The following is a 53,966-nucleotide window of genomic DNA, read 5'->3' on the forward strand; positions in this document are numbered from 1 at the left end:
ACCCGCCTTTGTGGCGGGTCGACCCACCCCACCCCCCCGGCTCCCCCCCCCCGGGGGGGGGCGGCGTGCCGCCCCGCCCCCGGGGGCCCGGCCGAGGCGGCTTACAGGATCCGGCGCTGACGGTGGAACCCGTCAGGCGACGCCCCGAGCGTGGCGGAATCGCGCCAGGCCGTCGGGGAGTTCGACCAAGGGTTCCGGGTAGTCGAGGGATGCCCGGTCGAGTCCGGTGAGCCGCCAGGGCTCGTGGACGGCCGGACCATCGAGCCCGGCGAGCTCGGGGACCCAGCGCCGCACGTAGTTGCCGTCAGGGTCGTACCGCTTGGCCTGCAGCACCGGATTGAGGACGCGATTGGGCCTGGTGTCGGTACCGGGTGCCCGCCACCCATTGCCAGTTGAGCTGGTTGTTCGCCACATCGCCGTCCACCAGCAGATCGAGGAAGTGGCGTGCGCCCTCCCGCCAGTCGATGTACAGCGTCTTGGTCAGGAAGGAGGCGGCGATCAATCGGCCTCGGTTGTGCATCCAGCCCTCGTGGGCGAGCTGCCGCATGGCGGCATCGACCAGGGGGTAGCCGCTTCGCCCCTCGCGCCACGCCGCGAGATCCGCTTCGGCGTCCGTGCCGCGCCTCCAACGGTCGTGACGTGGACGGTAGTCCGCGCCCGCCGCCCTCGGCCGCGCCGCGAGCACCTGATGGTGGAAGTCACGCCAGCACAACTGCCGTACGAACGCCTCGGCCCCGGCACCGCCGCGCTTCCTCGCCCGATGCACGGCCTCGACGGCGGAGACGGCTCCGAAGTGGAGGTACGGCGAGAGACGGGAGGTGACATCCCCCGCGAGGTCGTCATGGCGATCCTCGTACGCGCCGACGTGATCCGACAACCAGGAGCCCAGCCGCTTGCGCCCTTCGCTCTCCCCTCCCGCGGCGAGTCCCGGTGACACGTCCGCGATCGCGGACCGCCGTGGCATCCGCTCCGACCGCACCGCCGAGGGCACGAGCAGGGCCTTGGGGGCGGCCAGCGGTGTCCGGAGGGGTTCGCCGGCCCAGCGCTTGTAGTAGGGCGTGAACACGGCGAAGTGGTCCGAGCCGTACGGGGTGACGTCACCGGGCGGCACGACGGTCACGACGCCGTCGTGCACGTAGAGCCGACAGCCGTCCTCCTCGAGCGCCTCGCGCAACCGTGCCTCCCTGGCCCTGGCGAAGCCCGTCACACCAGCAGCCATGTGCACCTCGTCGGCTTCGGTCTGCCGCACCAGGGACCGGACCTCGGTCACGGTGTCGCCTTCGCGCACCACGAGACGGCCGCCGCGGTCCTTCAGTCCCCGGTCGAGGTCCGAGAGGCAGTCCGCGAGGAAGGCGAGCCGATTGGGCGCTGCGAATCCGGCCCGGTCCACGGCGCGGTCCCGGACGAACACCGGTACCACTTCCTGCGCCCCTTCGTGCGCGGCCCTCAGCGGTGGGTGGTCATGGACCCGAAGGTCAGAGGTGTACAGAACGACGGAGACGGTCATCGCGCCCTCCCTGCTCGTCCGCCGGGCGCGCGAACGTCGCCGGCGTACTGGTTTCGCACTCCTACATCTGCGGTTCCCAGATGTGTCTCGTATCGGATGCGTGCGGCACGGGTGAAGACAGGCAAGCGCCTCGACCCGTGGCGCGGGCCTGGCTGCACCCGTTCTCCTTCGTGGACCTGAAGGTGCCCACCACTCCCACAGGTGAGCTGCCGGACGAGGAGGACTCCCTGGTCGTACGGGTGTCGTTCAAGCTGCCCGGGCGTACGGTGGTGCCAGTGACGGCGGCCTTCACCGCTCCGGAACCCATGACGGTCACCAGGCGAATCGTGGACCGGCTCCGTGGTGGAAACCCACGCCACCCTGCTTCGGGGCAGGGTCGGGCGCCTGAGGCGGGACGGTCTCGCGCACCCGGTAGGTCCCCGGCAGGCCCGGGCACGGGCCCCCAGCCTGGTCCGGGCGGGCGTGTGCTTCGAGTAATCCGAAAGGAGGCTCGTTCCTGTGCACCTGGTGCTGGTCGGCAAGCTGCGTGAGAAGGCCGGCGAGTCGCTGATGCGGCGCGTGGCGGGCCCCACTGCCCATCAGAAGCGTGCCCGGATCCACCAGACGCCGGGTCCTCGCTGGTTCAGCCCGGACAGGCCGGTGCGGACCGTGCACGCGGACGCTTCGATGTACATCGGGGGGTTGGCCGCTCTTCTGCTGCAGTCGCTGCATCCCGTCGCCATGGCGGCGGTATGGGCGCACTCGGGGTTCCGCGGTGATCCCTGGGGCCGCCTTCAGCGCACCAGTACGTTTCTGGCGGAGACGACGTTCGCAACGGCGCAGGACGCCGAGCGTGCGGTCGAACGGGTGCGTGGTGTGCATGCGCGGGTGACCGGGACCACGTCCGACGGAGTGGCCTACCGCGCTTCGGATCCGTCGTTGCTGGCCTGGGTGCACATCGCCGAGACGTACTGCTTTCTGGAGGCATATCAACGGTACGGCCGTGGTGTGCTGACCAGCTTGCAGCAGGACGGCTACGTCGAGGACATGGCGTCGGTGGCCCGGCGGCTGGGCATCGTCGACCCGCCCATGACCGTCGCTGCTCTGGTCGCTTCGCTCAGCAGTCGGCGCGGTGAGCTGGCACCGACGGAAGAGTCTTCGGCGACGGCGCAGTATCTGCTGGCCGCTCCGCCCCTGCCGCGGCCTGCCCGCCTTCCGTACGCCCTCCTGGCGGCCGCGGCCGTGGACCTGCTGCCGCCATGGGCGCGAGAGCACCTTGCCCTGCCGATGAGAACCCGGCTGCTCCTGCGTGTCGCACGGCCCGGTGGCCTGGCCGTCACCTCGGCGATCCGCTGGGTGATACCCCCGCTGCCCTCGCGCACCGGTCAGCGCCGGGCCCCAGGGGGAAGGTCCGGCATGTGAGGCTCAACGCGGCGGCGGCTCGTTCGGGCGCGGCCCCATGGTTCCGGGGCGAAGGGGGCGCATTTCGTGCAGTGGGTGGCGGTACGTGCGGCAGCGCCTCAGGAGGGTGCCTGGCCTTCGGGGCGCGGGCTTCGGTCGGCCTCCGGCTCCTGTCTTTCCGCTTGTCCGGCTTCGGAGCAGGAGGGGTTCGTGCAGCGTGTATCGGCGTACTGCGGGACGTAAATGCCCATCGTCTTGTGCCGATGGATGGTCGCCGGCAGCGGTTGCTTGCAAGACGGGCAGAGATGCCCAGGGCGGGTTGCCGCAGGGTGCTCTTCTTCGTACATGAATCGACTTTACGTCCATTTTGCCCTAATTTGAAGCAATCCTGGGAGATTGTCACTTGCCGTGTGCCGTGTCGTCGCCATCAGTCGGCAGTGGCCGCAGGAGGCTCAAGGCGACGGACACGGCGAGGACGACAATGATCACAGCGAGACTCACCGGCGAGGGGATCTCCGGGATCGCGGGGCTGATCAGCTTGTGAGAGGCCTGCAGGGCCAGTTTCACGCCGATGAACGCGAGGATCAGCGCCAGCCCCTTGCCGAGGTAGTGGAAGCGGTCCAACATGCCGGCCAGCATGAAGTACAGCGCCCGCAGTCCGAGGATGGCGAACGCGTTGCTGCTGTAGACGATGAAGGCGTCGCTGCTGACCGCGAGCACGGCGGGCACGCTGTCCACGGCGAAAACCAGGTCGGCCGCCTCGATGGCGGCCACCACGGCGAGCAGTGGTGTCGCGACCCGCTTCCCCGCCTCCTTGACGAAGAACTTGGTCCCGGCGTAGTCGTCCCGGACAGGCATGATCTTCCGGAGGAGCCGGACGGCGAGGCTCCGCCCCGGGTCGAAGCTGTTGTCCTCCTCATTGAGGATCTTGTACGTGCTGTAGAAGAGGATGGCGGCGAAGACGTACAGGACGGCCGTGAACCGGCTGACGACGGCGACGCCGGCGGCGAGGAACAGTCCGCGGAACACCAGGGCTCCGAGCACCCCGAGGAACAGCACGCGGTGCTGGTAGGCCCGCGGGACCTTGAAGTAGCCGAAGATCAATGCGAAGACGAAGAGGTTGTCGACCGACAGACTCTTCTCCAGCAACCACGCCGTGGTGTACTCGACCCCGGCCTGCGTGCCGACGACGACGAAGACGACACCACCGAAGACCAAGGCCAGACTGATCCACACTCCGCTCCACGCCGCAGCCTCGCGGAAGCCGATGACGTGAGCCTCTCGGTGGGCAAGAAGGTCGACCGCCAGTGACACCAGGACGGTGGCGGCGAAGGCGATCCACAGCCAGTAGGGCACATCGTGCACGGCGGGCCCCCGCAGGACGGCAGGAAGGGCGGCTCCCCTTAGATCCGAGTCTGCGGGACCCGGAACGAGTTGTCCTCCGGCGGGACAGCCTCGGATCCTGCCGTCGTGCAGGACCTCGGCAGCCACAGCCGACGGCGCCGCCTCGCCCAGGCGTGGCCCGTGAGGCTCAAGGGCGGGTGACGAGGGCCCGAGGACGACGACCTCCCGCGACACCGTCAGCGGTGTCATGGCCCACCACGCCATCGCACAGGAACTGCCGCCGACGCCGGCAGGCGATGTGACCCACCCTGGGATCACCGCGGATCGCCCTGCGCCGACGGACCGGGGCTCTGAACCCAAGATCGTGCGGTCGACCTCGGATCAGCCGCGCACGACGTTGACCAGCGAAGCGCCGATGGTGCCGGCTGCCATGATCAGCATCGTCAGCCGCGGCACAGCCGCGGCTTGCGATGGCTGCCGGGTGTCATTGCGCAGCAGGCGACTGCAGCTCGCGCATTCGGCGTCCCGATGGTCAGGCTGTTCGAGCCAGTAGGCTCCCGTCAGCCTGGCGAACGAGGCAACGGATTCGGTTTGCGGTGTGGTCATGCACGGACAACGACGATGGCTTGATTCCGGGTCTGGGGCTGGCACGAACGTCACCGATTCGTTAGCCCATGCCGCAGGCTGCAATCAAGCGGCCACGAACGTGACGGCCCCAGGGCCGGAGATGCCCGCTGCTCTCGCCGACCGGGAATCCAGTACGGATCGAGGCGCGGAAGGCGCCTTCGAGGGTCGGCCGAGCGGAGTGCCCCACTGCGACGTGCTGCGCACACCCCATGACCGTGGGTAACTCGATCTCGATGTCCCACAGAGCATGTGCGCCGCGCCCGGCCTGGTTGCTTCAAGGCCCCAGGTCAAGAGCCACGCCCAACCTGGCTCAGGGACCGCTGTGGATCAGGGAGGCCCACAGGTCGGGTCGGTCAGGGTACTGGCGGCGCAGCTCGAGCGTCGTCTCGTGCAGAGCTCTGGGCGCGTCGTCGGCAGCGCCGGACAGCTCGCCGTAGAACCTGCGGGACGCCACCGCACCGAAGCTGTCGTTCAACGGCCAAAGGCTTGCGATGACGTGACGGAACCCGGCCAGCTGGAAGGCGGATGCAAGGTTGAGCGATTCATCGACGTGTTCCAGGTTCCGGTACCCGGTGGAGCATGCCGACAGGTAGGCGAGCTGGGTGTCGGTGAGGGCCAGGCGGCTGATCTCAGGGATGGTCAGCATGCCATCGCTCAGGCACAGTCCGCCGTTTGAGGGGTTGCTGTAGTCGGCCAGCGCATGGCAGGCGAAGTGCGCCCAGGTGGCGGTGGACAATTCCGCGGCGACCTGTCCGGTGGTGGCGTCCTGGTTGAGCAGCGGCGGCTGGTCGGGATGGCGGCGGTGCAGGTCGAGGGCTTCGGCGAGAACGCCTGGCAATCCCGGCAGGCCCGGCGTGTTCGACAGCGCCACAGTCAACTGCCGCCGCGCTGCCGTCGAGGGGCGGTCGTGGGCATGCGCGAGGATCCGCAACGTCGGGGTGTAGGAGGAGACGAACGCATCCAGTGCGCCGGGGCGGCCCGGATGTCCGGCAGCGTGCAGCGGGAACAGGCCGAGCAGCCCGATCGGGAGCCACCAGACCCGATGCGGGGTTTCACCTGATGGGAACGCATCCCCTACCTGCCGTACGACCGTGTCCCACAGCCAGGCGAGCCGGCCCGCCATCGCAGGGTCCCCTCTCCCGGTGTGCGCGGAGTCGACCATCGCCTCGGCCTGGGCCTCGACGTCACTGGAAGACAGGTCGGGCAGTGGCACCTGCCGGGGGTCTCCTTCGGCTCTGATCAGGATGGCGTCGGCCCGATCCCGGCCGCAGTTGACCAGGACGACCGTCCCGCCGGCCGCCGCCCGCCGCAGCTCCTCCACCCGAGGTGTCATCAGGAACCGGGTGAATCCGGGATGCGTACGAATCTGGGTGACCAGGTCCCCGTACCGGTCCCAGAGGACGGACTGGGACGCCGACGATCCGGCCAGCTCCTTGCGGACCTGCCGGAACGCACGTGCCAGATGCGGGAGTTCACGGGCCAGGTCGGTGAGGTCGTCGTGCGCGTCGAGTACGGTCGCCAGCTGCATGCCGCGGCCCAGTTCGGCCTGCTGAACGGCTCGGAGCGGATCGAGGAGAGCGCAGTGTGCGGCGAATGCCTGGCTGACCAGACCGCGGTGCTCGCCGAACCATCGTTCCCGGTCGGTCCAGCTTGTTCCACGCAATGGCACGGCAGGCATCAGTTGGACGGCGGAATCCAGCACCCGCGCGGCCAGGTCGTACTGCCCGCAGGCGTGGGCGAGGGTGCCCAGGTTGCGTCCGGCCAGGGCCCGTTCGCTCGGCGAGGCACCTCGCGCCGACTCCAGCCGGGCCTCCCATGCCTCCAGCATCTGCCGGCCTGGTGCCAAGGGACGCGCGCCGGGGACGAGGTGCGCTCTGGCGAGCTGGGCGAGTACAGGGGCCACCTGCGGGTGACCGTCGGGCGTGGCGTCCAAGGCCTGCCGCAGATCCTTGATCGCGTGGTCGAGCTCGCCGCTCCCGCGATCGGTCAGGTAGAGGTGCAACCGGGCGCCGCCGCGAATGGACAGCCGGATGGGCAGTGCCGGGCTGTCACCGGGGGTCGCAGCGACGGCCCGGTCGGCCAACTCCAGGGCCCGGTCCAGGTCGGCCCGTCGGCCGTCCTTCTCATATCGTGCCGCACAGGCAACCGCGAGATTGGCCATACGACCGGCGTGGCGGGGATGCTCGGGAGGGGTGGCTTCGACGACGGGAATCTGCAGCTCGATCGAACGGTCGAGGTCGGCTGAATCGCCATCGGACTGGAAACGGCGCTGGTAGAACAACCCGGCGTTCGCCATGACGGCGAGGCCTTGATCCGGATCCTGGGTCGGGGTCTGCATCGCCTGGGTCGGGGTGTCCATCGCTCTCTCCAAGCACTCGATCGCCCGCTTCAGGTCGGTGGCGACCGAGCTGAGTTCGTTGCGGGCCCCGTAGGCCAGGCCGAGATTGGCGAGGATCATCATCCCCTCAGTGCCGTCGGCGCCAGCCTGGTCGAGCGCTTGCTCGTGACAATCGATTGCGTGATCGATATCCGCGGGTAAGCCGTGGCAAGCGGAGCGCTGGCGATAGGCGCTACCGAGTTCAGTGAGCCGAAGCGGCCGTTCGGCAAACGGAGCGGCGGCAGCGGCAAGCTCAAGGTAGGTGATGGCGTCGTCGACGTTGTGGGACCCACCGCGCTGGACATATCGGTCCAGGTGCCCCCGCGCGACCTGAGCCAACTCTTCGCAGGGCAGCGACATTCGCGAGCGGTAGTCGTCGGCCCGCAGATGGGTCCATGACCATGTGCGCGGACGGGGCGGGCTGATCGACCGGGGGATGCCGGCACAGATGTCGCAGCGTTCGGCCGCCGGCCCGACCGGGCCGCCGCAGTCCGGGCAGTGCGCCAGGCCGAGCTGGATCAGCATGGCCGGAGCCTGTGGGTTGCCCAGGTATGCCGCGTACGCAAAATGGACGGCCGCCTGCTCCGGCTGGCCGAGGTGGCGCAGGGCCGTACCGAGGGCGAACCGGCCGCTGCCGTGGTCAGGATCGAAGTACACGCACAGCGCCAGTGGATACAGCGCACCGGCAACGTCGTCGCTGTTCATCCTGCTGGCGCCGAGCATGAACTGGCAGCCGACCGAGGTCGGGGTCAACTCGGCCGCGGTGGCCAGCAGCTCTGCCGCGCGGGCGTACTGTCCGCGCAGGAACAGGCCCTTGCCCTGTTCGAACAGTTCCAAGGAACGGGCCGGATCGGAGCTCACCGACCACCCTCCGCGCGGCTCGCCCTGGCCACGACGCGGTTCATGCAGACCATGCACGAGAGCCAGCCGCCCTTGCCCGCGCGAGGCGGGCACAGTGGCGGGCTTTCCAGGACACCGGACGCCAGGTATCGCTCGGTCACCTCAACCCCGAGCTGACCGGCGAACTCCCCCTGATAGACCTTCTTCGCGCAGAAGTCGCAGGTGTCACCGACCGTCGGCTGCTGGACGTTGCTCGGCCAGCGCCCGAAGACGTGCTCCCACGCGGCCGCGGCGAACTGGGCGCAGCCTCCGGGGTCGACCGCGCCCGAACGCGCCGGCACGGTGCCATGCAAGGCGTGCTCACGTGCTGCGGCACGGTCGAAGGCGAAATGCTCGCTGCAGTCCTCACAGATCAGCCAGAGGGTGGTGCTGCCTGCGGCCTGGCGGATCAGCCCGTCGAAGACGGTCGACTGACTGCGTTCAGCCCCGCCGAACGCACGCACCACCTCGGTCGCCAGCCGGAACTGGCTGCGCCAGTATGCCTCCGACAACACCACTGTCGTGGTCGTCAGGCAGTAACAGTGGGCTCGTTCGATCCTTGCGTTGCAGGTGTCGCACACCGCTTGCTTATCCATTGGTACCCCTGCCTCCCTGACGTCCGATCACGTGTTCGCCGGAATCCATGTGCCGGTAGCGGTGTCCCAGTGCAGCTCTGCTCCCCGCACACCGTCCGCGCTGATATCCAGCTCGATGGCTCCCAACCGCGCGGCGTCGTCGAAGTCCTCGGGAAGAACCAACGTCGTTCGCTGCGAACCGGGCGTGAGCACATCCAGGTCCGTGCGGCCATCCCTGTCGTTCCGCAGCAGTCGTAGCCGTCCGGCGGCGGCCACTGCCGACTCACCCAACCGTTCGCCAAGCTTGGTGGCAAAGGCTTCCACAAACGGCCCGAGGAACTTCACAGCGACGAATCCGGAGGCGAGTACGACGACTGCGGACTCGCTGAGGCGAAAGGCGTCTTCGGGGTGTCGGCCCGTGCGGTAGGACTCGTCAGAACGTGCAGCGGCCAAGCTCGGGAAGTGCTCGGTCTCGTCACCGCCCTCCAACAAGGCGGCGCGCCACCGCTCCCCGAGTTCCTCGAACTGGGCGAGGGTGTAGCCCAGCGTGCTCAAGGCCGCCTCCTCGATGTCCCGTTCGCCGAGCTGTTCGGCAAGACTCACGGCTCGGCGGCACAGGTACCTGCCTTCGCTCGTCCGGCCGGCACCCATCAGCGCCGTACCCAGATCGCACAGAGCCTGTGCCTCTGCCCTGTGATCACCAGTCGCCCAAGCGCGGGCCAGGGTGTCGGTGGTCAGGTCTGCGGGTGGGAGATTCGCTGTCATGCTCTCTTCTCGCTGATCGGCCACGCCTGGCATGTCCCGGCGCGGACATGGATGCTGGATGACGGAGACACCGGATCCGACCAGAAGCAGCATCGGAAGAGTCCTGTGGGTGTGTCCGCCGTTCGGAGACCGGTCCACTACCGGTGGCGGGCGGCGCACACACGGCAGACAGCGCCGTGAAGCAGGTAGGCGGCCCAATGGCCGACGTGCTCGGTCGTCATTCGGGGCCGGCGGCCTTCGGAGTACCAGACCTGGGTGTGCCCGTAAGCGCCCCAAGGTCGGCAGCGCTTGAGCGCGTAGACCTCCAGGACGGTCAGAACTTTGAGTCCAATGGTCAGCGAGGATGGGAAGAGCCCGAATCCTGCTGGTGATCGATGTTGGCGGGGCGCTCATGGGCTCACCCGCTCCAGATCACACGAGACAGTCATACAACGTCCACCCCCCGAGGAACATCGCTGACTCGTCTATCGGATTGAAACAGAATTCGCCCCCCATGCGCAGGCGAACCGTGGAAGTCCACGCCTGCCATATGCGTCATCGCGAGAGACCGTCATGCGCCTTCCCGGCTGGGATGGCCACATCGGCACGACCTGGCCCGTATGCGGCCTGGAGATCCACCCCGGCGGCCCGGGCGATCCCGTTCCCATGCTCACGTAACGCGGCATGCGGCCCCTCAGACAGGGAGCCACGCGACGTGCGCGGGCGCTCGCGTGCCTACCCCGTCTGGAGGCGCTCGAGCGTCGCGTAGCCACTCTCTCCCGAAGCGGAGGGCGAGGGCCTGGCGCCGGATGCGGAGTGTCTCCTCCGCTGGGGTCTGTCACCCGGGTGCGGGCCACTCGCGTGATCTCCCCGATGGCGTGGTGGGCGGATTCGGGGATCGCGGCGAAGGGGCGAGTCGAGCATTCCCGCGCTCGCGGCGGTCAGGGATGACGAGTCCGGTGCCCGGGTCACCACCGTCGGCGCCAGTACGCCGCGACCAGCCGTGACCCGTCCAGCGGAAGGCTGCACGGGCGGCCCCTGCGGACCGCATACGCACCCGCACGCCACAGAAGCGTCCCGCCAGCCCGCTTCCATCTCCCGCTCATGGAGTGTGCGCTCAGGCTGCGGGGACAGCGCGCTGGAGGGCGGTGATGACGCGATCGAGAGCGTCCTTGCTGTACGGGTCTGCGAGGTTGACCCAGAGTTTGAACATGAAGCGGCGCAGGATGGGGCGGCGAAGGGCCTTGGTGGCGACGAGCTTCATGACAGCCGGGTGGCCGAGGGCATGGACGACGAGGCGTCCGACGGTGAAGTACCGGCCGTAAGCATCGCGGATGATCTCGGGGTATGCGAGCAGGGCTTCCTCGCGTGTATGCGCGGTGGGCTGCGCGAGCGCCCGGGTGGCTGTTTCGGCTGCCAGGCGTCCGGACTCCATCGCGTAGTCGATGCCTTCGCCGCTGAGGGGATTGATCATTCCGCCGGCGTCGCCGGTCAGAAGCAGACCGCGTGTGTAGAGCGGAGACCGGTTGAGGCCGGCGGGAAGCGGTGCTCCGCGCAGCGGGCTGAGAGCGTGGGCTTCGTCGAAGTGCCCGGCGGGGGCAAGGCGCGCGGTCCACTCTCTGAAAAGCTGTCGGTGGTCGACCTTGGGTTTGAGTCCGATGTGGAAGGTGCCCACGCCAACGTTGAAGGCACCGCCGCCCACAGGGAAGACCCATCCGTATCCGAACGGCATGTACGTTCGATTACGAGAGTCACGTGCTTCCAGGTCGAGCCAGGCCTCCAACAGGTCCTCGTCATGCTGTGGCGCCGTGTAGTAGCGGCGCACGGCCACGCCCATGGGTCGGTCCCTGCGTTGCTGGAGACCGAGTGCGACGGCCAGGCGGCTCGACGCACCGTCGGCAGCGACCACCAACGGCGCCCGGTAGGTGCGAGTGGCGCCCTCCTGCTGAGCGATCACGCCGCTGACGCGGCCGGTCGTCGGGTCGACGAGGGGCTCAGTGACTTTGGTCCCCTCGTGCAGGAGCGCGCCGCTCGCCACGGCCTTCGTTGCGAGAAGGTGGTCGAAATCCATGCGGCTGCGTACGAGCCCGAAGTCAGGGAAGGGCCCTTGGCCGGGCCAGGGCATCTCCACAGTCGTGCCGGAGCCGTGGAGCCGAAGACCCCGCGTCCTGATCCAGCCATCTCCACCGATATCGAGGCCCAGGTCGACGAGTTCCTTCACGGCGCGCGGGGTGAGGCCGTCTCCACAGATCTTGTCCCGCGGAAAGGCGGCTTTCTCCAGCAGCAGGACATGATGGCCTGCCAGCGCCAAATAGTGAGCGGCGGTGCAGCCGGCCGGTCCCGCGCCGACAACAATGACGTCCGCCGAATGGCACTGTGGGGACGAAGCCATGAAACCTTCCTCTGCTGCAATGGGTCACGAGGAGCAACGGCTTCCCATGTGTACCCACGGCTGACCGCCTCGATCACCCGTCTTACGGGCGAAGCCCTCGCCGTGCCTTCACGTCGCAGTAGTGCTACGGCGTGGGCCGCGCTGGAGATTCCGCCCCGTCGTCGCTGCGACCGCAACGAGGTCCTGGATGACGCGATGCGGGCCGTCCCCACCGGGGGCGGGAGGGTGCGGCTGCCATCGAGGGCACCTGTCGGCAGTCGCCCGGCGAGGCGCGATCACGGTCTCGGAAGCTCCCGGGACGGACAGACCACGAACGTCTCCTCATCGCCGACGAGCCATATCGGCATCTGGGCCAACGTCACTTCTCCCGATACTTCTCGTCGGCCACGAGCACCGAGGTGAAGTAGACCGGCAGGCCCTCCTCGTCCCGCGGTACCTCCTGGGAGGTGTCCCGGGTGAAGGCAAGGGTGACTCCGGGGATGCAGGGGGCTCGCGGGTCGTTGTCATTGACCTGCCGGCCCTTGCGAGCGGCGTTGGCGAGAATCTCGTCGGCGGGGGTGCGGAAGACGTCGAGCCCGTCCAGCATGATCTGAACGTCGGGATCCTCGCCCTCATCGGGTCCCCAGACGGTGACCGCGGTGACCCGGTGGTCGCGTTCGAGGGCCGCTTGGAAGCCGATCCCGTCGTACTCGGTGGAGACCAGGTCGAAGTCGCGCACCTCATCGGCCGGGTACACCCGTGGCGCGCCCCAGGCCGACACCGCGGCAACCGTTTCGTCGAGCGTCATTCCCAGCAGGACGAGAGCCACGCCGCGCGGCGGATCGAGGACGAACTGCATGAGGTGGCCCATTGGGTCGGTTGCGATCGTTTCAGTATGTCGTAGTCGATCATCCAACCCCGGCGCTCCAGCATGGCCAATTCCCAGAGCGGCTGCCAGGCCGTCTCTATGACGGAGTGACCAACCTGAACGACTTCTATCCCGTACTCAACTTTGACGGCAGCCACTCGGGTTACCGACCGACGTGGTGAACCCGGTTCCTCGACTACGTGTGACCGATGAGGTGTGTAGAGCCGATCAGGCTTCTGTCGCAGATGCTCGACGACCCGGACCTGATCGACACCAAGGGCTGTTCCCGGACCCGTCTCCTGGCGGTTCTGCCGGCCAGCTGTCTGGGCAAGCCGCGGCCTCGAAGGGCGGGCAAGGCTGCGCGGCTGGTTGTGCCGGCGGTTCGCAAGGTTGTACTGAGCGATTCGGTTGGCCGCTGAGCGCGATGGTTGGCTGATCAGAGCGTTGCAGTTGGCATGCATACATCGCTCGGCGTGCACACCCTCCCCGGATCTCAGCGGGCCTGAACTGGGCGTTAGCCTCAGCGGATGACTCCTGCGCCGCCACCGAAAGTCATCACCCGCCTCCGCGACGGGCGGATCCATGCCTACGTCGTGGACTCCGGTGCCTGCGGGACGCTGGAGCCCGCCGCGGTGTTCCAGCCGCGGGCCGGCGACCAGGTCGTGGAGGTGACGTGGTACGGCACGATCTGGAGCGGGTCGTCTACACGACGCTGAACGGTGTCGTCTGCCTCACGCGCGCCGGCGACCTGGTGTGGGCTTCGGACTTCGAGCCGCGCTCTGACGTACGCCATGGCCACCGGCCTGGCTGTGCGCTGTCTCTGGACGGCCGGAGGCTGTGGCTCTACCGGCCGGATGCGATGGCGGGACGCGGGGGCGGAGACCAGTGGGTCGTGCACGACGCCGATAGCGGCGCGGTTCTCGCCCGCCGGGAGCTGGAGACGGTCGGGCACGGCGCCGGCCACCACGTGCATCCCGTGGACGGCAGCGTCTATCTCGACATCGGTGAGGGCCAGGACGGCTCCGTCATTCTCCGGGGTACGGCCGGGGCGGACAGCGAGCCGGAGTTCGTGACGTACCCGTGGTCGGACCGCTGCCTGATCGACCTGGCGCCGTCCGGACAGCAGTTCATGACCGTCGACCACGGGCAAGGGGACGTGGCATTTCACCACCACCCCAGCGGGGACGTGCTCTTCACTCTCCCCGTCGAGGCCTTTGGGTACGACCCGGAGCAGTCCTTCGTGGAATGGAGCGGCGGTTACCTGACCGAGGACACGGCCGTCGTCACTCTGGGCGGTGAGAGTCAGGACGAGGAGGAGTGGTTCCGCTACCACCTGGTCGACGTACGCACGGGCACGCTCAGCGGCGAGATCACCGTCGAGGTGACCAGCCCGTACGAGATGGTGCCCCTGGGCGACGGTTCCTGGCTCACCGACGGCCCCGACGGGCACCCCGTCCGCTGGTCCCGCGCTGTGCAGCCTTCCGCACCGCCGCACCCGGCAGGTTGAAGGGCGGTCAACGCCCTGGAATCGGCGGGTCATGCCTGTCGGTGCCGCCTGGCAGGGTTCTCCTGGTACAGGATCCTTTGAGGTGGGAGGCGTGGCAGATGGGTCTGAGTCGGCTGAGGGAACTTCTCGGAGAGCCGGAGACCTGGGGGTGGGCGCGGCCTGGGTTGTGGGAGGCGTCGGAGGCGCACCTGGGGCTGGCGCTGCCGTCGGACTACACGGCGTTTCTCGATCTCTATGGGCCGGGCTCCATCGATGGATACCTGTGGTTGGACCGGCCGATGGACGGCAGCGCGGAGGAAGCGGAGCGGCTCTGGCCGCCACGGGGGCCGGTGGAAAGGGACCCGGACCTGTTCCCCTGGACGTTTCATCCGGAGGAGGGGGGCCTCATCTGGTGGGGGTCCGACGAACAGGGCAACTCCTACTACTTCCTTCCTCTGGAACCGGATCCCGACGACTGGCGCATCGTCGTCCAGGACGACTGCAGCGGCTGGTTCGAGACCGCCGGCACCTTTACCGACTTCATCCTGCGTTGCTTCGATCGGATCGACCGCCCACCGTTCATCGACCGTCACTGGCCGGGGGCCAACCCGAGGTACCACCAGGCCGAGCCGATGGCAGGGAGCTGAAGCAGCGAGTACCCGGAATGCGGGCGAGACTCGGGCCTCGGTACGGTTGCGGCCTTTCAGCCGATGCCGCTGGGCCGATTCCTGCGGATCACCTGATTCACTGGTTGATGTGTGTTGTCTACTGACGCCCAGTGGGCACGCATCGAGCCGTTGTTGCCGGGCGGACGCCTCGGCGGGGGTGGTCGGCGGCGTGATCACCGCCTGGTGATCACGCCATCAGGTTCACGTACCGAACCGCGACACCGTGGATGGATCTGGCCGAACCGTTCGGGTCGTAGAAGGGCGTCCACAACCGGCTGCGGATCCGGGCTGCCGATGGAACGTGGGAGAGGGTTTCCACGACTCTGCTCGCCTAGGCGGACGCGGAGGGCGATCTGGAGTGGGGCGTGGCCGTCGACTCCTCGATTGTGCGGGCCCATCAGCATGCGGCTGGAGCCCGTCAAAGGGGCCTCGGGCCAGCGAGCCGGACGACCATGCCTTCCGGCGGTCCCGCGGCGGCCCGACGACGAAGGTCCGCCTGGCCGCAGACCGTAGCGGCAGGGCACTTACTTCGTCGTCGCTCCTGGGCAGCCGGAGATGCGCCCGCGTTCACGCAGGTCACAGCCCGGATCCGGGTACCTAGGACGATCGGCAGGCCGCGAACGACACGAGCCGTGGTCCCAGCCGGCAAGGATCGCGTACGCCTTCATGTCCTCGGAAAGCTCCGACGGAACGCGGCCGATCAGACGGATCCCCTCATGGGATACGTACGGGCCGAGCAGTCCGTCGACCAGTACGGAGGTCAAGCCTGCGCCCTCGCCGAAGTAGCACTCCAGCGCAGAGCGGCTCCAGGCCAGCTCCTTGCTCAAGGAACGCAACGCGCCACTGAGTACGGCCGCCTGGCCGGGTCGCTGCTCAGGCGGCCCCGCTGAACAGGTCGCCACAGTTGGCCAGGGATCCCAACTCGGGTGCTCAGTCGCATGACCCGTGACTGAGGGGGCGAGCTCACATCGGACCAACTGGCCAAGCAGACACGTGTTAGGACTGCCCATCCCAAGCCGGAAGTTCGGCGGCGGTGACGATGCTGCGGACGGCCAGGTTTGCCCGTCGGGCCGGGGTCGTCTGGTCAACGATGACGGAGCAGCCGGCCCACTGCCCGCCGCATTCCTCGACCATCGACCGCACGGCCGACGCCTGGCTGCCCGTCTCGATCCAGTCGTCGACCAGCAGCACCCGGTCCCCGGGGCCCACCGCCGCCCGCTGCAGACGCAGCTCCTGGCGAGTGCCCCGGTAATCAGGGTCGCTGCGCCGGGTGGCCTTCTCCCCCGGGAAGATCCCCTCGCCCTTGCGTACTGCGACGAAGCCGACGCCGAGCTCGACGGCCACCGCCGCGCCGAGCAGGAACCCTCGCGATTCGATGCCGCAGACGGCTGTGACTCCGTCATACCTGAACGGCCCGGCCAGGCCGCGGACCACCGCGGCGAGCCCCCTGGGGTCGCGGAAGATCTGCCAGACGTCGGCGTGGCCGCCGATCCACCGGAAGCGTTCGAGGGCCAGGCCACGCGCGTGAGACATCATGATCGCGAGTCTGCGGACGGACTGGCAGTCCAGGCAACCGGATTCTCCGTTCGGGGAACGCAGACTGGTGGGCGACACACCGCCTTCGCCGCGATCCTGATCTGGCCCCGAAACTGACCAAAGAGACACCCCCTGGTTGGGCGGCGTTCGCGTCTTGGGTGGCCTGTCGGCAAGCGGCAGCCCGGCCGCCTCCACTGTCATTGGCTCCGCGTACGGTCTGCGCATGGTTGATCAGAGACCCCCCTTGTCATCGATATCCGATTTCGCGACCTGGGAGCCCGTGCTGCGGCTCATGCTGGCCGACGACAGGGATCGGCATGCCGCCCGGTCGGCGCGTGTCGCAGGGCGCATCAGCCAATACGGCACGAGTCTTGCGCATCGGGGATCCATGTCGTCGACAGCGCGGACCTCGGTGGAAGACATACAGCGGGCGCTCGCGCGCGGCGGAGTCCAGGAGATCGCATTCAGGGCAGAGGTCCACCCAGGCGGAAGGGCCACGCTCGGCCTCGTCTGGCCGACCCCTGTCGTGGAACCGGCTGTCGGCTACCCGGACCTGGGAGTGCTCATCCTGGCCGACGGTGTCCTTCCCGAGCCCTGGCTCCGCCTCCCCGACCCCGTGTTCCAGGCGGCACCGGCACCTTCGGCGAACCTGGAGTTGCTGGAACGGACGCTGCGCGAGCGCCTGCCGGGTGCCATCGGCGCGACGGAAGAGGAGATCGCTGCCGCCGAAGCGCGCCTGGGTGTCACGCTGTCCGATGAGATCAAGGTGCTCTACCGCGTGACGCGTGTGTACTCGGGCGACGACTTCGACTTCGAGGAGGCGGAGCGCGCCGGCGAGGCGGTCGGCTGCGAGCTCTCCGGCCTGGAACACCTGCGCAGCGTCGACGGGGCGGTACGTCACCCGGGCTGGAGCCTCGGCGCAGAGCGTGCGGTCAGCAGCGGGCCCGACTCAGCGGTGCAGGCTCTGGCCGGCTCACCGGGCTGGATCGGCTTCGGGAGCAACGGCGGCGACGAGTTCGCCGTCGACCTGACTCCCGGCCCCGCCGGTCACTTCGGGCAGGTCATCCTGGTCGACCACGAGCAGAGCCTCGGTGCCGAGCTCGTGGCCGATTCCCTCACAGACTTCGTCCTGGGCCGGATGCGGGAAGAAAGCCGTGACCGCCGCGGAGACAACCTTCCGGCCGTGGCCAGAGTCGGCACGGAATGCCTTGGCACCATCCAGGCCGCCGCCCATCCCGCCCTGGAAGTCCTGACCATCGGCGCCTGGGACGGCGCACCGTTCAGCCTCGCGCCTGTCATGGGACTGCCCCGCCTGCGCACCCTCACCGCCGTGCCCGGCACACTGTCCGACCCCCTGGAGGTCGCCGCGCTCACCGGACTGGAGTTCCTGGAACTCGGCGCGCAGGAATGGCGCGTCCTCCTGGACGCCGGAGCCGTCCCGCGCACCCTGAAAGCCGCAGCCATCAAGGTGCGTGATCAAGAGCACCTGCCCGTCGTGGCCCTCGCCAACGAGATCCTGGCCCTCTGGGACCGTCCCCAGATCGTACAAACGCTCCTCGCGGGAGACCTCGGCCCCGCGACCTAACCGACGGGCCGCACAACGCATGGCAGTCCACTCCCACGGAGCTGAGTGCTGTTGCCGGCTGGACGGGACAACTGCAGCGCCCAGTCACATGACCGAGCGCGCTATCTGGCCGAACGGACAACTCCGCGGGGTGACGCCGATAGCCGAGCGGCAACCCCGGCGGCAGCACATCAGGCCTGAACCCCCTGAGTGTGTGATTACCGTGTGCCAGACGCCGAGTCTCACCGCCCAGGGACGACAGCCATTCCGCGTGCTCACCACTGCCCGGTCGTTGCCCACGCTGTCCAGGTACGCGGTCTTCAGCCTCACCCCACGCGCGCCCGCTGCCTCAGGCAGCGGGCGGCCGGCCCGGCCGGTTGTCGCACGACATCATCTACCCCGACCAGGTCCAGGCCCGCCGGGTCACCCCATCGTCGCTCGCCGCGGAACACTCACGGCAGTGGATTCGGGGCTACCGGCGGGCAGTCAAGCGGATCTTTGCCAGGTCAGGTGTGCGGGCTATCGCGGCCAGGCCGGCAGGGTCATGCGGGCGCGTGCCGGCCGGGCAGGGTGTGGGCAAGGAGGAACTCGGTCGCTCCCGCGATGGCCTCGGCGTAGGTGCCGTGGACGGGCTCGGACTCCGCCTCCTGCTGGTCCGCGGCGGTGGCGGTGTACCACCAGGCGTCGGCGTCGGCATCGTGGTGCACCACGGCGGTACCACCTGCGTAGTGGAGCGGGATGGACTCGCTGGTGGACTTCCTGACCACGGCGTGGGGCCACTTGAGGCGGGCGGACTGACGCTTGATGCCGCCCCAGGCGGCACCGAGCTGGGCGTAGTTCGCTCCACTGCGACCGGCGACGGTCGCAGCGCTCTCCGCCAGTCGGTCGACGGACTCCTTGGCTTCGTACAGAGCCCGCAGGAGCGCCAGCTGGACATCGGGCGCCGCCATCAGCCCGGGGTCGAAGGACTTGCCGGCCGCGCGGTAGGCCAGTGCACGGGTCGAAATCCGTTCGGCCAGGGCGCGAACGGCGTCGTGGACTCGCTCGTCCATGGCGAACGCGTCGTCCTGGGTGGGCTCGTTCCAGGGGGGCTCCACCAGGTTCAGGACGGTGGTCCAGAAGTTCTCGTCGCTCTTGTCGGGAGTCGGGATCCCAGCCACATCACTCATGCGACAAGCATACCTGTCGAACTGTGATCGCGACAGGAATATCTGTCAATGAAGCTCAGGGGCTCCACCCGGCCGCTGTGCGCACCCCGGCTCGAACCCGCGTCACACGGGAGAGATCCGTCGGCGGGTGGTCTCGCGAAGCCGCCCTCCAACACGAACCCGCAGGTAAGTACGCACTTTTTAGTGCGTACTTGTCGGAGAGTCGAGATCGACCTGAAGGTGAGGAGGACGTATCCAGCCGCAAAGCACATGAATGAGGAGCACTTGTGGACAACACGGCAGTCACCGTCATCGGTCTCGGCGAGATGGGGCGGGCACTGGCCGGCGCCCTGGTAGCAGCGGGACATCCCACGACCGTCTGGAACCGCAGCGCCGCCAAGGCCGATGAACTGGTGGCGCGTGGTGCGTTGCGTGCCGCGACGGTCGAGGAGGCAGTCCTCGCCAGCCCGCTGACACTCGTCTGCCTGCTGGACTACGCCGCCTCGGACGCGGTGCTCCGGCCCGCTGCGGGCTCCTTGCGCGGCAGGACCCTGGTCAACCTCACCAATGGAACGCCGGCGCAGGCCCGGGAGGCGGAAGCCTGGGCGACCGGCCATGGCGCGTCCTACCTGGACGGCGGGATCATGGCGCTTCCCTCGACGGTCGCGACCCCGCAGGCATTCGTCCTCTACAGCGGCCAGAAGCGGCACTTCGAGGCGCACGAGGAGACCTTGAAGGCCCTGGGGGCCGCCAAGTACCTCGGCGTCGACGCGGGCATCGCCGCACTGTACGACCTGGCGCTGCTGAGTGCGATGAGCGTGATGTTCGACGGCTTCTTCCACTCGGTCGCGATGGCCACCTCACACAGCGAGGGCAGCGCGGCCGGTTTCACGGAACTCCCGGTGCCCTGGCTGACGAACATGGCGCAGGCGATGCCCGCGTTCGCCGCCGACGTCGACTCGGACGCCGAACCGGTGCTCACCCAGGGACTGGATGTGGTGCTGGCGAGCGTACGCAACATGGCACAGGCGTCCCGAGAGGCGGGAGTACGCGCCGACTACTTCGAGCAGTCCGCAGCGACACTGGAGAAGCAGCTCGCCGAAGGCCTGACCACCTACACCGCACCCGAAGCAGTGCGACGCCTCAGGGCATCCGAATGATCCCCTCGGGACAACCGCTCCGCGGCCGATCCGGCAGGTCTCGGACGAAACGCTGAGCCGCTACGACCGCGGGGCCGATCCGGCGGATGAGCATGGGCGGTGGTCGGCGAGCCCCATCAACCGACCTGGCCGCCCCAGGCCGACATGCCGAGTAGGCAGCTTTCTAGGACGCGGCCTCGCGCGCCACGCGGTAGCGGAGGTAGATGACGTTCGAGCTGAAGGTGCGGGTCTCGACGAGTTCGAGATCCACCCGGCGCTCGTGCCGGGGGAAGAAGGGGATGCCACCGCCGACCAACACCGGGTAGACCACGACCCGGTACTCGTCGATCAGACCCGACGCGGCCGCCTCGGCGGCGAGGGTCGCGCCGCCGATCGCGATGTCGCCCTCCCCCGGCTCGGCCCGCAACCGCTCGATCTCCTCCGCCAGGCCGCCGGAGACCAGGCGGGCATTGCCCTGCACCGCCGACAGCGTGGTGGAGAACACCACCTTCGGAAGCGGCTTCCAGAGCGAGGTCCACTCGCGGTTCGAGTCGTCGAGCGTTGGGTCCTGGTCGGCGGTCTCCCAGTACAGCATCGTCTCGTACAGCCGTCGTCCCAGCAGGTGGACGCCGACATCCCGGATCTCGTCGATCCAGAAGCGAAAGACCTCCTCGTCGGGCGCCGTCCAGTCGAAGCCGCCGTCCGGCCCGACGATGTAGCCGTCAAGTGAGACGCCCATCGAATAGGTCACGCTGCGCATCAGAAGTCCTCCTCGGTGACGGGTTCGACGTTACGACCGCCCGCCGCCGCAGGGCTCGCGGCACGCGGAGCCCCGGCTCAGTCCCCACAGATGAACGAAGCCGGCTGGAGGAGGCTCACGCGGGCAATCAAGGTGCCGTCGTCTCGTAAGGAACGCCCGACCGCGCCGCCCGGTGCGCTCGTGAGGAACGCCCGACCGCGCCGCCAGGCGCATGTATGCGAGACGCGAGAACACCCATCGGGTCCTCCTGCCGGCCTGGTTGTGGACTACGCCGGTTCCAGCAGGACGGCCGGCAGGCGCCGCTCACGATGGCGCCTTTCGGCAGCGAGAGCCCGAAGAACTCCTCGACGATTCCCAGCGCGGTGCTGTGCACCTCTCTTCGGTCCCGTTCTGGGTTCGGGAGGCCGGCGGCGTTCAGCAGTTTCTGCAGGCGGGCGGCGGTCGCGGGGTCGCCGCCGACCCCCTGGTAGCCCCACGAGGCATCCAGGTGCAGGTTGCAGGCGCTCAGCAGGCGGCCGTCGTGAAAGTCACGAGGTGCTGGGGCTCCCGGCGCACAGTGCGTGGTCGATCAGCGCGCTGGCCGCGTTCTCCTGGTCCATGATGTGCTCCGCGGTGTCGCCGCGCGCCTCGGACATGGAGACCACGGCGCTTCGACCGCCGTCGTCGGTGGCACCGTTGAGAGTGATGTAACCGCCGTCCCCGCCCTCGTGGCCCCAGTAGGTTTCTCCGCAGCTCAGGGGGCGTTCGACCATGCCGAGCCCGTATCGGCCGCCGGGCCACAGCTGCTGGACTTCCGCGCTCACGGGGACGGTCTGCTTCATCTTGGCCAGCTGTCGTGCCGGCAGCAGGCGGCCCCCGAGCAGCGCGCGGAGGAAGCGGTTCTCGTCCCGCGTGGTCGTGACGAACGAAAGGTTCTCGTAGTCCACCGGGATCTGGTCGGTGACGTCCACCCGGGAACCAGGGCCGAAGAGCTGGTAGGCCCGGGCATGCGGCAGGGGCAAGGTGGGCGACGTGCCCATCCACCGGGTCTGGCTGAGGCCGAGCGGGCGCAGGATGCGGTCTTCGATCTCCTGGTGAGCGGGGTGCCCGGTGGCCTTCTGGATGATCATGCCGAGCAGGACGTAGCCGGTGTTCGAGTACGCCCAGCCCTCGCCGGGCGGGAAGTCCGGCGCATGGGCCATGGCGCGGTCGAGCAGCTGCTCGGGACGGTAGACCGTGTGGCGCTGCTGGTAGTACTCCTTCGGCGTGGTGTAGCCGGGCAGGTCGTCATGAATGCCGCTGGTGTGCTGGAGCAGCTGGCGGATGGAGATCCGGCTGCCGTCGTTGCCGTTGCCCCGCACCACTCCGGGCAGCCAATGGTCGACCGTGTCGTCCAGGGACAGCCTGCGCTCGGCTTCCAGTTGGAGGACCACGGTGGCGACCAGTGTCTTTGACGTGCTGGCCATGCGGAAGTAGCCCTCGGAGGAGACGGGGCGGCCGGTCTTCAGGTCGGCGGTGCCGCTGGTGGCGACCGACTGCCGGCCGTCAGGCCCGATCACGCGGGCCTGTACGCCGCTGATGCCGAGGGCATGTATCGCCTCGGTGTCCTGGCGTAACTGCTCCACAGGGGAGGGACCGGCGGACGGTGCCACCACACTGGCCACCCCGGTGGCGAGCAGCATCGCGATACCGGCTCCCATGACGAGGTGCTTCCGCAAGGTCGAAGTCATGACTGAACGCTAAGTTCGCCCCTCAACACGGCGCGATCCGGCGCGCCCCAGGTTCGGACTGGGGATATCCCCAGCGCGGGCTATCACCGGCCTGGCGTCAACCCGCCAGACCCGGTGCGGCAGGATGTCGATGATCCTCCACTCCGGCCGCTCGCAGGTTTCGCGGGTGAAGTCGTAGGGCACGAGGGGCAGTTCACCTCACTCGGGGCCGTGATGGCTGCCGGAAGCCGGAGCAGGTCACGACCTCGGCGGTGACCTCGAGCCGGGCGGGCAGCGGCCGGCACTCCCGGACACCACAGATGCAGCCGAACACGATGGTGCTCCCGGCCGGCCGACGGAGCCGCGCGATCCAGAGGTGCGGGCGTGGAGTGCGGAGGCGTCCGGGTGTGGCGGTGTTGTGCCATGGCGGCCTTCCGCCCTTCCGATCCACTGTCACAGCAGCGGCTCCTGGCTCCAGTGTGCTCCCTGTGAAGTTCGCGACACCTTCAGGGAGTTGGTACAGCGGATGAGATCGAGATCAAGGACCGCGGCCGTCGCCGCGGCCGGCGCGGTGACGCTGTTGGCCACCGGGCTGCCCGCGGCCGCCGCGCCGGAGGCCGCCCGACCGGGGCCCGCCATCGCAGGGGTGTCAGGTGGCCCCGTACCCGGGCAGCGGACCGTCACGCTGGTGAGCGGGGACCGGGTCAGTTTCACCGGGAGCGGGAGCGGGATTCAGATCAGCGGGGTGAGTCCGGGCCGGGGCCGGGAGCACATCGCGTTCACACGGGTCAGGGTCGACGACCACGAGTACGTCATCGCCACGCAGGCCATCGCGGACGGGCGTGTGGACCGGCAGCTCTTCGACGTCACCGTGCTCGTCGCGCAGGGATACGACGATGCCGCCCGGTCGGACATCCCGCTCATCACGACGGCACAAGGCGGGCCCGCCCTTCGTGGCTCGGCCCAGCGGGAGACCTACCCGGCGCTCGGGCTGACAGCCCGTACCGTGCGCAAGTCGGAGGCGGCGACGGCCTGGCACGGCTTCCTCGCGGGTGCGGGCGGCGGCACGTCACGTACCGCCGCATCAGGGAAGCTGTGGCTCGACGCCAAGGTGGCGGCGAGCCTGGACCGGTCCGTCGCCATGACCGGCGCCCCCGAGGCATGGCGCAAGGGCCTCGACGGCAAGGGCGTGAAGGTCGCGGTGCTCGACACCGGTTACGACCCTGCCCACCCGGACCTGAAGAACAAGGTCACCGCTGAGCAGAACTTCACCTGGGACGAGAGCGTCGCCGACCGCAACGGCCACGGCACGCACGTCGCGTCGACCGTCGCAGGCAGCGGTGCCGCCTCGCAGGGCCGGTACAAGGGCGTGGCGCCGGGGGCGGACCTGCTCGTCGGCAAGGTCCTCGACGGGGGCGGCTCCGGATACATCAGCTGGATCCTCGAAGGGATGGAGTGGGCGGCCGCCCAGGACGCCGACATCGTCTCCATGAGTCTCGGCTCCAGTGTGCCCAGCGACGGCAGCGATCCGCTGTCACAGGCGGTCGAGACCCTGTCGGCCGGCGAAGGGCCGCTGTTCGTCGTCGCCGCAGGCAACGACGGCGCAGCGCGCACGATCGGCTCCCCGGCAGCGGCGCCCAGCGCCCTGACGGTCGGGTCGGTGACGAAGGAGGGCGCCATGTCCTCGTTCTCCTCCCGCGGTCCCGCGGTCGTCGACGGCGGCGTCAAGCCCGAGATCGCGGCGGCGGGGAGCGCGATCACCGCCGCCCGCGCGGCCGGGACCCTCGACGACGCCGCGGGCAGCGAGTTCTACGCGACGATCAGTGGCACGTCGATGGCGACGCCTCATGTCTCCGGCGCGGCCGCCATCCTCAAGCAGCGGCACCCTGACTGGAGTTCGCAGCAGCTCAAGGCGGCGCTGGTCGCCACGGCCGACCCCGTCGACGGCGCGGGCGTGTACGAGCAGGGCTCGGGCAGCGTGAACGTGCCCGACGCGCTCGCGTCCCGGGTCACCGCGAGCCCCGCGGCGGTCTCCGCCGAACTGGCCTGGCCCTACACGGGCGCTCCGACGCGCACGGTCACGTACCGTAACAGCGGCGGCAAGGACGTCCGGCTCAGCCTCTCCCTGAGCGGGAAGGCTCCGGTCGCGCTCACTTCGCGGCAGCTCACGGTCCCGGCCGGCGGTACGGCCTCCACGACCGTGCGGATCGACATGAGCAGGGTCTCCCCCGGCGCCCACAGCGCCTGGATCACCGCACGGGGCAGCGACGGCAGCACGGCGCGCACGCCCGTCGGAGTGGACGCGGAGGGGCCGAGCGCCACGCTCACCCTCCAACCCCCCGCGAAGCGGGCCGGCGTCGACGCGGCGTACACGAACCTCGTGGTGCAGAACGAGAAGACGGGTGAGTCGCAGCTCGTCGGCCTCACGACGGAGCCCGAGGAGATCCGGGTGCCGGTCGGCGACTACCGGGTCTTCGGCGGGGTGTGGGAGTACGTCGCGCACGGCGAGGCAAGCGTTCCCGAGACCTCGGTCGCCGTCGCACAGCGTGTCTCCCTGACCGGCGGCCGCACGCTGAAGGTCGACATGTCCGCGGCGAAGCCGGTCACCATGGGCATCGACGACCCGGAGATGCGGATCAACGAGCAGGGCTCGGCGACGGGAATCGTCTCGTCGACCGGGGCCGACCGGCCGACGACGGGGCTGGCCGCGCCGATCTTCGGCGGTGCGTACAAGTCGTACGCCGTGGGCAGCGCCCGGATACCCGGGCTGACGTACTTCTCGGCCGCGTCCTGGGAGCAGCCGTACGTCCTCGCGACGACGGTCGGCGGCGCCGCGGCCCCGGTGGACGTGCCGGTGCGGCTCGTGTCCTGGGGTCGGATGGACTGGGACCTGGAGAAGCAGGTCGTCGACGCAGGCAGCGGCGAGGACCTCACCGGCCTGGAGCTGAAGGATCGGATCGTGCTCTTCGAGACGGGCTGGTCCGTGCCCTGGGAGGAGCGGGACCGGCGCTACGCGGCGATCAAGGCGCAGAAGCCGGCGGCGATCCTGATGTCCGGCTACGCGTCGTTCGACGTGGCGGACCCGCCGCTGGGCGTCGACGCGCTCGGCGTGGCGCTCCTGCGCGAGCGGCTCGCCCAGGGAGAGGTGACGCTGCGGATCAAGGGCGAACGCAACGGCGAACGCACCTACTTCACCTTCCACAAGCACGACGACGGGGTTCCCGCAGGTGCGCACTGGCAGGACCGCCGCCGTGACCTGGCCGGTGTGGAGCACAGCTTCCGCACCACCGGATACCCGAACGACCCGAAGGGAATCTACGGCTGGGTGACCCACCAGGGTCTGCGGCTGGCACAGCAGTCGACGTTGTTCCGTGCCCCGCAGCGGATGACGGCGTACTACACACCGGACGTCCCGTGGACGACGGCCACGTTCGAGTACGCGATCGATGCCGACGGCCCGCTCGGGGTGCAGTACTCGAATCCGACCGTCTACCGCGAGGGACGTACGGTCAAGGACAACTGGCTGACCGGCCCGTTCAACCCGTCTCTTTCGGTGACCGGACCCGACGGCCGGGCGCAGGCCACGCGCGACGGGGACAAGCTGCGCCTCGCGCTGCCGATGTTCTCGGACGCAGCGGGTCACCGGTCGGATCCCGCGAGGGATCTGGAGTCGGGTGAGACGGTGCTGCGCGAGGACTCCGGCAGGGTCGTCGCACGCAACGACCAGCCGGGGCAGGGCACATTCGACGTGCCGCGTCGAGGGCAGTGGTACGAGCTGGCGTCGACGGCACACCGCGACCATCCCGACTGGTCTCTTGGTACGCATGTCACGGACGTCTGGCGGTTCCGCTCGGAGCACACCACCGACGAGAGCCCGCTGCCGCTCCTCGACACGCGCTACGACATGGCGGGGCTCGACGGCGACAACTCGGTGCCGGAGGACCGGGAGTTCACGTTCGGGCTGGAGATCGGGCGTCAGGCGGGTGTGCGCGGCGGTGCGGACGTGGACCGGGTGTCGGTGCAGTACTCCACGGACGACGGCGCCACGTGGCAGGTGGCGCGCGTCGGCGGACGGGGCGACGAACGGCGGGTGACCGTACCGGCGATGAAGACCGGCTGGGTCTCTCTCAAGGTCACCGCCGAGGACCGCTCGGGCGCATCGGTCACGGAGACCGTCACCCGGGCCTACCGCGTCGGCTGCCCCGAGTACTGGTGCTCGTACGCTCCGACATGGCCCCACTGGCCGACACGATGACACGCGGCTGACGAGTGCTGCGGGCCGCCCTTCGGGGTGCCCGCAGCGCTTCGGCGCCAGAGGACGTCGCCCCATGTCCCCGGCTTTGAACTGCCTTTTCGGCAGCACTACTTGATGCCTGTCGGGACATCAGGCGGGACTGCCCTGGGGGGCGGCCAGCCAGCGCCGGATCACCTGCAGACACACGGTCGCGGCCACGATCAGACGACGCTGTTCGCTCCCTGCCGACCGGTCCGATTCGACTCTGTACTGTTGCAGGCCGTCGAGAGAGCGGACGCTCGAGACCGTCACCCGCCCGACCTCGCAGTCGATGTGGTCCCGCACCAGCCAGGTCTTCCCCAACAGGGCGGTACGGGTGAAGCGCAGCGTGTCATTCCCGCTGCGGATGTCGAGCAGTCGGGTGTGGTTGACACGGCCAGGCGCGTAGACCTCGCCGATCGGCCGGCCCCCGGCGTCGGTCAATTGGAAGCGCGGCCGGGCGAGTGCCCTTCGAGAGACCAGGTCGACTCCCAGCAAGTGTCGGTTCCCGAGGCCCCGGAGGGCATAGGCGAAGGTGCCGCGTTCATGGAGGTGCGCCAGGACCGTGCCGTCCTCGGCTGCGAGGTGCATCTTGGGACCGTGGTAGGTCCGCAGAAGAGACCGCCGCGGCTCGGCAAGGATCACCGTGCGCAGGCTGAACAACTCGTCAACCGGTTCCAGCTCGTCGCCGCCCATGCCGTAGCCCCTCCGCCGTCGCTACTCGCTGCGTGACGCCGAGTATGACGCTCAACCCCGCACCGAGCACCGCCCTGTACGAGTCCTCCACCCGCCCGGCACGGGCCGCCGTGGCGGGCTCACGAGACAGGCGGTGACGACGGCTTCTGTCGTGCGGCGCGGAGGGATGGCGAGGCGCGCGTCGGGCCGGGAAGGGTGGATCAGTAGGCGGAGTCGACGTTGTCGATGGAGCCGTACTTGTCGGCCGCGTAGTTGGCCGCGGCCGTGATGTTGGCGACCGGGTCGGTCAGGTCATGCGGGGTGCCGGCGACGTGGTAGGCGTCGAAGGTCGGCTGGATGACCTGGAGCAGGCCCTTCGACGGCGTGCCGTTCTGCGCGTTCACGTCCCAGTTGTTCTGGGCGTTCGGGTTGCCGGAGGACTCACGCATGATGTTGCGGTGCAGGCCCTCGTAGGTGCCGGGGATGTCCTCGGCCTTCATGATGTCCAGGGCTTCCTTGATCCAGCCGTCGAGGTTGTCGGCGTACTGCTTCTTCGCCTTCTTCGCCGCAGGAGCGTCCGCCGCTGACACCTGGAGCGCCGAGACATTCGCCGGTACCGGGGCAGCCTGAGCGGGCGACGGGGCCAGCGTGAGCGCTGCTGCTGCGGCACCCGCGGTGGCGATGCCCGCGACGGACAGCTTGCGGAATCGGGCGATGCGGCTGGTGGTGTTCTGCGTGGGGGCGGTCATACGCGAGTAACTCTCCCTCTGGGGACGACGTGGGGATGCCGACCGAATGCGGTGCGGCGGAAGCGGAGCTGCTCTCCGCGAGGCGGCTGGGCGGACGAGCGAACTTGCTCTGCTGTCCGGCAGGCACCGGGATCCCCGGAACGACAGCCATGGTTAGGGGCGCTCCGAGTGCAGCGCAAGGATGTGACGTACTACCCCACCGCATAGCAAATGTCCGGAATGACCTGCCGCGGGCCACTGGGGCACGGGATCACGGGACCCCCGCGTACTACCTTCCTTAGGACGTGACGTGGCTCTCGTGCGGGGCGTCACAGCCACGGCGCCCGTTCTGGCGACCTCATGACTCACCGGTCGGAGCAGCTCACGCTCCGTGCATGGCGGAGCGTCGGCATCCTGCAGGGCCCCTCCGGGGCAGTTCGAGGGTGCTGTGGCCGTGCGAATGTGACCGATTGGCAACAGGATGACCGGATGAGCAACTTTCTGACCACCTCGATCCTCTAGGTGCTCGACATGATCAGACGCGGGTAAGAGGCCGAAACGATGAATGCAGTACCGGTGGACGGGACGTCCCCCAGCGGGTCGGAGAGCCGGCAGACGCCGGCCGGTGAGGACGTTGTGCCGGCGGAGGGTACGGACGCCGGCGAGAAGGGCGGGCAGGCACGTTCCGCCGCCCGGGAGGAACCGACGCTTGCAGCGGAGGCGGGCACCGGTGCGGGCACGGCGCCGGAGGCTGACCCGGAGAGGGAACCGGAGCACGCGCCGAAGCCCGGACCGTCAGTCGGCCGCGAGGCCGACGCGGGCCCCGGTGACACCGCGCACCAGCACGAGGCCGCCCCTGAGCCTGAGCCGCAGTCCGAACCCGCACCGGCACCGGCACCGGCGCCCTCGCCCCTGGCTGCACCGGAACCCGCCCTCACCCCCTCACCGGGCGCCCTCCGTCGCCATCCGGAACCGACGCGGGAGGCCACACCGCCCGCGCTCGATCTGCCGGCGCAGCTCACCAGCGCTCCCCCGCTGCCCGAGCCCGCGAAGCGGAGCCTCATGCGGCGGATCGGTGTCTGGACTCCGCTCGTCCTGCTGCCGGCCGTCGCCTTCATGGCCGTGCAGACGCTGCGACCGCTGCCGGAGCCCACCCTCGGCGGAGCCGAGACCTCGTACGCGCTGCCGGGCCGGTTCGAGATCCCGTGGCCCGACCACGGGCAGGGAGCGGTCCATATTCCGGGGACCGGCCAGGTCGCCGTCTTCGGTGCGCAGAACCCGGTGCCGACGGCCAGCGTCGCGAAGATCATGACGGCGTACGTCATCCTCAAGGAGCATCCGCTTGAGAGGGGCGAGGAGGGGCCGCGGATCACGGTGGACGCCAAGGCCGTCGCGGACGGGACGGCGAAGCACGAGTCCAGGATCCAGGGTCTGAGGGCGGGGACCACCTTCAGCCAGCAGGACATGCTCAAGATGCTGATGATCCCGTCGGGCAACAACGTCGCCCGGCTGCTGGCCCGGTGGGACGGCGGGGGCGACTCCACGGAGGCCTTCGTGGCGAAGATGAACGCGGCGGCCAAGGATCTCGGGATGCACGACACCACCTACACCGACCCCAGCGGGCTGGACCCCAAGACCGTGAGCACGGCCGTCGACCAGCTGAAGCTGGCAGAGGCGGTCATGAAGTACGACGTTTTCCGGGCGATCGTCGCCATGCCGAACGCCACGATCAAGGGGCTGCCGGAGCCCCTGCACAACAACAACGCCAGCCTGCTCCTCGCCGGGGTGAGCATCAGGGGCATCAAGACCGGTTCCAGTACGCCGGCGGGCGGCACGCTGGTGTGGGCCGCGTACAAGACCGTCGGCTCGCAGACGCCGCTGATCCTCGGCTCGATGATGGGCCAGCGGGTCGACGGGCCCGACCCCGACGCCATCAAGAGCCTGGCCCTGGTGAAGTCCAACAGCGAGAAGGTCGTCGCGGCCGTCCGCGCTGGTCTCACGTCCGTGACCGTCATCTCGAAGGGTCAGGTCGTCGGGCACGTGGACGACGGACTGGGCCGACGTACACCTGTGGTGGCTGCGAAAGACCTGCAGGTCGTCGGCGTACCGGGTCAGCAACTGGACGCCGTCCTGAGCGGCAACGGCAAGGCGCTCCCCCGCTCGGCCGCGGCCGGCACCGCGGTCGCCACGCTGACCGTGGGCAGCGGGCCTGGGGCCACGTCGATCCCGGTGACAGTGCAAACGGATCTGACGGAGCCCACTTTCACCGACAAGCTCACCCGCCTCGGCTGACGGGCACCGCTGCCCCGAGTCCACGCCGCCGGCCTCGCGCAGGTCCCGCGGCGATGCAGGGGTGCCGAGCACCGCTGCATCGTCGCCCGTCGCTGGTGGGGCGGCTGCAGAGAGCGCCCGTCGCTGGTGTGGCCGCCGCGCCCATACGCCGACGACGTGGTCGGCGGTCCGGCCGGCCCCGCCCTCCACCCTCCCCCGACGGGTCGGGGCCGGCGCGGCGCCGGCGGGCTGGTGTCGGCGCGAGAGCGCCGGGCTGGATGGGAGCCGGGACACAGCCGGGCCAGCGCGACGGGCACGGGGGAAACTCCACGTGCCCACCCTCGCCGTCGGCGGTTGCAGCCTGCGGCTTCATCGGAGCACCGGGCTGCGACGGTTCACAGGGAGTCGGGTACTTCTGGGGCGAAGCAACCGGGCTGGGACGGGAGCGATGGTCGCTCCGAAGCGGCCGGAGACGGCTTCTGGCGCCAGCACGGGCCAATGGCTGCCGCCGGGTTCGTAGGCGGGCTTGGTGGCACCGAGACCGACGAGACGCTTATCGGCGGTAGGAGGACGAGCTCGTCGTTGGTCTGGTCCGAAGCCCGGAAGGACTCAGCCGTATGGACGACGTACTTCGTCGTGCCATCGGTGCTCATCCCCGCGGAGTCACCGAGGGCCTGGGTGACCTTCCAGCCCAGGGCAGTGACGTGGAGCCGGCGAGGGCCTTCCGTCATGGCCCCAGAAGGCCGCGCACCTCACTGGGCCCGCAGCAGCCGTGCCGGCGTTCTTCGCGTTGACGGTCACCGGGTCCGCTTCTGGTTGACACCGATGACGTAGCCGTTGGGGTCGGTGAAGTAGAAGAGTTTGTCGCCGTGGTGCTCCATCACGTCCTTCTGGACGGTGACCCAGGAGCGGATGCGCTCGACGTACGTGTCGAAGTCGTCCACGGCCAGGTAGAACATGCCGAACGCGCCGACCGGGGTGTCCTTCAGGACGGGCAGCCAGCCGCGCAGGTGCTCGTCTCGGTAGACCATCAGCGCGAACTCGCCGTCGAAGAGCAGGATGCGCAGGTCGTCGTCCGGGTCGTTGCCGGCAGGCAGGGCGGTGAAGCCGAGCTTCTCGTAGAAGTCCACAGTCGCCTGGGTGTCGGAAACACCGAGGCACGGGGCGATGGCGGGCGGCTTCATGAGGATCACTCCTTGAACGGGGACGCAAGCAGGAAGGGGCGGAACTCCTCGCGAGCGCTTGGGCCTGTTCTGAGAAGTCATGGCGGAAGCATGGCCTCCGTATAGGACAGGACGCGTCCTAGATCCAGTGACCCGCCGGGTTGTTCACACGGGTGACGGGCACCGGCCTGTGCCGGTATCGGCTCGGATGGCGATCGCAACGCCGCCCCAGGATCTCCCTCCCGGATACCGCCCAGCCGCCGGAGAGTTTCACGGTCGCCCGGGTCGCACCAGCCACGGACCTCCGCTGGGCGGAAGCGGTGGGACGACCCAGGACATCCGATTGATCCGCGCGACCTGCAGTAGTTCCCGACGAGGCGCGTCGATCCTCCGGCACCTCACCACCCGCAGTAGCCACTTATTTGTGGGTACTTGGCGGTGTGCGGCAACGGGGTGATCCTGATGAAGGGCGGCCGGAGGGCCACCGGAGCCGGGCGAGAGGTGGGGTGACTGTGCGATGTGTCAGGAGGCCGACTGGGTGTCGGTGAGCCTCTCCAAGCGGCGGTGGCCCCAGTCGGAGACGGGAGCCAACGCCTCGGAGAGTTCCCGGCCGAACGTGGTCAGGGAGTAGAAGGTCTTCAGCGGAAGCACGTCGTACACCTCCCGGTACACGAGCCCATCGGTCTCCATCTCGCGCAGCGCCTGAGTGAGCACTTTCTCGCTGAGGCCCGGCAGCCGCCGGCGCAGTTCGCCGGGGCGGTGCGGACCGGATTCCAGCAACCAGAGCAGAGTCGTCTTCCACTTCCCGTCGATCACAGCGATCGCGGCGGTTACCCCGCAGACATTCAGGTCCTGAGCACGACTGCGCGTCACTTTCTCCCCATTCATTCCATGTTGCCGATACATCAACGGAGTTGAGTCATGTCCCTACACACTGAACAGTCTGCCGTCACCGTCCTCGGTCTGGGACCGATGGGCCGAGCCCTGGCGGGCGCGTTCCTGGACGCCGGTCTGCGCACCACGGTCTGGAACCGGACCCCGGGCCGGGACCAGGAGCTGGTCGCGCGGGGTGCGATCAGCGCCCGGTCGGCGGAGGAAGCGGCTGCCGCGAGCAGGCTGACGGTGGTCTGCGTGGTGAACTACGACGCGGCGGACACCATTCTGCGGCGCGAGGCGGTCACCGACGCGCTCAAAGGGCGCGCGGTGGTCAACCTGACCGCAGACACGCCGGACCGGGCCCGGGATGCCGCGGCCTGGGCGGCCGAGCACGGCGTTCGCTATCTGGACGGCGCGATCATGACCCCGACCCCGACCATCGGCACTCCGGCCGCTGTGTTCATCCACAGCGGCCCGAAAGATCTCTACGACGAGCACCAGTCGGTCCTGGAGGCGCTGGGCGGCACCCATACCCACCTCGGTGAGGAGATCGGCCGGGCGGCGGCATACGACATCGCGCTGCTCGACATCTTCTGGACCTCCATGGCGGGCTATGCCCACGCCCTGGCGGTCGCGCGAGCGGAGGGGATCACCGCGCGCGAACTGGCGCCGTTCGCCAAGGGGATCGGCGACATACTCCCGCCCATCTTCGAAGGGCTCGCGGAGGAAGTGGATCACGGTACGTTCTCCGGCGAGGGCAACCCTCTCACCTCAGCGGCGTCGTCCATGACCCATATCGTCCACACCTCCGAGGCCCACGGCATCGACGCGAGCGTGATGCGCGGGGCGGAAGGCATGGCCCGCCGAGCCATCGGGCTGGGCCACGGCACTGACGGGTTCATGCGGGTCACCGAACTGCTCGGTCGCCGCTGAGGAAGCCTACGGACCCCCACTCCGCGAGCTGCCGGGGCACACAACTGCTCCGGCCGGCTCAGTTCTTGCTGCCAATGCACAAGCCGCGCGCTGCAGTCGGCAGCCGCTCCGTGCCATCGGAGGCGCGTAAACGCGGCGTGGTCACTCGCCTCCACCCAAGATGGTGGGTGCGGTCATGGAACTGCAGGGCGCGGCGGCCGCCAACCGCGTGCGGGGGCGGAACCTGCTGAGCACGGCCGGACGGTCTTCCTGACTGTGCTGCATCCGTCGGCGATGCCGCGGGCTCGGACCGCCGCCGGAACTGGCCGGCGGGCCGCGCTCGCCGGCCTCGGGGAGGCGGCCAGACTGCCGACGTCCCGGCTGAGGTGCGTAACGCTCCCCATTGCCGATCCCGGTACGGGGATGCCGCCGGCCGCCTCCGATAGAGCTAGCGGAACCCTCCAAGTCCGGCTCGACATCATTGTGACAGGTCAAGATCACCGTGTTCATCCATGCGGCTGCAGACTTGCAGGACGGGGTGGCCGAGGCGGCCGCCGCGTCCTTGTCCGTGACGACACCTGGGGCACCACACCGTGAGCGAACGCGTCATTGCGCCCAAGAACCGGGGCTTCCTGTTCCTCGACTCCCATCCTGCCGGCTGCCGGCAGCTGGTGGACGAGATGTGGCAGGCCGTCCCTGCCCCGGTCACCGCCGGGCACGAAGGACCGGTGGCTCTGGTCATCGGCTCGTCCGCCGGGTACGGCCTCGCCGCTACGATCGCGGGCCTGGCCCGTGTCGGTATCCGCGGCATCGGTGTGTGCTTCGAGAAGGCGCCCGCGCGCCGCACCGGCACGGCCGGCTGGTATCGCACCGCCGCCACCGCCCGGCTCGCCCGACAGCACGGCCGGGACATGGTCTTCCTCAACGGCGATGCCTTCAGCGATACGGTGAAGGAGCAGGTCGCCGACCTCCTCACCGAGCGGTTCGGGGGACGGCTCGACTACCTGATCTACTCAGTGGCCGCGCCTCGCCGCACCGACCCGGACACCGGTGACGTGTATGCGTCGGTCCTCAAGCCGGTCGGTTCGCCGTACACCACCAAGACCCTCGTCTTCGACGAGCACGGTGCCCCGGAGGTGAAGGAGGTCACCACCGCGCCGGCCGAGGGCGACGACATCGACCAGACCGTGGCGGTGATGGGCGGCACCGACTGGGAACGCTGGATCACGTTCCTGGCCGACCGCTCCCTGCTCGCCGACGGCTTCGCCACCGCCGCCCTGTCCTACATCGGATCGCCCCTCACCGCGGCGATCTACCGGCAGGGCACCATCGGCGCCGCAAAGTCCCATCTGGAGGCCACCGCACGCACGTTGGACGAGCGCCTCGGCAAGACTTTGGGCGGCCGGGCCGTGACTTCGGTCAACGCCGCTGCCGTCACCCAGTCCTCCACCGCCATCCCCGGCATCGCCCTCTACGTCGGGCTGCTGCGCGGCGTCCTCGGCGACGACATGGTGGCCCCGATCGGTCAACTGGTGGAGCTGTGGGACCAGCTGACCGGCGCTCGCCCCCTCGACCTCGACGACGAGGGCCGGGTCCGCCTCGACACCTGGGAACTCGACGCCGCCGTGCAGAACGCCGTCGCCGAACGCTGGAGCACCGCCACCAGCGGCACCATCACCGAACTCGCCGACCTCGACTGGTTCAGCGACGAAGTCCGCCGCCTGTACGGCTTCTCTGTCGCCGGCGTCGACTACGCCGCCCCCGTCGAAACCGACATCCCATGGCCGACTCCCACGACCTGACCACAGCACGAACGCCCCTGCCGCAGCGACTACTTCCCCGGCCGCCCGTGCGCCGCGATCTCAACTCAGCACGCAGAACCTGACAGAGACGTCGTGGCTGACCGCGCCGCGCAACGCGTCCGGGGACAGGACCTGGGAAGCCGGCCAGGCGCGGACTTGGCCGCGCCGGGGCCCCGATCAACACTCGCCTGGTGGCCAATCCGCGTGGCTGGGGCCTTCTACACCACCCTCAGGCCGTGGAATGCTCGGCCCGCCGCTTTCAACAGGCGCCGCCGGGGCGCCCGAGGCCTCACGGCCGAACCAGTGACAGTAGGGGGCGGCGCCGGCGGCCGCCGCACGCGTGACGCGCGATCGGTGTCCTGCAGAACCCACTGGACCCGGCCTTTCCCCGCCGGCGCTCCCTGTCCCCTCGCCCGGGGCCACGCGGTCGCCCTGGTCGGGCGTACCCGGGGACGCCCGACCAGGGCGTAGGCGACGCAGACCAACTGAGCCCCGGCGCCGAACGGGGGGTGATCAGGTACACCGGTACCCGGTCAGCGATAGGGTCCGTGACCTTCCACGCCCGGCAGCGGTAGCCGCCCACGGCGCCGTGGAGTCGCGAGGCTGACGGCGAAGGCAGCAGCCCGCACCTGGTCGAGCCCGGAGCACTAGGGCGTTTCCTTCGGATCACCTTGATGACCAGATGAAGATGGCGGCGAGGTGGAGCCCGGCGAGGTAGATGGTGGCGGTCTTGTCGTACCGGGTGGCCAGGCCGCGCCATTGCTTGAGCTTGTTGATGCAGCGTTCGACGGTGTTGCGGCGCTTGTATACCTCGCGGTCGAAGGCCGGTGGTCTGCCGCCGCGGCTGCCCAGCCGCTTGCGGTTCGCGGCTTGGTCGGGGGCTGCGGGATCACGGCCCGGATCCCTCGGCGCCGCAGGTGAGTACGGATCGCGCGGGACGAGTAGGCCTTGTCCGCGAGGACCACGTCTGGCGTCGTTCGTGGTCGGCCGACCGGTCGGGGAACCCGGATCCGGGCCATGACCTGCTCGAACGCCGGCGCGTCGCCAGCCTGGCCTGGCGTGATGACGAAGGCCAGAGGCCGGCAGCGGCTGTCCGCGGCGAGGTGGATCTTGGTGGTCAGTCTGCCACGTGAGCGTCCGAGGGCATGGTCGTCCGGCTCGTCGGCCGGGGCCCCTTTTGGCGGGCTCCGGCGGCATGTTGGTGGGATCGGACGATGGTGGAGTCGACCGAGACGACCCAGTCGAGGTCGCCTTCGGCGTCGGCCTGGGCGAGCAGAGCTGTCAGGAGGCGTTCCCAGGTCCCCTCGGCCGCCCACTTCCGAAGCCGGTTGTGAACGCCCTTCCACGACCCGAACACCTCGGGCAGGTCCATCCACGGCGTTCCGGTCCGGTACTTGAACGAGATCGCGTCGATCACCTGCCGGTGATCCCGCCACCTACCGCCACGTCTCGGCGTCCGGTCCGACAGCAACGGCTCGATCCGCGCCCACTGCGCGTCAGTCAACGACACACATCAACCAACGATCAGATGATCCGCTGGAAACGGTTCATCGTTGTTGCATGTCAGACCAGCCCGAAGCCCCTCCGGATGACACCGTATTCCCCAGGCGTTTCCCAGCACGTGTAGTGGCGGCCAAGAAGATCGGGCAGGTCAATCCCCAGTTGCTCTGCCAGCCCGGCGGCACCGGTCTTGGATGTCCGAGAGGGGTCATCGGCAACTTGACAGTGGGCAGTGGCGCCCCGCAGTTCGATAACTACGTACTCCACGCGCCTGTCGGCGCTGACCACCGATTCCTCGTGGTCCTGCTCGTGCCGGGCATCTATAACCTGCCCACAGAGACCGCAGCGCAAGTTGTTTTGTGAGGCATCCACGGCAGGCATCGTACGGCTTCCTCGAACACGTGCGGCCGCCCGCCGTCCCCACCCCGGAACAACCGGGCATCGGCTCGCAAGCCGCCTGCACTCCCATCGCTGATCCGAAGGAAACGCCCTATAGCCGGGTGCAGCAGTGTCGTTCACCCCGATGGCGGGCGGCGCATCCGGTGTCCGTGACCGACCCCCTTCATGATCGTTACCCGCAGTGGCGGCGTCTGAGGGCGGCATCCCCGCCACCTTGAGTTTGGGGAGGAATGACGAGTGGGTGGCTGGATCAGCATCGGTCTAGGGGCTGCGGCAGTCCTGTGCCCGCTGCCGCAGTACGGCGACGTGGCCGTCGTCATGGAGCACACCCCCACCGGCGATCGCCTGGTGGTGTGCGCCCCGGATGTATTGATCGACATGGGCTACGGCGATGTGGCACCCGAAACTCCGCAACCCACGTGCACACGCCCGCCGACGTCTCCACCGCCCGCGTCGCCGCCGTCTCCACCGACTCCGGCCCCGTCAGTGCCCGAGCGGGCGGCGCCGGAGCCGCCCGGACCCGTACTCTCGCCTCCGCCGAAAGCGGCCCTGGTACCCGCCGCACCGGCGCTCCCCGTTCCCGGCCCGGAACCGACACCACCGGCAGACCACGTGCCGAGCACCACCCCCACCCCGACCCCGGCGTCGGCGCACGCGGCCATGGCGCCTCAAGCCTTCCGGTGGGTGCCGCGCTCGCAGTACACCGGCGGTCCGTCGCGCCCGGCTCCGGCCGGCATCTCGATGACCATGTCCACGGTCGTGGTCACCCTGCCGGCCGTTCTGGCCGCAGCCGCCCTGCGGCCGGGGTCCCGTCGCCGCGCCCGTGGCTGACCACCGTTTCCCCGGCGGGTCGGCTGGTCCGCGACCGGCCCACCGTGCCTGCCTCTGCTTCGTTCACGTCGCTTCGCTCGTCCTGGAGTTGTGCAATGCCGGAATGGCTCGTCTACACCCTGGCCTCGGTCCTGGTCTGCGTTCTCGTCGTCACGGCGACCGTCGTGCGGCACCGCCGCGTAGCGGTCGACGAGGACACCTCCGAGACACCGGACGTGCTGGAGTACATGGTCATGATGGTCGGCGTCGTCTACGCCATCGTGCTCGGTCTGGCGATCGCCGGCGTGTGGGAAGCCCGTAACGCGGCCGAGGACACCGTTCAGCGCGAGGCTCAGGCCCTGTACGAGATCGACCAACGCCTGGACGTCTACCCGGCCGCCTTCCGGACGCAGGTCAAGGAGCACATCGACGCCTACGCCCGGCATGCCGTCACCGCCGAATGGCCCGCTCTGAAGGACGGCACGCCCGTCGACGGCACCGGCGCCGAGCTGCTGGGCCGCATCCGGAGCGACATCGCTCACCGCACCCCGGCCGACGAACTCCAGGCCCAGGCCTACCAGCCGCTCCTGGACCAGGTGGCGGCCGCGGACGACGCCCGCCACCAGCGCCTGGACACTTCCGGCACCACCCTGCCCGCCGCACTCTGGTTCGGCCTCGTCGCCGGCGCCCTGGTCACGCTCGGCCTGCTCTACACCCTGCAGATCCGCCGCTCCGCGCGCGAATTGCTGCTGGCCACCACCTTCAGCGCCCTCGTGGTCTTCCTGCTCTTCCTCGTCTGGAGCTTCGACGCGCCCCTCGGCCACTCCGGAACGGACTCGGCACAGCCCCTGAGCGACCTGCTCACCACCGCAGCCTGATCACGCCTATGGGCATGCACCGATGGGCACGTCCAAAGTCGCCGTGCCACCCACAGCGTTGCCTCACAGGCGCTTCGCGCTGCGCAGGGTCTTGGCGTAGTAGCCGTTGCCGTCCAGTCGTGAGACTCCACCGATGTCGCCGATGGTGGGTCCGTTGACCTCCTCGCGGCTGGAGACGAAGATCAGGTGCCCTTCGGTGTCGTGGCCGAGGACCATGCCCACGTGGTCGAGCCGTTGTCCGGTGCGGGCGTCCAGCTTGAAGAAGACGAGGTCGCCCGGCTGCAGCTGGTCGATGGTGGAGGGCCGGTCCTGTGCCGAGATGCCGGTCAGCGGCATGACGTCCGCGCCCTGCCGGGAGCGTGCCATGCCGTTGGCGGTGCGCGGCAGGCCGTCGCCGGACTTGTCCGAGGACATCAGCGGGTAGCGCGCGCGGTAGCCCAGGACCATGCGGATGAAGCCGGAGCAGTCCAGGGACCGGGCGCGCATGGCTTCCGGCGTACCGACGGTGCCGTCCCGGAAGGGATACGGGGTGCCGAGATAGTCGTAGAAGTCCGATTGCTCGAGGCGCAGGTCACCGCCCTCGGCTCCGGAGGTGTTCAGCGGGCCGAAGTTCGCGTCGCCCGCGTACGCGAGGCCGTCGGCGTCCTTGCGCTGCGGGGAGCCCGCCACGTACTGGAAGGCGAAGGCGAAGAGGTCGTCCGCCTTGCTACCGGCGTACTGCGCGTACCAGTCCTGGAACCACTTCTGCTTCTCCGCGCCCTTGGACCAGCGTTCGGGCATGAGCCGGACCCAGTCCGTCGTGGAGACCTTGGACGCCGTGGAGGTCGGCTCGGCGAAGGTCCGTGCCGGGCCGGTCAGTTTCGCGGTGCGAGCTCCGTCGGTCAGGACCGCCTTCACCTGGCCGTCGGCGCCCCGGAGCACGCTGCGCGCGGGGTTCTCCAGCCGGGACCACCGTTCCCCGGCTGCGTCCTCGGACGGGCCGGCCTGCCCGGTGTTCCCGTTGAGTACACCGACGTTGCGTACTTCGGTGACGCCCTGCTCCTCCTGCTTGCGCAGTTCCAGGGTGAGGTATCCCGAGGTCGCGACGAGCGCGAGAACCGCGAGGCCCGATACGAGCGGGCGTGACTTCTTCTTCCCTGCCATGGTTCTTCCTCGATTCTCAGGCGGCGGGCATGACGCCGAGCAGCAGGCCGGCGGCGACGACGATGTAGGCGAGGAGGGAGACGGAGGCCGTCGCCAGCAAGGTCGGCCCCTTGGGCTGACGGACCAGCTGGTAGGCGATGAGGCCGGGGACGATGAATCCGAGGGTCTGGTTGCCGTACAGCAGCGGGAACTCGAGCGAGAGCACGATCATCACCGTGGCCTGCAGCAGCACGCCCAGGAGGACCACCGCGGCGAACAGCCTCTTGCCGTAAAGGATCACCAGTCGCTGCATGACCTTGGTGCCCGCGTACGTCAGTGCGGTGACGCCGACGACCATGGCCGCCCGCTGCAGATCCTCGATGAGGGTCAGGGCGAGCCAGCCCGGTGTGATCATCCCGCCTGGGGAGAGATTGGTGGTGAGGTAGCACAGCAGGGAGAAGAACAGACCTATGGCGATGCCCAGGGCGGCCATCTCGGGGGTCAGGGCGGCGGTGGTCAACGGGGGCTCCGGGCGCGTGTACGGGTGGTGAAGCAGGACGGTCGCAAGCGGCCGGCGGCCGTCCGCTGATCGGGGTCAGAAGTGCGAAGTCGGTCGGTCGCCCTCGTGGACGGGGTCGTGGAACCAGCCGAAGGAGTCCTCGGTTCCGGGTCCGCGCTGCCCGTCCACGGGCCCGCGTTGTGCGGTGAGCGGCCCCGGCTCGGGATGCACGTCGGGGACATGGGCCGGGATCCGTGCCAGCGGGATCTCGTGGGTCTGGAACGTCTGGTGGCGCTCCTCGTACGCCACGGGGTACGGGGCATAGGGGTCCAGGCGCGCGGGCTGGGCGGCCGCATCGGGCGCCCCGTCAGGCGCCGCGTCCGGACCGATCGCGGAACCGGTGTCGTCGGCCGGGAGTCCGGCCAGGTACTCCAGGAGTTCCTCGCCCTGGCCGTGGATGTTGCCGATGGCGACGAGCGAGGAGTCGTCGGGCATCCGGCCGAGCACGGCGGGCATGAAGTCCTCGGTCGGGCGACGCTCGCCGCCCAGGTCGACCGCCCTGTCCCGCCAGGGGGCGGGTATGGCGTCGATGGCGCTCTTCGAGGGGTGTCCGATGACGAAGACGTTGTCCGGCCGCAGGTCGGGGATGATCTCGCCCATCTGTCCGTTGCGTTCGACGCGGTCGGGCCGGCAGTTGATGACGACGTTCACAGGGCGGCTGATGGCCCCGAGGTCGAGGAGCTGGTTGACGTTCATCAGCGTCGACTCGGGGTCGTTCGCCGCGAAGACGTTGGCGAACGCGAGGCGTTTGCCCTCGGGCGTCACGTAGCGTTCCACGGACAGGACACCCGGGTCCGGGGGCGCGTCGTACATGCCCTGCAGGGCCACCTGCCGCTCCACGCCGAGCAGCTCCGCCACCGCCAGGGCGATCGCGACGTTCTCCTTGAAGGTGAACCAGCTGAAGCCGCGCAGCTCCTCGTCGGTGACCGACTCGGGGTCGGCGTAGACGAGCCGGCAGTCACGGGCGTCCGCCTCCTCCTGCAGGATGTGGAAGCGCTCCTTCTCCGCGGTGACGCAGATCCCGTTCTCCGGCATCGAGCGGCACAGGGATCGGGCCACGTCGTCCAGGGTGGGGCCCATCTCGGCGAGGTGGTCCTCGCGCACGTTGCACAGGACGCCGATGGTGGAGCGGATCAGCTTGCTCTGGTTGACCTCCTGCAGGGCCGGCATGACGGCCATGCACTCGATGACGAGGGCGTGGGGCCGGTAGGTGGCGGCCCGGCGCACGATGCCGATCTGTTCCACCACGTTGGCGATGCCGAACTTGCGGTAGACCGGTTCCTCGGTCGCGTCGGGGTGGATGAAGCGCGCTGCCGTGCCCGTCGTCTTGGCGACGGTGACGAGACCGCCGCCGCGCAGGGCGCCGGCGCACAGCCGGGTGATGGAGGACTTGCCCCGGATGCCGTTGACGAGCACCCGGGTGGGGATGGTGTGCAGGGCGGCGTAGTGCCTGCGCTGTTCCACGATGCCCGCGATCAGCAGGAACACCCCGCCGGTCAGCAGGACGAAGTAGAGGTAGAGCACGGCCTTGTCACCTTCCGCCGACGCTGGGCCGGGCATCCGCCGGCCGGCGCGCCTGGTTGTGTCTGTGGGCCTGCGCCTGCTGACGCAGGAGTTCGAGGCTGCGGACGACGGCGCCCACCTCGTCCTGGTATCGGGGGTAGAGGACGGTCTTGAGGTCGCCGTCCGCGAGCTTCTCGGCACTCGTGGCAAGAGCCCGCAGTGGTCGTACGACCACCAGGTAGACCCAGCCGAGGCAGAAGATGATCGCGGCCAGTCCGAGCATTCCGGCGAGCACGCTGCGGTCCTCGCGCTCGTGCGGGTCGATCTGGAAGCGCTCGGTGTTCTGCCAGCTGACGACGGTCCAGCCGATGTCGGCGGTGACGCCGCCGCCGGAGAACGGGGCCGCGGCGGCGACGGTGACACCGTCCCCTTCGCGGATGAGGAGGCCGTTCTCGACGGGACCCGCGCCGACCGGGACGCCGGCCGCCCGGACGAGGTCGGTCAGGGCGGTGCCCGGCAGCTTCTCGAACGCCAGGAATCCGTCGCTGGCCGCGATGGTCAGGCCGGCGGAGTCGACCACGCGGACGTCCCCCAGGCCGGGCCGCACCAGGAGCGAGTTGAGGAACTCCACTCTGATCTCGCCGACCAGGCTGCTGCCGTCACGCTCCGGTACCGGGGCGCCGGCCTGGATGACCGGCTCCTTGCCGCCCTGCCCGGACACGCGGACCAGCGGCAGATCCTCGCCACGGTTCCAGGCGTGCGGCTCGGCGCCCGCCTGGGCGGTGACGTGACCGTCGGCGTCGACGACGTAGAGGGCCTGGTAGCGGCTGTGCTTGGCCAGGGCGTCCTGGAGCAGGCGGCCGGTGGAGTCGTCGTCGGCCGCACCGATCAGGCGGGACGTGGAGACGAGGTCCGCCTGGGCCTCGTTGAGCGCCCTGCGCAGCCGGTCGGCGATCAGGTCGGTGCGGTCCCGCTGGTCGTTGACCATGGTGGTCGGCACGGTGACCGACGCGTCCGTGCGGTTCAGCAGCAGGCCGACGGGCACACACCACAGCAGCAGCAGAGCGGCCGTCACCACGAGCGGTCCGCGCCCACCGACCCGGATCCTCCTGCGGGGGGCTGCGTCGGCTCCGCTGTCGTCGCCGCCCAGCCGATGGCGCAGGCGCTCCAGGGCGATGCCGATCCGGGCGGCCTCTCCCCAGCGGGGCACCGAGACCGGCCGGGTCAGATCGCCGCGGGCGAGTCGGCGCGACTCCAGGAACAGCCGCAGCAGGGGTCGCTGCACGGTCCCCCAGAGCACGGTCACCGCGAGGAGTCCGAGCAGGACGAGGACGCCGGCAGCCGCCAGCCCGTACAGCTCGCGGCCCTGGTCGGCGGTCTGCTGCTGGACAACGGGCAGCAGGGCCACGACCGTCAGCCCGAGGCCGGCGGCGACGCTCGGCTTGTCCTCCGGGTCGGAGGAGGCGAGCGAGGCGTACCCGGCGGTGGCCACGCGGCCGTTGTACTCGCCGCCGATGAGGGTGCCGCTGACGCCGGGGTAGCCCCGCGAACCGGGCTCCTTGGCGCGGACGGGGTGCTGTTCGGTCCGCACCGCGGCCTGGTCGGCCAGTCGGCTCATCTGCTTGTGGAGGAAGGCCAGCTCCTGGCGTTCCTGGTCGGAGTTGAGCGCTTCGGCCCGCTCGAAGCCGGCCGTGGCGAGGACCTCGCCGTCCTCGGCCACCACCGCCATGCTGCGGAAGGGGCCGAGGTTGATGGCGGGCACGGACAGGCTGCTGGATGCGATCAGAAGCTGCTGCGGCCGGTCCTGCCAGTCCAGGACGACCATGGTCATCAAGCGCACGTCGCCGGTCTCCCGCCGCACCATGCGAGGGGTCAGGGCGTGCTCGCCGGTGAGTACGTCCTTGTCCAGCCAGGCGAGAGGAATCGTTTCTCCTCGCTCGGCGAGCACCTCTCCGCTCTCCAGGTCCAGCACGGTGGTGCCGGTCCACTTCTGGTAGGTCCGGCTCAGGTCCGACAGGATGCGTTCGGGCTTCACCGGGCGACCCGCGCTGAGCGCCGTGGCGGTGCGCTGCAGGTCCGTGACCCGCTCGTCGATCGAGGCGCGCAGAGCGATGGCGCCGTCCTCCGCGAAGTACTGCTGCGAGGACAGCACCGCCTTCGGCGCGACCGTGTCCTTGGTAGGGCCGAGCACCTTGGCCGTCAGGCCGGCCAGAGCGAGGATCAGCACGCACAGGACCGCGATCGGCGGACGGATGCCGCCGAGGAGCGGCATGTCCGCGCGCCTGCGGATCCGTCGCCGTCCTCCTCGCACGGAGTACGCGGCATTACTCGATGTCACTGCTGCTCTTTCCTGATTCCTACGGCCACACGAGGGGCCGCCACTGACGCGCGGCTTGGATGCCGTGGCCACGGACACGCGAAACGGTCGGTGTTGCGGCTCAGCTCTTCAGGGAGAGTTCGGCCAGGCCGTCGCCTCCCGAGCCTCCGCGGTTGAAGAGGAAGCCGCGTGTCCGCTCGGAGGCGAGGCGGTAGCGGGCGAGCCGGTCCTCGGACAGGCCGCCCGGGCTGTCGAGTGTCTGCCTGACATCGACGAGCCGGTGGTCCACGACGGCGCCTTCGGGGCGCTTCCCACCCGGCTCGACCTCGGGCGGGATGTCCACCAGTGTGGTGCGGTACCGGGCGGCGACGTCCCATCCGGAGTCCGTCTCCCGGAACTCGAACCAGCCGATCGCCCCCTCCTCGGTGAGCCCCGTGGGCGACGAGTGCCGGGCCACCTGGTTGCCCAGGCTGAAGGCGATCCAGGTGCCGTTCACCTTCTGGATCGGCTGCACCACGTGCGCGTGGTGTCCGATCACGAGATCGATCCCGGTCTCCTCGGTGATCCGCTCGGCGAGCTGCAACTGGGGGACGCTCGGCTCGTTGTAGTGCTCCAGACCCCAGTGGACCGAGAGGATCACCACCTCGGCGCCCTGCTTCCGGGCCCGGGCCTCGGCCTTCTTGATCTCGTCCGTGCCGATCCGGTTGAACGCCCAGCGTTCCTTCTCGGGCGTCGGATTGAGGAAGGACTCCCACGAGTAGGACAGGTGGGCCACCTTGACGCCCTTGACGTCGCGGATGTTGATCTTCTCCGCTTCCTCGGGAGTACGCGCCGAGCCGGCGTGACCGAGCCCCACCCTGTCCATGGTGTCCAGGGTGCGGCGGACAGCCTTCAGTCCGTGGTCGTAGGTGTGGTTCGAGGCGGTGGAGCAGGTGTCGTAGCCGACGTCCTTCAACGTCGTGAGGATCTGCGGCGGCACCAGGAACTCCGGGTATCCCTCGAAGGGGCCCTCGGGCTTGCCCACGGGAGTCTCCATGTGACAGATGGCCAGGTCGGCCTTGCTGATCACCGGCTGCACGCCGGCCATCAGCGGGCCGAAGTCCAGTCCGGCGCTCCCCTTGCCGGACCGCTCGGCGTCCCCGGCCGCCTGCTCGACCAGCTCAGGATGGATGAGAACATCTCCCGCGGCGGCGACGGTGAACGCGCGCCCACCCGGCTTGCTCTGCGACTCCGAAGGGGTCGACGCACAGCCGGTGGTGAGAACGGCGAAGGCCGCCGTCACTGCCAGCGCACGACCTATGGGGAGAGAATTACAGAATGTCACCGGCCGATTTTCACATGCGCCCCAAGATCGACTACCCACGGGGCGTCACGAGATCATCACGTTCTCTCCATGTCGCCGCCGTGGTCGGCATCGCGCTCGTACTGCTCGGCTGCCAGGCGACACCCAGCGGCAACGCGGACACGGAACGCTCACAAGCCCGCGAGCTCGTGAACCTCGACGACCGGATCCTCGAGTACGCCAAGCAGGCCGAAGGGCACGCGCCCTACACCCCACCCGGGGACGAACAGCGCGAAAACCTCGCTCGCGGCGTCGGTGACCTCCTGGACGGCGACCTCGACGGGGCCGAGGAACACCTCGCCTCCGTCGGCTTCCAGGTGACCAGACTCACCGACACCGCCTCCGGCCGGCGCTACGACGAGGTCGCCGCCCGGGGACCAGGAACCAAGGCGCGGTGGGGGCGGCTTTACGTCACCGCCGACGCCGACGTCCGCTGGAGCGTGCAGGTGCCGCATCCGGTGGCCGACCGCGGCACCGAATCCCTCGGCGCGCAGCTCCTGGAGAACACGCCGGGTGGCGCACTCGTCCTCGCAGGCGCTCACCGAACCTCCGGCCGGGGAGACGCGGCAGACGTCGCACACCGCACCGACAGCGCTTTTCACGCAATCGTCGTGGAACTACAGAAGCGCGACATTCCGGGAATGCAGCTGCACGGCTTCGCAAGAGCGGCGGACCGCCCCTACGACGCCGTCCTCTCCACCGGCGCCGTACAGGCGGCACCTGAGGAGGCCACGATGCTGGCCGACCTCATGGACGACCGCGACCTCCGCGTCTGCCGGGGATGGTCCGACCAATGCCCCCTGGAAGGAACCACGAACGCCCAGGGGAAGGCGGCGAAGCGCCACAACACGACATTCATCCATGTCGAACTCGCCCCAGCGGCAAGGGGCGACGGCCCCGACTCCACACATGTGCGGACAGCGCTCTCCAAGCTCCTCTCGGCATGGTCCGGCGCCGGAACGTAGCGACAGGCACCCGCCCGGGCGTCAGGCCCCGTGAAGACGGCCCTGAGGTCAGGTCACTCGGCCAGCACAATGGTGTGGTCGTACACGAAGTACGCACCGTCAGGGCTGAGAACCGAGAGCGATCCGCCGTCGTCCTGCGTGACGGACCACCGCCGATCGACCGGATGGTCGAACGACAGTTCCTCCAGCGAGAGGACGGCCGGAAGGCCCCACGCGTAGGCGCGTGCGAACAGGCTGCCTCCAGCCACGCCACCCGTGGTGAACGGGCTGATACCGGCCAGTCCGACCGCCAGTCCGGCGTGCCTCACACCCTCCAGCTCCACCATGAACGCCCACCCAGTGACCCCGTGACAGTCGCACGCCATCCCCTTCGCGCCCACCGGTCATCGACGGGTTCAACAGTGGCACAGACACCAGTCGAACCAGCCCACTGCGCGCAAGCGCGACCCGCCTGTCCTGGAACCACCGGGCGACGACGTCCGCCGGCGGCTACTTGCCGGACTTGGGCAGGCCCGGCGGGTTGATCTCGGACTCGGTCACGGCCTCGTCGGACAGGCCCCAGCGCTGAAGCACCTTGGCGTACGTGCCGTCGTCGATGACATGGTTGAGCGCGTCGGCGAGCGGCTTGGCCAGGCCGCTGTCCTTCTTCGTGGTGGCCGCGATGAGGCCCTGGAGCGTGGCGCCGGCGCCGGAGTACGTGCCGACCACCTCCGTCTTCCCCGTGGTCGCCGCGTGGTAGGCGGCGGTCGGGTTGGGCCCGAGGTAGAGGTCGATACGGCCGGACTGGAGGGCGAGGTAGGTGTCGCTGTCGTTCTGGTAGTACTTGATGTCCACCGGCTTGCGTCCGGCCTTCTCGTTCTCCTTGCTCCACTCGACGAGCAGCTTCTCCTGGTTGGTGCCGCTGCTCACAGCGACGGTCTTGCCCGCGACGTCCTCGGGCCCGGTGATCTTCAGGCCGCTGCCCTTCTTCGCCTCGAAGCCCAGGTTGTCCTCGCGGTAGGTGGCGAAGTCGTACTTCTCCTTGCGCTCCTCGGTGACGGTGATGTTGCTGAACCCGACGTCGTACTTGGCGCTGTCGAGGCCGACGAAGATGTTCTCCCAGGAGACCTGGTTGATGTGCGGCTTGAGGCCGAGGACGTCGGCGACGAGGGACGCGATGTCGGGCTCGACGCCGATGACGGTCTTGTTGTCGGTGGCGAAGAATGTCAGCGGCGCCGCCGAGCCGGACGAGTCGACGATCTCCAGGGTGCCTCGTGCGCGGATCTCCGCCGGCACCTGAGCGGCTATGGAGTCGACCTTGTCGGTGGTGACGCGGTTCTGATCCGGGCTCAGGTTGATCTTCACCTTGCTGCCCGACGCGGCCGCGACCTCGGTCGTGCCGCCGTCGGAGGGGTTGCCGCATGCGCCGAGGACGAGGGCGGCGGTCAGTCCCAGGGCGGCAGCGGCGGTACGACGGGGGATCGCGGTGGACATGGGTGTGCTCCTTGCTCGGCGGGATCGGCGGAAGGGGAGGTCAGAGGACCTTGGAGAGGAAGGCGCGGGTGCGCTCGTGCTGCGGGGCGTCCAGAACGGCCGCGGGCGGGCCCTGCTCCACGACGACACCGCCGTCCATGAACACCACGCTGTCGGCGACCTCGCGGGCGAAGCCGATCTCGTGGGTCACGACGATCATGGTGGTGCCGGTGCGGGCCAAGTCCTTGATGACGTCGAGGACTTCGCCGACCAGTTCGGGGTCGAGCGCCGACGTGGGCTCGTCGAAGAGCAGCACCTTCGGTTCGAGGGCGAGCGCGCGGGCAATGGCCACGCGCTGCTGCTGGCCTCCGGAGAGCTGCCGCGGGTAGGCGTCGGCCTTGTCGGCGAGACCGACCCGGTCCAGGAGTCGGCGGGCGCTCTCCTCCGCCTCCCTGCGCGGGCGGCGCAGCGCGGAGACCGGTGCTTCGACGAGGTTGTCCAGCACGGTCAGGTGCGGGAAGAGGTTGAAGTTCTGGAAGACGAACCCGATGTGGGTGCGCTGCTTCAGAACGTCCTTCTCCTTCAGTTCGTGCAGCTTGTCGCCCGAGCGGCGGTAGCCGATGAGCTCGCCGTCGATGCCGATCCAGCCGCGGTTGACCTTCTCCAGGTGGTTGATGGCCCGCAGCAGGGTGGACTTTCCGGAGCCGGACGGGCCGAGAATCACGGTGACCTCGCCGGCGCGGACCTTCAGGTCGACGCCGCGCAGCACCTCCAGCGGGCCGAAGCTCTTGTGGACGCCGTGGACGTCCACCATCACGCCGTCGGCCGTCGGCTTCGCGTCCTCGGCTGCCACCGTCACTGCGACTGTCGCGTCACTCATCGGCTTTCTCCCAACGGTTTCAGGGGTACGACGGGTTGGTTGCGCTGTGCGGCCGCCGCACGGAGGTCGCGGGCGAAGCGCCGGGCGCGCTGGAGCGGGGTGGGCGGCGGGGTGCGGTTGGCGCCGCGGGCGTAGCGGCGCTCCACGTAGTACTGGGCGACCGAGAGCAAGGAGGTCAGCACCACGTACCAGGCGGTGGCGACCAGCAGCAGGGGAATCACCCGTCCGTTGCGGCCGTAGATCACCTGCACCTGGTAGAACAGCTCGCCGATGGACATCACGTACACCACCGAGGTGCCCTTGAGCAGGCCGATGATCTCGTTGCCGGCCGTGGGCAGGATGGCGCGCATGGCCTGCGGCAGCACGATCCGGCGGATCTGCCGCAGTCGGGGAATGCCGAGTGCGGCGGCGGCCTCCAGCTGTCCGTGGTCGACGGCGATGACACCGCCGCGCACGATCTCGGCGGCGTAGGCGGCCTGATGCAGTGTCAATCCGATGATGGCGGCGCCGATCGTGCCGATCAGGCTGTTGCTGTCGACGGACCAGAACACCGGGCCGAACGGGATACCGACGCCCAACTCCTCATACAGGGCGCTCAAGTTGAACCAGAACACCAGCTGCACGATCATCGGGATGGACCGGAAGATCCAGATGTAGGTCCAGGCCACGGTCTGCAGCACCGGGCTGCGCGACAGCCGCATGAAGGCCAGGACGGTCCCGAGGAGAAAGCCCAGCACAGTGGCGTACGCGGTGAGCTGGAGGGTCACCGACACGGCCTGGACGATCGTCTCGGACAGGAAGTACGCGCGGAAGACGTCCCACTCCCAGACCGGATTGGTGGCCAGACCGTGCACGAACTGGGTGACCAGCACGATCACGGCGGTGGCTGCCACCCAGCGGAGGTAGTGGCGGGCGGGGACGACCTTGAGCGAGGCCGCGCCCTCCGGGGAGGGCGGTACGGGAGGGGCGGGCGGGGTTTCGGGGCGAGTCCCCGGGGAGGCCGCGCCGGGTGGCGCGGAGGCGGAACGGGCGGTCGGAGCCATCGTGGTGTTCCTGCTCAACTCTTCTGTGTGCTCAAGTGGATTGACCCGCGATGTGTCGATCGCGGAGGTGGCGGTACCCCACTTCTCGGGGATCCGGGGTACGTGCCGTCCTTGATCAGCTCGTTGACGGCGGACGGGAACGCTTTGGTGAGCGGGGAGCTTGTTGTGTGGCCGGCAGCTGCTTCTCGAAGGGCAGCGGGCCGATGCTTTCCGGGTCGGCCTCCGTGTCGAACAGCGGTGTGTAGCCGGTGGCCAGGTACAGGCCGCGGGCTTCGGGCTGGCGCGGGCCGGTGGTCAGGTAGATCCGCCTGTAGCCACGAGCGCTCGCCTCGTGCTCCAGTTCGGCGACGACGCGTCGGGCCAGACCGCGACGGCGGTGGAGTGAGTGCGTCCAGATCCGCTTCAGCTCGGCCGTTGTCGCGTCGTACCGGCGGAAGGCGCCGCCCGCGACCGGCTCGCCGTGTTCGAGGAGCAGGAGCAGGACGCCGCCGTGGGGCGCGGTGAACTCCTCGTCGGGGTAGCGGGAGATCTCGTCGTGCGCGGCCTTGCCGTAGCGCCGGGAGTACTCGTCGCCGAGTTCCCGCAACAGGGGCCGCACTCTGGAGTCGGAGACGGGGACTTGAATGACCGCCAGTTCCGGTGTGGTCGTCATCCGTTCACCGCCGCGAGGGTGCCGCGCGGCGCACGCTCGGCATCGCGTTCGGTGGCGCGCTTGGTCTCGCGCTCGGCATCGCGCTTGGCGACCTCCTCGCGGACGATCGGGATCACGTACCGGCCGAAGTCGATCGCATCGCCCAGCAGGTCGTAGCCGCGGGCGGAGAGGATGTCGACGCCGAGGTCGTGGTAGTCGAGCAACGCCTGGGCGACCGTCTCCGGCGTCCCGACCAGGGCGTTGGAGTTGCCGGCTCCTCCGGTCGCGGCGGCGGTCGGGGTCCACAGGGCGCGGTCGTACCGCTCCCCCGCCTCGGCGATGGCGATCAGCCGTTGCGAGCCGGCGTTCTGCGGAAGCGCAGCCTCGGGGGCGGCGGTGCGGTGACGCCTCTTGAGTCCCGCCGCGCCCCGCTCCCTGATCGCACCGAGCGTGTGGTGGGCCTTCTCCCAGGCCAACTCCTCGGTCGGGGCGATGATCGGGCGGAACGCCACCTGTATGCGGGGCACATCGGTGCGGCCCGCCGCCTTCGCGGCGGCCTTCACGGCCTCGATCTGCCCGGCGGTCTCCGCCAGGGGTTCGCCCCACAGGCAGTAGATGTCGGCCTCGGCGCCCCCCGCGGCGTACGCCGCGGGCGACGAGCCTCCGAACGACACGTTGGGGCGGGGCTGTTGGGCCGGGAAGACATCGCTGACGAAGTCGTGGAAGCGGTAGTGCTCGCCCTCGTGGTCGAAGGGCTCGTGGCTGGTCCAGATCTTCTTGACGATCCGGATGTACTCGCGGGTGCGGGCGTAGCGCTCGTCCTTCGTGAGGGTGTCGCCCTCGCGGCCCTGTTCGTGGTCATTGCCCCCGGTGATGAAGTGCACGGCCAGCCGGCCATCACTGATCTGGTCGAGGGTGGCGAACGTCTTGGCGGCGAAGGTGGGGTACGAGACGTTGGGCCGGTGGGCGAGCAGGATCTGGAGGCGTTCCAGCCTGCTCGCGACGTAGGCGGCGGCCGGCGCGGGGTCCGGCGATCCGGAGCCGTAGGCGAACAGCACCCGGTCCCAACCGTGGTCCTCGTGCGCCCGGGCGAGCCGGAGCGTGTACTCCTTGTCGAAGGCGGCGCCGGAGCGGGGGGTCGTTTCGGAGCCGTCGTTGGTGGCGGCGATGCCAAGGAACTCCACGGGCATGGGAGAGGGCCTTTCCTCAAGTCCTTCGGTCCGTGCCGTGGGCGGCGGCACGCGGGCACAACGGAGCAGAGCAGCCTTCCGCGCAGCCGTATGACGGCGCTTCAGGGCGCTGCGAAACAGGTGGTGTGCAGTGGGATGGCGCCGGGGCATGCCCCCTGGGCGAGGTGAGGCGGCGGCAGCACGTGCAGGCCTCGCAGGACCGTCGTACGTGGTTTCAGTGTGCACTGAACGCATGCGTACGACGGTGCCGTGAAAGGAGGAACTCGGTCCCGCAACGGGGTCACCGAGGGAGGTAAGGGCCGGTCAGACGGCCCGCTGCCGCATCAGCAGCAACACGAGGCGGACCACACCCGACCGAAGTCGATGTGGTCACGGGTGACCAGGCGCTGCTCGGCATTCATGCGAACAATTGAGCAGTACATCTCGCTTCTCGTCAACCACGGCCCGGATGCCGGACCGTGGTTCGGCACTTCCTGGGTGCGGTGGACGCACGTGCGCCCATACGGAGGTCGCCGAGCGCCCGCTCGGATTGTTGCCGCGGCGTGACGACGTCATGGCTACCCCGTGGCGATACCGTCCGCCTCCCCGCGGAACCGCCCGGCAACGCCTAGCATCCCCGGAACGCCCCTGCCGCTGGTGGTGCGGGGCCGTCCCCCGTCTCTGCCAAGGGCAGGTTCCCCATGAGCATCTCCCGCACCCTCAGTGTCGACGAAGCTGAGCCACGACTGCCCGAGCTGAACGTGGTCGACGTCCGTACGCCCGGCGAGTTCGCGTCCGGCCGCTTGCCGGGCGCCGTCAACGTTCCCCTGGAACGCATCGAGGGCAGCCTGGCGGAGCTGCGGCACACCGCCGAGAGCGGTTCGCTGCTCCTCGTGTGCGCCTCCGGCACCCGCTCCGAGAAGGGTGCCGCGGTCCTCGCCTCCCACGGGATCGCGGTCGCGAGCCTGACCGGCGGCACGCGGGCCTGGGCCGCCGCCGGCCACCAGCTCGAGCATCCGCCCGGCCCCGTACGCGCCGTCTGGGGGATGGAGCGTCAGGTGCGCTTCACCGCCGGCGCCCTCGTGCTGCTCGGCCTGGCTCTCGGACTGCTCGTGCATCCGGCGTTCCGGCTCCTGTCGGTCGCGATCGCCGGAGGTCTGGTGTTCTCGGCGCTCACCGACACCTGCGGAATGGCGGTGGTCCTGGGCCGGCTGCCCTTCAACCGGCGGGGCGCAGCGCCTCACAGGTGACCCGCGCCACCGCTTCCGGTGCGGTCACTCCCGTGCGCGTGGCTCCGGCCGGGCCGGGCGACGGCCTCCCGCACCGAACCGGCCGAGCAGCGCGGTGAGGAGGACTGCCGTCAGCGTGCCGGCGACGACTCCGCTGCCCAGGATCGTGCGGGCCCACGGGGGAAACCCCGCGTACAGCTCCGGGCTGAGGAGCGGCAGCAGACCCGCGGTGAGCGCGAGCGCCGCCGTCAGGTTGCCCGTACCCGTGCCGGACAGGTCGGCGCGGCGGAGCATCTCGACGCCCATCACGGCGATGACGGCGTAGACGACGAGCGCGGAGCCGCCCACGACGGCTTCGGGGATGCCGGCCAGCGCCCGGGACACGGGTGTGGCCAGGCCGAGGACGATCAGGAGCACTCCGGCCCCGGCGGTCACGAAGCGGCTGCGGACTCCGGTGAGGCGGCCGATGCCGATGTTCTCGGCGCTGGTGACCATGAGGGACGTACCGAACAGTCCGCCGGCCAGGGAGACCAGGGCATCGGCGCGGGCAACGCGCGGAACGTCCCGTTCGGGAGCGGGAGTTCGGCCGACGGTCTCGCTGTTGAGCACGGTCTGCCCGGTGATCTCGGCCAGCGTGGTGAGGCTGAACACGAGCAGCGGAAGCGCGGCCACCAGGTCGAACCGAGGTGTCCCGAAGGGCAGGAGGGGGGGGGGGGGGGGGGCGGCGCGCGGCGCGGGGGGGTGTGGGGCCAGGGCGGGGGGTGACCCCCCCCCGCGTGTCCGCGCCCCCCGCGCTTTTGTGGTGG

43 protein-coding genes and 3 pseudogenes are annotated in these 53,966 nt (G+C 69.5%); 14 read left to right on the forward strand and 32 right to left on the reverse strand.

What is annotated here, in order from left to right:
- Window positions 1-132: 132 nt before the first annotated feature.
- Window positions 133-1,507 (reverse strand): annotated as a pseudogene (locus ACFVZW_RS07475) (cryptochrome/photolyase family protein).
- Between the two features lie 80 nt (window positions 1,508-1,587).
- Here ACFVZW_RS07475 and ACFVZW_RS07480 point away from each other — a divergent pair.
- Both ACFVZW_RS07480 and ACFVZW_RS07485 read left to right on the forward strand, forming a co-directional pair.
- Window positions 1,588-2,037, forward strand: coding sequence for a DUF5914 domain-containing protein (locus ACFVZW_RS07480; RefSeq protein ID WP_384518096.1), 450 nt, complete (start codon window positions 1,588-1,590; stop codon window positions 2,035-2,037).
- Window positions 2,038-2,056: 19 nt separating this feature from the next.
- Window positions 2,057-2,908: an oxygenase MpaB family protein gene (locus ACFVZW_RS07485; protein ID WP_384518394.1), complete on the forward strand. Its 852-nt coding sequence runs from the start codon at window positions 2,057-2,059 to the stop codon at window positions 2,906-2,908.
- 378 nt (window positions 2,909-3,286) lie between these two features.
- On the opposite strand, the gene ACFVZW_RS07490 is transcribed toward ACFVZW_RS07485, so the two are convergent.
- The 8 genes and pseudogenes from ACFVZW_RS07490 to ACFVZW_RS07525 all read right to left on the reverse strand — a co-directional run bounded on the left by ACFVZW_RS07490 (window position 3,287) and on the right by ACFVZW_RS07525 (window position 12,663).
- Window positions 3,287-4,252 carry a TerC family protein gene (locus ACFVZW_RS07490; RefSeq protein WP_384518099.1) on the reverse strand — a complete coding sequence of 322 codons (966 nt, stop codon included), beginning with the start codon at window positions 4,250-4,252 and terminating at the stop codon, window positions 3,287-3,289.
- Window positions 4,253-4,612: 360 nt separating this feature from the next.
- Entirely contained in the window at window positions 4,613-4,837 is a 225-nt protein-coding gene (locus ACFVZW_RS07495; RefSeq protein WP_384518102.1) for a hypothetical protein, read from the reverse strand.
- 331 nt (window positions 4,838-5,168) lie between these two features.
- Window positions 5,169-8,096, reverse strand: a complete 2,928-nt coding sequence (locus tag ACFVZW_RS07500) for a CHAT domain-containing protein (protein ID WP_384518105.1) — start codon at window positions 8,094-8,096, stop codon at window positions 5,169-5,171.
- On the reverse strand, window positions 8,093-8,710 hold the full coding sequence (locus tag ACFVZW_RS07505; RefSeq protein ID WP_384518108.1) for a hypothetical protein: 618 nt from the start codon (window positions 8,708-8,710) through the stop codon (window positions 8,093-8,095). The genes ACFVZW_RS07500 and ACFVZW_RS07505 overlap by 4 nt, the downstream gene beginning before the upstream one ends.
- Window positions 8,711-8,737: 27 nt before the next feature.
- Complete coding sequence (locus tag ACFVZW_RS07510; protein ID WP_384518110.1) at window positions 8,738-9,547, reverse strand: hypothetical protein; 810 nt, start codon at window positions 9,545-9,547, stop codon at window positions 8,738-8,740.
- Between the two features lie 866 nt (window positions 9,548-10,413).
- Window positions 10,414-10,509: pseudogene (locus ACFVZW_RS07515) on the reverse strand (IS5/IS1182 family transposase); the annotation flags it as partial.
- Between the two features lie 41 nt (window positions 10,510-10,550).
- Window positions 10,551-11,825: a geranylgeranyl reductase family protein gene (locus tag ACFVZW_RS07520; RefSeq protein WP_384518113.1), complete on the reverse strand. Its 1,275-nt coding sequence runs from the start codon at window positions 11,823-11,825 to the stop codon at window positions 10,551-10,553.
- 358 nt (window positions 11,826-12,183) lie between these two features.
- A complete protein-coding gene (locus ACFVZW_RS07525; protein WP_384518116.1) occupies window positions 12,184-12,663 on the reverse strand; it encodes a hypothetical protein in 480 nt (159 codons plus the stop codon).
- A gap of 682 nt (window positions 12,664-13,345) precedes the next feature.
- On the opposite strand from ACFVZW_RS07525, the gene ACFVZW_RS07530 reads away from it, so the two are divergent.
- Both ACFVZW_RS07530 and ACFVZW_RS07535 read left to right on the forward strand, forming a co-directional pair.
- Window positions 13,346-14,179 (forward strand): hypothetical protein, encoded by an 834-nt coding sequence (locus ACFVZW_RS07530; protein ID WP_384518119.1) that lies wholly within the window; start codon window positions 13,346-13,348, stop codon window positions 14,177-14,179.
- Window positions 14,180-14,277: 98 nt separating this feature from the next.
- Complete coding sequence (locus ACFVZW_RS07535; protein ID WP_384518122.1) at window positions 14,278-14,805, forward strand: SMI1/KNR4 family protein; 528 nt, start codon at window positions 14,278-14,280, stop codon at window positions 14,803-14,805.
- Between the two features lie 545 nt (window positions 14,806-15,350).
- On the opposite strand, the gene ACFVZW_RS07540 is transcribed toward ACFVZW_RS07535, so the two are convergent.
- Window positions 15,351-15,653 (reverse strand): hypothetical protein, encoded by a 303-nt coding sequence (locus ACFVZW_RS07540; RefSeq protein WP_384518125.1) that lies wholly within the window; start codon window positions 15,651-15,653, stop codon window positions 15,351-15,353.
- 169 nt (window positions 15,654-15,822) lie between these two features.
- Window positions 15,823-16,362, reverse strand: a complete 540-nt coding sequence (locus ACFVZW_RS07545) for a phosphoribosyltransferase family protein (RefSeq protein WP_384518128.1) — start codon at window positions 16,360-16,362, stop codon at window positions 15,823-15,825.
- A gap of 388 nt (window positions 16,363-16,750) precedes the next feature.
- On the opposite strand from ACFVZW_RS07545, the gene ACFVZW_RS07550 reads away from it, so the two are divergent.
- On the forward strand, window positions 16,751-17,947 hold the full coding sequence (locus ACFVZW_RS07550) for an SMI1/KNR4 family protein (protein WP_384518131.1): 1,197 nt from the start codon (window positions 16,751-16,753) through the stop codon (window positions 17,945-17,947).
- 521 nt (window positions 17,948-18,468) lie between these two features.
- Here ACFVZW_RS07550 and ACFVZW_RS07555 read toward each other — a convergent pair.
- Window positions 18,469-19,095: a hypothetical protein gene (locus tag ACFVZW_RS07555; RefSeq protein WP_384518133.1), complete on the reverse strand. Its 627-nt coding sequence runs from the start codon at window positions 19,093-19,095 to the stop codon at window positions 18,469-18,471.
- Between the two features lie 266 nt (window positions 19,096-19,361).
- Here ACFVZW_RS07555 and ACFVZW_RS07560 point away from each other — a divergent pair, with 266 nt between their 5' ends.
- Window positions 19,362-20,234: an NAD(P)-dependent oxidoreductase gene (locus ACFVZW_RS07560; protein ID WP_384518135.1), complete on the forward strand. Its 873-nt coding sequence runs from the start codon at window positions 19,362-19,364 to the stop codon at window positions 20,232-20,234.
- Between the two features lie 163 nt (window positions 20,235-20,397).
- Here the strand turns inward: ACFVZW_RS07560 and ACFVZW_RS07565 are convergent, their stop codons facing one another.
- Together ACFVZW_RS07565 and ACFVZW_RS07570 are read right to left on the reverse strand one after the other, a co-directional pair.
- The gene (locus ACFVZW_RS07565) at window positions 20,398-20,973 is read right to left on the reverse strand and encodes a dihydrofolate reductase family protein (RefSeq protein WP_384518138.1); all 576 of its coding nucleotides are present in this window, start codon (window positions 20,971-20,973) and stop codon (window positions 20,398-20,400) included.
- 527 nt (window positions 20,974-21,500) lie between these two features.
- Complete coding sequence (locus ACFVZW_RS07570) at window positions 21,501-22,682, reverse strand: serine hydrolase domain-containing protein (RefSeq protein ID WP_384518141.1); 1,182 nt, start codon at window positions 22,680-22,682, stop codon at window positions 21,501-21,503.
- A gap of 505 nt (window positions 22,683-23,187) precedes the next feature.
- On the opposite strand from ACFVZW_RS07570, the gene ACFVZW_RS07575 reads away from it, so the two are divergent.
- On the forward strand, window positions 23,188-26,916 hold the full coding sequence (locus tag ACFVZW_RS07575; protein WP_384518144.1) for a S8 family serine peptidase: 3,729 nt from the start codon (window positions 23,188-23,190) through the stop codon (window positions 26,914-26,916).
- 129 nt (window positions 26,917-27,045) lie between these two features.
- Here the strand turns inward: ACFVZW_RS07575 and ACFVZW_RS07580 are convergent, their stop codons facing one another.
- The gene (locus ACFVZW_RS07580; protein ID WP_384518147.1) at window positions 27,046-27,630 is read right to left on the reverse strand and encodes a hypothetical protein; all 585 of its coding nucleotides are present in this window, start codon (window positions 27,628-27,630) and stop codon (window positions 27,046-27,048) included.
- A gap of 200 nt (window positions 27,631-27,830) precedes the next feature.
- Window positions 27,831-28,358: a transglycosylase SLT domain-containing protein gene (locus tag ACFVZW_RS07585; RefSeq protein ID WP_384518149.1), complete on the reverse strand. Its 528-nt coding sequence runs from the start codon at window positions 28,356-28,358 to the stop codon at window positions 27,831-27,833.
- A 540-nt stretch (window positions 28,359-28,898) separates the two neighbouring features.
- Between ACFVZW_RS07585 and ACFVZW_RS07590 the strand changes: the two genes are divergently transcribed.
- On the forward strand, window positions 28,899-30,629 hold the full coding sequence (locus ACFVZW_RS07590; RefSeq protein ID WP_384518151.1) for a serine hydrolase: 1,731 nt from the start codon (window positions 28,899-28,901) through the stop codon (window positions 30,627-30,629).
- 776 nt (window positions 30,630-31,405) lie between these two features.
- Here ACFVZW_RS07590 and ACFVZW_RS07595 read toward each other — a convergent pair.
- Both ACFVZW_RS07595 and ACFVZW_RS07600 read right to left on the reverse strand, forming a co-directional pair.
- The gene (locus tag ACFVZW_RS07595) at window positions 31,406-31,792 is read right to left on the reverse strand and encodes a VOC family protein (protein ID WP_384518154.1); all 387 of its coding nucleotides are present in this window, start codon (window positions 31,790-31,792) and stop codon (window positions 31,406-31,408) included.
- Window positions 31,793-32,293: 501 nt separating this feature from the next.
- Entirely contained in the window at window positions 32,294-32,644 is a 351-nt protein-coding gene (locus ACFVZW_RS07600) for a winged helix-turn-helix transcriptional regulator (RefSeq protein ID WP_384518156.1), read from the reverse strand.
- A gap of 48 nt (window positions 32,645-32,692) precedes the next feature.
- Between ACFVZW_RS07600 and ACFVZW_RS07605 the strand changes: the two genes are divergently transcribed.
- The gene (locus ACFVZW_RS07605; RefSeq protein ID WP_384518159.1) at window positions 32,693-33,580 is read left to right on the forward strand and encodes an NAD(P)-dependent oxidoreductase; all 888 of its coding nucleotides are present in this window, start codon (window positions 32,693-32,695) and stop codon (window positions 33,578-33,580) included.
- 572 nt (window positions 33,581-34,152) lie between these two features.
- Window positions 34,153-35,361 carry an enoyl-[acyl-carrier-protein] reductase FabV gene (fabV, locus tag ACFVZW_RS07610; protein ID WP_384518161.1) on the forward strand — a complete coding sequence of 403 codons (1,209 nt, stop codon included), beginning with the start codon at window positions 34,153-34,155 and terminating at the stop codon, window positions 35,359-35,361.
- Window positions 35,362-36,027: 666 nt separating this feature from the next.
- Here fabV and ACFVZW_RS07615 read toward each other — a convergent pair.
- Both ACFVZW_RS07615 and ACFVZW_RS07620 read right to left on the reverse strand, forming a co-directional pair.
- Window positions 36,028-36,871 (reverse strand): annotated as a pseudogene (locus ACFVZW_RS07615) (IS5 family transposase).
- Window positions 36,872-36,924: 53 nt separating this feature from the next.
- Complete coding sequence (locus ACFVZW_RS07620) at window positions 36,925-37,233, reverse strand: hypothetical protein (protein WP_384518164.1); 309 nt, start codon at window positions 37,231-37,233, stop codon at window positions 36,925-36,927.
- 639 nt (window positions 37,234-37,872) lie between these two features.
- On the opposite strand from ACFVZW_RS07620, the gene ACFVZW_RS07625 reads away from it, so the two are divergent.
- Window positions 37,873-38,091 (forward strand): hypothetical protein, encoded by a 219-nt coding sequence (locus ACFVZW_RS07625; protein ID WP_384518165.1) that lies wholly within the window; start codon window positions 37,873-37,875, stop codon window positions 38,089-38,091.
- Between the two features lie 95 nt (window positions 38,092-38,186).
- On the forward strand, window positions 38,187-38,948 hold the full coding sequence (locus tag ACFVZW_RS07630) for a hypothetical protein (RefSeq protein ID WP_384518168.1): 762 nt from the start codon (window positions 38,187-38,189) through the stop codon (window positions 38,946-38,948).
- 63 nt (window positions 38,949-39,011) lie between these two features.
- Here ACFVZW_RS07630 and ACFVZW_RS07635 read toward each other — a convergent pair whose 3' ends face one another.
- The 5 genes from ACFVZW_RS07635 to ACFVZW_RS07655 all read right to left on the reverse strand — a co-directional run bounded on the left by ACFVZW_RS07635 (window position 39,012) and on the right by ACFVZW_RS07655 (window position 45,773).
- On the reverse strand, window positions 39,012-40,091 hold the full coding sequence (locus tag ACFVZW_RS07635) for a C40 family peptidase (RefSeq protein WP_384518171.1): 1,080 nt from the start codon (window positions 40,089-40,091) through the stop codon (window positions 39,012-39,014).
- A 16-nt stretch (window positions 40,092-40,107) separates the two neighbouring features.
- A complete protein-coding gene (locus tag ACFVZW_RS07640; protein WP_384518173.1) occupies window positions 40,108-40,590 on the reverse strand; it encodes a poly-gamma-glutamate biosynthesis protein PgsC/CapC in 483 nt (160 codons plus the stop codon).
- 75 nt (window positions 40,591-40,665) lie between these two features.
- Window positions 40,666-42,153 carry a poly-gamma-glutamate synthase PgsB gene (gene pgsB, locus ACFVZW_RS07645; RefSeq protein WP_384518176.1) on the reverse strand — a complete coding sequence of 496 codons (1,488 nt, stop codon included), beginning with the start codon at window positions 42,151-42,153 and terminating at the stop codon, window positions 40,666-40,668.
- 7 nt (window positions 42,154-42,160) lie between these two features.
- A complete protein-coding gene (locus ACFVZW_RS07650) occupies window positions 42,161-44,404 on the reverse strand; it encodes a HAMP domain-containing protein (RefSeq protein ID WP_384518397.1) in 2,244 nt (747 codons plus the stop codon).
- A 166-nt stretch (window positions 44,405-44,570) separates the two neighbouring features.
- A complete protein-coding gene (locus tag ACFVZW_RS07655) occupies window positions 44,571-45,773 on the reverse strand; it encodes a CapA family protein (protein WP_384518178.1) in 1,203 nt (400 codons plus the stop codon).
- 14 nt (window positions 45,774-45,787) lie between these two features.
- On the opposite strand from ACFVZW_RS07655, the gene ACFVZW_RS07660 reads away from it, so the two are divergent.
- Complete coding sequence (locus tag ACFVZW_RS07660; protein WP_384518180.1) at window positions 45,788-46,756, forward strand: hypothetical protein; 969 nt, start codon at window positions 45,788-45,790, stop codon at window positions 46,754-46,756.
- Between the two features lie 53 nt (window positions 46,757-46,809).
- Here ACFVZW_RS07660 and ACFVZW_RS07665 read toward each other — a convergent pair whose 3' ends face one another.
- From ACFVZW_RS07665 to ACFVZW_RS07690, 6 genes are all read right to left on the reverse strand, one after another.
- The gene (locus ACFVZW_RS07665; RefSeq protein ID WP_384518182.1) at window positions 46,810-47,082 is read right to left on the reverse strand and encodes a hypothetical protein; all 273 of its coding nucleotides are present in this window, start codon (window positions 47,080-47,082) and stop codon (window positions 46,810-46,812) included.
- A 163-nt stretch (window positions 47,083-47,245) separates the two neighbouring features.
- On the reverse strand, window positions 47,246-48,229 hold the full coding sequence (locus ACFVZW_RS07670) for an ABC transporter substrate-binding protein (RefSeq protein ID WP_384518185.1): 984 nt from the start codon (window positions 48,227-48,229) through the stop codon (window positions 47,246-47,248).
- 40 nt (window positions 48,230-48,269) lie between these two features.
- Entirely contained in the window at window positions 48,270-49,022 is a 753-nt protein-coding gene (locus ACFVZW_RS07675) for an amino acid ABC transporter ATP-binding protein (protein ID WP_384518400.1), read from the reverse strand.
- A gap of 62 nt (window positions 49,023-49,084) precedes the next feature.
- On the reverse strand, window positions 49,085-50,131 hold the full coding sequence (locus ACFVZW_RS07680; protein WP_384518187.1) for an amino acid ABC transporter permease: 1,047 nt from the start codon (window positions 50,129-50,131) through the stop codon (window positions 49,085-49,087).
- 115 nt (window positions 50,132-50,246) lie between these two features.
- Window positions 50,247-50,783, reverse strand: a complete 537-nt coding sequence (locus ACFVZW_RS07685; protein ID WP_384518190.1) for a GNAT family N-acetyltransferase — start codon at window positions 50,781-50,783, stop codon at window positions 50,247-50,249.
- Window positions 50,780-51,952: an LLM class flavin-dependent oxidoreductase gene (locus ACFVZW_RS07690; protein ID WP_384518193.1), complete on the reverse strand. Its 1,173-nt coding sequence runs from the start codon at window positions 51,950-51,952 to the stop codon at window positions 50,780-50,782. Before ACFVZW_RS07690 ends, ACFVZW_RS07685 begins: the two co-directional genes overlap by 4 nt.
- Before the next feature lie 680 nt (window positions 51,953-52,632).
- Between ACFVZW_RS07690 and ACFVZW_RS07695 the strand changes: the two genes are divergently transcribed.
- The gene (locus ACFVZW_RS07695) at window positions 52,633-53,181 is read left to right on the forward strand and encodes a rhodanese-like domain-containing protein (protein WP_384518196.1); all 549 of its coding nucleotides are present in this window, start codon (window positions 52,633-52,635) and stop codon (window positions 53,179-53,181) included.
- A gap of 24 nt (window positions 53,182-53,205) precedes the next feature.
- On the opposite strand, the gene ACFVZW_RS07700 is transcribed toward ACFVZW_RS07695, so the two are convergent.
- Window positions 53,206-53,832, reverse strand: a complete 627-nt coding sequence (locus ACFVZW_RS07700) for a solute carrier family 23 protein (RefSeq protein WP_384518199.1) — start codon at window positions 53,830-53,832, stop codon at window positions 53,206-53,208.
- Between the last annotated feature and the right edge of the window lie 134 nt (window positions 53,833-53,966).

The sequence above is a fragment of the Streptomyces sp. NPDC059567 genome (assembly GCF_042735655.1).
GTDB lineage: Bacteria > Actinomycetota > Actinomycetes > Streptomycetales > Streptomycetaceae > Streptomyces.

Coding starts and splice junctions, on each gene's coding strand:
- ACFVZW_RS07535 (WP_384518122.1), top strand. CDS start 14,278: ATGGGTCTGAGTCGGCTGAGGGAACTTCTCGGAGAGCCGGAGACCTGG.
- ACFVZW_RS07605 (WP_384518159.1), top strand. CDS start 32,693: ATGTCCCTACACACTGAACAGTCTGCCGTCACCGTCCTCGGTCTGGGA.
- ACFVZW_RS07520 (WP_384518113.1), bottom strand. CDS start 11,825: ATGGCTTCGTCCCCACAGTGCCATTCGGCGGACGTCATTGTTGTCGGC.
- ACFVZW_RS07565 (WP_384518138.1), bottom strand. CDS start 20,973: ATGCGCAGCGTGACCTATTCGATGGGCGTCTCACTTGACGGCTACATC.
- ACFVZW_RS07570 (WP_384518141.1), bottom strand. CDS start 22,682: ATGACTTCGACCTTGCGGAAGCACCTCGTCATGGGAGCCGGTATCGCG.
- ACFVZW_RS07550 (WP_384518131.1), top strand. CDS start 16,751: ATGTCGTCGACAGCGCGGACCTCGGTGGAAGACATACAGCGGGCGCTC.
- ACFVZW_RS07635 (WP_384518171.1), bottom strand. CDS start 40,091: ATGGCAGGGAAGAAGAAGTCACGCCCGCTCGTATCGGGCCTCGCGGTT.
- ACFVZW_RS07660 (WP_384518180.1), top strand. CDS start 45,788: ATGCGCCCCAAGATCGACTACCCACGGGGCGTCACGAGATCATCACGT.
- ACFVZW_RS07695 (WP_384518196.1), top strand. CDS start 52,633: ATGAGCATCTCCCGCACCCTCAGTGTCGACGAAGCTGAGCCACGACTG.
- ACFVZW_RS07685 (WP_384518190.1), bottom strand. CDS start 50,783: ATGACGACCACACCGGAACTGGCGGTCATTCAAGTCCCCGTCTCCGAC.
- ACFVZW_RS07555 (WP_384518133.1), bottom strand. CDS start 19,095: ATGAGTGATGTGGCTGGGATCCCGACTCCCGACAAGAGCGACGAGAAC.
- ACFVZW_RS07575 (WP_384518144.1), top strand. CDS start 23,188: ATGAGATCGAGATCAAGGACCGCGGCCGTCGCCGCGGCCGGCGCGGTG.
- ACFVZW_RS07670 (WP_384518185.1), bottom strand. CDS start 48,229: ATGTCCACCGCGATCCCCCGTCGTACCGCCGCTGCCGCCCTGGGACTG.
- ACFVZW_RS07525 (WP_384518116.1), bottom strand. CDS start 12,663: ATGCAGTTCGTCCTCGATCCGCCGCGCGGCGTGGCTCTCGTCCTGCTG.
- ACFVZW_RS07585 (WP_384518149.1), bottom strand. CDS start 28,358: ATGACCGCCCCCACGCAGAACACCACCAGCCGCATCGCCCGATTCCGC.
- ACFVZW_RS07595 (WP_384518154.1), bottom strand. CDS start 31,792: ATGAAGCCGCCCGCCATCGCCCCGTGCCTCGGTGTTTCCGACACCCAG.
- ACFVZW_RS07495 (WP_384518102.1), bottom strand. CDS start 4,837: ATGACCACACCGCAAACCGAATCCGTTGCCTCGTTCGCCAGGCTGACG.
- ACFVZW_RS07480 (WP_384518096.1), top strand. CDS start 1,588: ATGTGTCTCGTATCGGATGCGTGCGGCACGGGTGAAGACAGGCAAGCG.
- ACFVZW_RS07650 (WP_384518397.1), bottom strand. CDS start 44,404: ATGCCGCTCCTCGGCGGCATCCGTCCGCCGATCGCGGTCCTGTGCGTG.
- ACFVZW_RS07545 (WP_384518128.1), bottom strand. CDS start 16,362: ATGATGTCTCACGCGCGTGGCCTGGCCCTCGAACGCTTCCGGTGGATC.
- ACFVZW_RS07510 (WP_384518110.1), bottom strand. CDS start 9,547: ATGCTGCTTCTGGTCGGATCCGGTGTCTCCGTCATCCAGCATCCATGT.
- ACFVZW_RS07665 (WP_384518182.1), bottom strand. CDS start 47,082: ATGGTGGAGCTGGAGGGTGTGAGGCACGCCGGACTGGCGGTCGGACTG.
- ACFVZW_RS07580 (WP_384518147.1), bottom strand. CDS start 27,630: ATGGGCGGCGACGAGCTGGAACCGGTTGACGAGTTGTTCAGCCTGCGC.
- ACFVZW_RS07680 (WP_384518187.1), bottom strand. CDS start 50,131: ATGGCTCCGACCGCCCGTTCCGCCTCCGCGCCACCCGGCGCGGCCTCC.
- ACFVZW_RS07675 (WP_384518400.1), bottom strand. CDS start 49,022: ATGGTGGACGTCCACGGCGTCCACAAGAGCTTCGGCCCGCTGGAGGTG.
- ACFVZW_RS07590 (WP_384518151.1), top strand. CDS start 28,899: ATGAATGCAGTACCGGTGGACGGGACGTCCCCCAGCGGGTCGGAGAGC.
- ACFVZW_RS07630 (WP_384518168.1), top strand. CDS start 38,187: ATGCCGGAATGGCTCGTCTACACCCTGGCCTCGGTCCTGGTCTGCGTT.
- ACFVZW_RS07485 (WP_384518394.1), top strand. CDS start 2,057: ATGCGGCGCGTGGCGGGCCCCACTGCCCATCAGAAGCGTGCCCGGATC.
- ACFVZW_RS07690 (WP_384518193.1), bottom strand. CDS start 51,952: ATGCCCGTGGAGTTCCTTGGCATCGCCGCCACCAACGACGGCTCCGAA.
- ACFVZW_RS07505 (WP_384518108.1), bottom strand. CDS start 8,710: ATGGATAAGCAAGCGGTGTGCGACACCTGCAACGCAAGGATCGAACGA.